The 57,047-nt window shown below is 69.8% G+C and carries 48 protein-coding genes, 1 other RNA gene, 1 pseudogene and 1 riboswitch (1 of these 51 cut by a window edge); of the genes and pseudogenes, 32 read left to right on the top strand and 18 right to left on the bottom strand.

The annotated features are described in order from the left end of the window. The 5 genes from BLO63_RS07865 to BLO63_RS07845 all read left to right on the top strand — a co-directional run. Positions 1–464, top strand: partial view of a DUF3833 family protein gene (locus tag BLO63_RS07865; RefSeq protein WP_091438550.1) — the 3' portion only. Its footprint begins 37 nt before the window's first position; the window shows 464 of its 501 coding nt (coding positions 38–501); its start codon lies beyond the left edge, outside the window; it ends in the stop codon at positions 462–464. A 110-nt stretch (positions 465–574) separates the two neighbouring features. After that, positions 575–964: a hypothetical protein gene (locus tag BLO63_RS07860; RefSeq protein ID WP_091438547.1), complete on the top strand. Its 390-nt coding sequence runs from the start codon at positions 575–577 to the stop codon at positions 962–964. A 1-nt stretch (position 965) separates the two neighbouring features. Further along, entirely contained in the window at positions 966–2,336 is a 1,371-nt protein-coding gene (locus tag BLO63_RS07855) for an MFS transporter (RefSeq protein WP_091438545.1), read from the top strand. 67 nt (positions 2,337–2,403) lie between these two features. Further along, positions 2,404–3,321, top strand: coding sequence for an aldo/keto reductase (locus tag BLO63_RS07850; RefSeq protein WP_425284321.1), 918 nt, complete (start codon positions 2,404–2,406; stop codon positions 3,319–3,321). Next, entirely contained in the window at positions 3,321–3,998 is a 678-nt protein-coding gene (locus BLO63_RS07845) for a DUF6064 family protein (protein ID WP_091438539.1), read from the top strand. Before BLO63_RS07850 ends, BLO63_RS07845 begins: the two co-directional genes overlap by 1 nt. A gap of 13 nt (positions 3,999–4,011) precedes the next feature. On the opposite strand, the gene hrpB is transcribed toward BLO63_RS07845, so the two are convergent. Then, complete coding sequence (gene hrpB, locus BLO63_RS07840) at positions 4,012–6,504, bottom strand: ATP-dependent helicase HrpB (protein WP_091438536.1); 2,493 nt, start codon at positions 6,502–6,504, stop codon at positions 4,012–4,014. Positions 6,505–6,677: 173 nt separating this feature from the next. After that, positions 6,678–8,015: an omega-aminotransferase AptA gene (aptA, locus tag BLO63_RS07835; RefSeq protein ID WP_091438532.1), complete on the bottom strand. Its 1,338-nt coding sequence runs from the start codon at positions 8,013–8,015 to the stop codon at positions 6,678–6,680. A gap of 410 nt (positions 8,016–8,425) precedes the next feature. On the opposite strand from aptA, the gene BLO63_RS07830 reads away from it, so the two are divergent. The 5 genes from BLO63_RS07830 (at position 8,426) to hisG (ending at position 15,772) form a co-directional block, all read left to right on the top strand. Continuing rightward, positions 8,426–10,330 carry a hypothetical protein gene (locus BLO63_RS07830; protein ID WP_091438530.1) on the top strand — a complete coding sequence of 635 codons (1,905 nt, stop codon included), beginning with the start codon at positions 8,426–8,428 and terminating at the stop codon, positions 10,328–10,330. A gap of 111 nt (positions 10,331–10,441) precedes the next feature. Next, positions 10,442–11,557: a TIGR03364 family FAD-dependent oxidoreductase gene (locus BLO63_RS07825; protein WP_091438527.1), complete on the top strand. Its 1,116-nt coding sequence runs from the start codon at positions 10,442–10,444 to the stop codon at positions 11,555–11,557. Between the two features lie 239 nt (positions 11,558–11,796). Continuing rightward, positions 11,797–13,389, top strand: a complete 1,593-nt coding sequence (gene hisS, locus BLO63_RS07820) for a histidine--tRNA ligase (protein ID WP_091438525.1) — start codon at positions 11,797–11,799, stop codon at positions 13,387–13,389. 296 nt (positions 13,390–13,685) lie between these two features. Then, positions 13,686–14,801: an ATP phosphoribosyltransferase regulatory subunit gene (locus tag BLO63_RS07815; protein WP_091438522.1), complete on the top strand. Its 1,116-nt coding sequence runs from the start codon at positions 13,686–13,688 to the stop codon at positions 14,799–14,801. Beyond that, positions 14,798–15,772, top strand: coding sequence for an ATP phosphoribosyltransferase (hisG, locus tag BLO63_RS07810; protein WP_162841786.1), 975 nt, complete (start codon positions 14,798–14,800; stop codon positions 15,770–15,772). The genes BLO63_RS07815 and hisG overlap by 4 nt, the downstream gene beginning before the upstream one ends. A 303-nt stretch (positions 15,773–16,075) precedes the next feature. Here hisG and cysG read toward each other — a convergent pair whose 3' ends face one another. The 5 genes from cysG to BLO63_RS07785 all read right to left on the bottom strand — a co-directional run bounded on the left by cysG (position 16,076) and on the right by BLO63_RS07785 (position 20,308). Then, positions 16,076–17,590 carry a siroheme synthase CysG gene (gene cysG / locus BLO63_RS07805; RefSeq protein ID WP_091438518.1) on the bottom strand — a complete coding sequence of 505 codons (1,515 nt, stop codon included), beginning with the start codon at positions 17,588–17,590 and terminating at the stop codon, positions 16,076–16,078. 90 nt (positions 17,591–17,680) lie between these two features. After that, a complete protein-coding gene (locus BLO63_RS07800) occupies positions 17,681–18,178 on the bottom strand; it encodes a TIGR00645 family protein (RefSeq protein ID WP_091438517.1) in 498 nt (165 codons plus the stop codon). 201 nt (positions 18,179–18,379) lie between these two features. After that, positions 18,380–19,105, bottom strand: coding sequence for a hypothetical protein (locus BLO63_RS07795; protein WP_091438514.1), 726 nt, complete (start codon positions 19,103–19,105; stop codon positions 18,380–18,382). Positions 19,106–19,256: 151 nt separating this feature from the next. Further along, complete coding sequence (gene msrA, locus BLO63_RS07790; RefSeq protein WP_091438947.1) at positions 19,257–19,910, bottom strand: peptide-methionine (S)-S-oxide reductase MsrA; 654 nt, start codon at positions 19,908–19,910, stop codon at positions 19,257–19,259. A gap of 95 nt (positions 19,911–20,005) precedes the next feature. Then, positions 20,006–20,308, bottom strand: a complete 303-nt coding sequence (locus BLO63_RS07785; RefSeq protein WP_091438512.1) for a hypothetical protein — start codon at positions 20,306–20,308, stop codon at positions 20,006–20,008. Positions 20,309–20,662: 354 nt separating this feature from the next. Here BLO63_RS07785 and ccoN point away from each other — a divergent pair, with 354 nt between their 5' ends. From ccoN to BLO63_RS07730, 11 genes and pseudogenes are all read left to right on the top strand, one after another. Beyond that, complete coding sequence (gene ccoN, locus BLO63_RS07780; protein ID WP_091438510.1) at positions 20,663–22,297, top strand: cytochrome-c oxidase, cbb3-type subunit I; 1,635 nt, start codon at positions 20,663–20,665, stop codon at positions 22,295–22,297. A gap of 12 nt (positions 22,298–22,309) precedes the next feature. After that, a complete protein-coding gene (gene ccoO, locus BLO63_RS07775) occupies positions 22,310–23,065 on the top strand; it encodes a cytochrome-c oxidase, cbb3-type subunit II (protein WP_091438509.1) in 756 nt (251 codons plus the stop codon). 10 nt (positions 23,066–23,075) lie between these two features. Next, positions 23,076–23,231, top strand: coding sequence for a cbb3-type cytochrome c oxidase subunit 3 (locus BLO63_RS07770; RefSeq protein WP_091438507.1), 156 nt, complete (start codon positions 23,076–23,078; stop codon positions 23,229–23,231). Positions 23,232–23,233: 2 nt separating this feature from the next. Next, entirely contained in the window at positions 23,234–24,115 is an 882-nt protein-coding gene (gene ccoP / locus BLO63_RS07765) for a cytochrome-c oxidase, cbb3-type subunit III (RefSeq protein ID WP_091438505.1), read from the top strand. A 154-nt stretch (positions 24,116–24,269) separates the two neighbouring features. Next, positions 24,270–25,736, top strand: a complete 1,467-nt coding sequence (gene ccoG / locus BLO63_RS07760; RefSeq protein ID WP_091438504.1) for a cytochrome c oxidase accessory protein CcoG — start codon at positions 24,270–24,272, stop codon at positions 25,734–25,736. 20 nt (positions 25,737–25,756) lie between these two features. Then, complete coding sequence (locus tag BLO63_RS07755; RefSeq protein ID WP_091438502.1) at positions 25,757–26,254, top strand: FixH family protein; 498 nt, start codon at positions 25,757–25,759, stop codon at positions 26,252–26,254. A 16-nt stretch (positions 26,255–26,270) separates the two neighbouring features. Then, on the top strand, positions 26,271–28,592 hold the full coding sequence (locus BLO63_RS07750) for a heavy metal translocating P-type ATPase (protein WP_244517723.1): 2,322 nt from the start codon (positions 26,271–26,273) through the stop codon (positions 28,590–28,592). Continuing rightward, positions 28,589–28,789: a cbb3-type cytochrome oxidase assembly protein CcoS gene (gene ccoS / locus BLO63_RS07745; RefSeq protein WP_091438500.1), complete on the top strand. Its 201-nt coding sequence runs from the start codon at positions 28,589–28,591 to the stop codon at positions 28,787–28,789. The genes BLO63_RS07750 and ccoS overlap by 4 nt, the downstream gene beginning before the upstream one ends. Further along, positions 28,786–29,943, top strand: a complete 1,158-nt coding sequence (locus BLO63_RS07740; protein ID WP_091438498.1) for a hypothetical protein — start codon at positions 28,786–28,788, stop codon at positions 29,941–29,943. The genes ccoS and BLO63_RS07740 overlap by 4 nt, the downstream gene beginning before the upstream one ends. Positions 29,944–30,027: 84 nt before the next feature. Then, positions 30,028–33,439, top strand: a pseudogene (locus BLO63_RS07735) (acyl-[ACP]--phospholipid O-acyltransferase). After that, the gene (locus BLO63_RS07730) at positions 33,436–34,044 is read left to right on the top strand and encodes a TetR/AcrR family transcriptional regulator (protein WP_091438496.1); all 609 of its coding nucleotides are present in this window, start codon (positions 33,436–33,438) and stop codon (positions 34,042–34,044) included. The pseudogene BLO63_RS07735 and the gene BLO63_RS07730 overlap by 4 nt, the downstream one beginning before the upstream one ends. Before the next feature lie 205 nt (positions 34,045–34,249). Here BLO63_RS07730 and BLO63_RS07725 read toward each other — a convergent pair whose 3' ends face one another. The 5 genes from BLO63_RS07725 to BLO63_RS07705 form a co-directional block, all read right to left on the bottom strand. Continuing rightward, positions 34,250–34,570 carry a YbaB/EbfC family nucleoid-associated protein gene (locus BLO63_RS07725; protein ID WP_091438494.1) on the bottom strand — a complete coding sequence of 107 codons (321 nt, stop codon included), beginning with the start codon at positions 34,568–34,570 and terminating at the stop codon, positions 34,250–34,252. 14 nt (positions 34,571–34,584) lie between these two features. Then, positions 34,585–36,567, bottom strand: a complete 1,983-nt coding sequence (locus BLO63_RS07720) for a DNA polymerase III subunit gamma/tau (RefSeq protein WP_091438492.1) — start codon at positions 36,565–36,567, stop codon at positions 34,585–34,587. 157 nt (positions 36,568–36,724) lie between these two features. Continuing rightward, a complete protein-coding gene (locus tag BLO63_RS21300) occupies positions 36,725–38,668 on the bottom strand; it encodes an autotransporter family protein (RefSeq protein WP_143007059.1) in 1,944 nt (647 codons plus the stop codon). 240 nt (positions 38,669–38,908) lie between these two features. Continuing rightward, positions 38,909–39,006, bottom strand: an RNA gene (gene ffs / locus BLO63_RS07710) — signal recognition particle sRNA small type. A 67-nt stretch (positions 39,007–39,073) separates the two neighbouring features. Continuing rightward, the gene (locus BLO63_RS07705; protein WP_091438490.1) at positions 39,074–39,286 is read right to left on the bottom strand and encodes a DUF4287 domain-containing protein; all 213 of its coding nucleotides are present in this window, start codon (positions 39,284–39,286) and stop codon (positions 39,074–39,076) included. Positions 39,287–39,653: 367 nt separating this feature from the next. On the opposite strand from BLO63_RS07705, the gene BLO63_RS07700 reads away from it, so the two are divergent. Both BLO63_RS07700 and BLO63_RS07695 read left to right on the top strand, forming a co-directional pair. Next, positions 39,654–40,529: a class I SAM-dependent methyltransferase gene (locus tag BLO63_RS07700; protein ID WP_244517721.1), complete on the top strand. Its 876-nt coding sequence runs from the start codon at positions 39,654–39,656 to the stop codon at positions 40,527–40,529. 143 nt (positions 40,530–40,672) lie between these two features. Beyond that, positions 40,673–42,049 (top strand): APC family permease, encoded by a 1,377-nt coding sequence (locus BLO63_RS07695; RefSeq protein WP_091438487.1) that lies wholly within the window; start codon positions 40,673–40,675, stop codon positions 42,047–42,049. Positions 42,050–42,083: 34 nt separating this feature from the next. Here the strand turns inward: BLO63_RS07695 and ampC are convergent, their stop codons facing one another. From ampC to BLO63_RS07675, 4 genes are all read right to left on the bottom strand, one after another. Next, complete coding sequence (gene ampC, locus BLO63_RS07690) at positions 42,084–43,253, bottom strand: class C beta-lactamase (protein ID WP_091438485.1); 1,170 nt, start codon at positions 43,251–43,253, stop codon at positions 42,084–42,086. 31 nt (positions 43,254–43,284) lie between these two features. Next, positions 43,285–44,238 carry a prolyl aminopeptidase gene (pip, locus tag BLO63_RS07685; protein ID WP_091438483.1) on the bottom strand — a complete coding sequence of 318 codons (954 nt, stop codon included), beginning with the start codon at positions 44,236–44,238 and terminating at the stop codon, positions 43,285–43,287. 22 nt (positions 44,239–44,260) lie between these two features. Beyond that, the gene (locus tag BLO63_RS07680) at positions 44,261–45,463 is read right to left on the bottom strand and encodes an MFS transporter (RefSeq protein WP_091438832.1); all 1,203 of its coding nucleotides are present in this window, start codon (positions 45,461–45,463) and stop codon (positions 44,261–44,263) included. A 143-nt stretch (positions 45,464–45,606) separates the two neighbouring features. Further along, entirely contained in the window at positions 45,607–46,461 is an 855-nt protein-coding gene (locus BLO63_RS07675; protein ID WP_091438480.1) for an aldo/keto reductase family oxidoreductase, read from the bottom strand. An 89-nt stretch (positions 46,462–46,550) separates the two neighbouring features. Between BLO63_RS07675 and BLO63_RS07670 the strand changes: the two genes are divergently transcribed. From BLO63_RS07670 to BLO63_RS07650, 5 genes are all read left to right on the top strand, one after another. Continuing rightward, positions 46,551–47,456, top strand: coding sequence for a LysR family transcriptional regulator (locus BLO63_RS07670; RefSeq protein ID WP_091438476.1), 906 nt, complete (start codon positions 46,551–46,553; stop codon positions 47,454–47,456). Between the two features lie 102 nt (positions 47,457–47,558). Then, entirely contained in the window at positions 47,559–47,981 is a 423-nt protein-coding gene (locus BLO63_RS07665; protein WP_091438475.1) for an HIT domain-containing protein, read from the top strand. Next, positions 47,978–48,997 carry an NAD(+) diphosphatase gene (gene nudC / locus BLO63_RS07660; RefSeq protein WP_091438472.1) on the top strand — a complete coding sequence of 340 codons (1,020 nt, stop codon included), beginning with the start codon at positions 47,978–47,980 and terminating at the stop codon, positions 48,995–48,997. Before BLO63_RS07665 ends, nudC begins: the two co-directional genes overlap by 4 nt. Positions 48,998–49,124: 127 nt before the next feature. Further along, positions 49,125–49,550, top strand: a complete 426-nt coding sequence (locus BLO63_RS07655; protein WP_091438469.1) for a MerR family transcriptional regulator — start codon at positions 49,125–49,127, stop codon at positions 49,548–49,550. Further along, positions 49,537–49,932, top strand: a complete 396-nt coding sequence (locus BLO63_RS07650) for a carboxymuconolactone decarboxylase family protein (protein ID WP_091438467.1) — start codon at positions 49,537–49,539, stop codon at positions 49,930–49,932. Before BLO63_RS07655 ends, BLO63_RS07650 begins: the two co-directional genes overlap by 14 nt. 6 nt (positions 49,933–49,938) lie before the next feature. Here the strand turns inward: BLO63_RS07650 and BLO63_RS07645 are convergent, their stop codons facing one another. Further along, complete coding sequence (locus BLO63_RS07645; protein WP_091438829.1) at positions 49,939–51,072, bottom strand: 2'-deoxycytidine 5'-triphosphate deaminase; 1,134 nt, start codon at positions 51,070–51,072, stop codon at positions 49,939–49,941. A 140-nt stretch (positions 51,073–51,212) separates the two neighbouring features. Continuing rightward, a riboswitch (SAM riboswitch) is annotated at positions 51,213–51,293 on the top strand. Positions 51,294–51,335: 42 nt separating this feature from the next. Between BLO63_RS07645 and BLO63_RS07640 the strand changes: the two genes are divergently transcribed. From BLO63_RS07640 to argE, 4 genes are all read left to right on the top strand, one after another. After that, positions 51,336–52,547 carry an O-succinylhomoserine sulfhydrylase gene (locus BLO63_RS07640; RefSeq protein WP_091438465.1) on the top strand — a complete coding sequence of 404 codons (1,212 nt, stop codon included), beginning with the start codon at positions 51,336–51,338 and terminating at the stop codon, positions 52,545–52,547. Between the two features lie 119 nt (positions 52,548–52,666). Next, positions 52,667–53,059: a Co2+/Mg2+ efflux protein ApaG gene (apaG, locus tag BLO63_RS07635; RefSeq protein WP_091438462.1), complete on the top strand. Its 393-nt coding sequence runs from the start codon at positions 52,667–52,669 to the stop codon at positions 53,057–53,059. A 107-nt stretch (positions 53,060–53,166) separates the two neighbouring features. Further along, positions 53,167–54,618 (top strand): TrkH family potassium uptake protein, encoded by a 1,452-nt coding sequence (locus tag BLO63_RS07630; protein ID WP_091438459.1) that lies wholly within the window; start codon positions 53,167–53,169, stop codon positions 54,616–54,618. Between the two features lie 57 nt (positions 54,619–54,675). Next, positions 54,676–55,839 carry an acetylornithine deacetylase gene (argE, locus tag BLO63_RS07625; RefSeq protein ID WP_091438457.1) on the top strand — a complete coding sequence of 388 codons (1,164 nt, stop codon included), beginning with the start codon at positions 54,676–54,678 and terminating at the stop codon, positions 55,837–55,839. 66 nt (positions 55,840–55,905) lie between these two features. On the opposite strand, the gene BLO63_RS07620 is transcribed toward argE, so the two are convergent. After that, positions 55,906–56,946 carry an Hsp33 family molecular chaperone gene (locus BLO63_RS07620; protein ID WP_091438454.1) on the bottom strand — a complete coding sequence of 347 codons (1,041 nt, stop codon included), beginning with the start codon at positions 56,944–56,946 and terminating at the stop codon, positions 55,906–55,908. Positions 56,947–57,047 lie beyond the last annotated feature (101 nt).

Below are 57,047 nucleotides of genomic sequence, written 5' to 3'. Positions count from 1 at the left end.
TCGGGCTCGGCACGCCCTCGGCCCAGGCCCGGGATCTGGTGCTCGAACAGTTCTTTGCCGGCCGCACCGTTGCGGAGGGCACCTTTTCCGCCATTAACGGCGTGCGGCGCGCCTTCACCGTCGATCTCGACGGCCGCTGGAACGGGCAGGTGCTCACGCTGGTCGAGGATTTCCGCTTCGCCGACGGCGAGACCGACCGCAAGACCTGGCGGTTCGAGAAGCTGGGACCCGGCTCCTATCGCGGCACGCGCGAGGATGTGCGGGGCGAGACGCAGGTGCGGGTGAAGGGCAACATCGCCACCTTCAGCTATCTCGTCGACCTCGATCCCGGCGCGGAGGAAAACCTCGTGCGCTTTCACGACCGGATGGTGCTGCGCGGTGACGGCACCGTGCTGAACACCGCCTGGGTCACGAAGTACGGCTTCCCGGTGGCGCTGACACGGGTCGAGTTCCGGCGCCCCTAGAGCATTGTTTTGTCGCGTTTTCTTGACGCGAACCCGTGCCCACTCCGCTCGAAAACGCTCCAGGAGGTCCCGCCCTCCAACGTTCCCCTCGACCTTTCCGGAGGACATCCATGCGCTCACATGTGACATCCGCTTCGATTGGACTGTTTCTCGCCCTCGCGGCGGTGCCGGCCGTCGCCGAACCGCTGAGCGGCCCCGAGATCAAGGACAGGATCGGCGGCGAGCTGGTGCGGCTGAGCACCCCCTATGGCCTCACCCTGCCGCTGATCTATCGTGATGACGGCGTCGTCTCCGGCGATCTCTCTGGTTTCTCGATCGGCGCCATGCTGGCCCCGCGCGAGGAGGGGCGCTGGTGGGTGAAGGACGACCGGCTCTGCCAGAAATGGCCAAGCTGGTATGACGGGCGCACCCATTGCTTCACCATCACCTCGCTCGGGCCGGACAAGATCGCCTGGACCCGCGACGACGGACTGTCCGGCACCGCCGAGATGGGCCGCTGAGATGACGCGGGCGCCGGCGGCGCCGGGCGTCACGCTCCGCAGCCTCGCGCTCTATGCGTTGCCGGCCCTGCCGCTGGCGGCGCTGGCGCTGCCCTTCTATGTGATCGTGCCGAGCTTCTACGCCGAGGCGCTCGGTCTCTCGCTCGCCTCCGTCGGCACCGCTTTGCTGGCGATCCGCATCCTCGACGCGCTCGCCGACCCGTTGCTCGGCTGGGCCTCGGACCGCTTCAATCCGGCGATGGGCCGGCGGCGGGCGCTGATGCTGCTGGCGACGCCGGTCACGGCGATCTCGGCCTTCATGGTGTTCTGGCCCGGCGCGGGAGCCGGCATCGCCTATCTGGTGCTGTGGGGGCTCGGGCTCTCGCTCGGCTACACCGCGCTGAGCCTCGCCTATACCGCCTGGGGCGCCGAGATCAGCCCGGATTATCGCGGCCGCGCCCGGGTGGTCGCCGCGCGCGAGGGGGTGACGCTGCTGGGCACGCTGCTCGCCATCGCGCTGCCCTTCGCGGTCGGGCTCGGCAGTGGCGCGGCCGGCTTCCATGGGCTGGCGGCGATGGGCGTGTTCGTGCTGATCGTTCTACCGCTGGCCAGCCTCGCCTGTGTCGCCGGCGTGCCGGAACCCACAGACCGCACCCGCGAGCGGCTCGGCATGCGGGCGGGGCTGCGCCATCTCAGGGCAAACCGGCCGTTTCTGCGGCTGATCGCGGCGTTCCTGCTCAACGGCATCGCCAACGCCATTCCCGCCACGCTGTTCCTCTATTTCGTCGCCGACCGCATCGGTGCCGCCGCGCTGCAGGGCCCGCTGCTGTTCCTCTATTTCCTGTGCGGCGTGGCCGGCCTGCCGCTGGCGCTGCGCTGCGCGACGCGGTTCGGCAAGCACCGCGCCTGGTGCGGGGCGATGCTGGTGGCGTGCCTCGTCTTCGCCAGCGCCGGCTGGCTCGGGCCGGGAGATGTCGTGCCCTTCGCGCTGATCTGCGGCGCCACCGGCCTGCTGCTCGCCTTCGACGTGGCGCTGCCGCCAGCGATCCAGGCCGATGTGATCGATGTCGACACCGCCGCCTCCGGCGAGCAGCGCTCGGGGCTGTATTTCGCGCTATGGGCGCTCGCCACCAAGCTGGCGCTGGCGATCGCGGTGGGCGTCACCTTTCCGCTGCTGGACTGGGCCGGCTACCAGCCCGGCACCGGGGCGCCCACGGCCGAGGCCGGCGCGGCGCTGGCGATGCTCTATGCGTGGCTGCCGATTCCGGCCAAGCTGGCGGCGATCGCGCTGATGTGGGGATTTCCGCTCGACGAGGCGGCGCAGGCGCGGCTGCGCCGGGAGATCGACGCCGGCGCGGCGCCGGCGGTTGTCGTCCCCCGCACGCAGCTGTGATCCGCCCCGCCGGTGGACGCGCGCGGATATGACCTTAGGTCAGAGGCCGTAGCGGACGGGGGAGCCGGTGACACTCACGCGCAGAGATCTGATGGCGACGGCGGCGCTGGGCACTGCCATGCTCGCCTTGCCGCCGGGGCGGGCGCTGGCCCAGCCGACGCCGCTGGCCCGGGCGATCCCCTCTTCCGGCGAAATGATGCCGGCGGTGGGGCTCGGCAGCTGGATCACCTTCAATGTCGGCAATGACCCGGCCTTGCAGGCGGAGTGCACCGCCGTCATGGCGGCGTTCTTCGCCGGCGGCGGGCACATGATCGACAGCTCGCCGATGTATGGCTCCTCGCAGGCGGTGATCGGCCGGGGCCTCGCCGCGCTGGGGCGCCCGGCGGCGCTGTTCTCGGCCGAGAAGGTGTGGACCTCCGCGGGCTCGAACGGGCCGGCGCAGATCGATGAGACGCGCCGGCTCTGGGGCGTGGAGCGCTTCGACCTGCTGCAGGTGCATAATCTGCTGGGCTGGGAGGCGCATCTCGACACGCTGTTCGCGATGAAGGCGGCGGGCCGGCTGCGCTATGTCGGCATCACCACCTCGGAGGGGCGCCGCCACGATCTGGTCGAGCAGATCATGGCGCGCCAGCCGCTCGACTTCGTGCAGCTGAGCTATAATCCGGTTGACCGCGAGGCCGAGCAGCGCCTGCTGCCGCTCGCCGCGGCGCGCGGGATCGCGGTGATCGTCAACCGTCCGTTCCAGCAGGGCGCGCTGACGCGCCGGCTGGAAGGCGCGCCGCTGCCCGCCTTTGCGGGGGAGATCGGCGCGACGAGCTGGGCGCAGCTGATCCTGAAATTCATCCTGGCGGAGCCGGCCGTCACCGTCGCCATTCCCGCCACCACCCGCGTCGACCATGTGCGCGAGAACCTCGCCGCCGCCAGCGGCCCGCTGCCCGACCGGGAGCTGCGCGGGCGCATCGCCGCGCATCTCGGCGCGCTGTGATGGAGCCATGGTCGACCTACCGGCTGGACGACTTCCTGCTGTTCTCGCCCCGGGTCTATTGGCGCCTGTTCGAGGCGCAGAATGCGGCGCTGTGGCCGCTGCATCTGGCGACCATGCTGGCCGGGCTGGCGCTGGTGCTGCTGATCCTGCGCCGCCCCGGCCGGGCAATGCTCTGGACCGGGCTGCTGCTGGCGCCGCTCTGGGCCTTCGTCGCCTGGTCGTTCCTGCTGCAGCGTTATGCCGGGATCAACTGGGCGATGGACTATGCCGCGCCGGCCTTCTTCCTGCAGGCCGTGCTGCTGCTCGCCGCCGCCGTGATGCCGGGTGGCCCGGCGCTGGGGCGGCGTGATGCCGTCAGTAGGGCCGGGCTGGGGCTGGCCGTCGCCGGGCTGCTGCCCTATCCCGCGCTTGCCCTCGCCTCCGGCCGGCCTCTGACAATGGCGGAAGTGTTCGGCATCGCGCCCGATCCGACCGTGCTGGTGACTATCGGCCTGTTGCTGATGGCGCGCGGGCGGTGGCTCGCCCTCTTGCTGCCGATTCCGCTGCTGTGGTGCCTGTTCAGCGGCCTCACCTTGCTGGCGATGCGGGAGGCGCAGGCATGGCCTGTGCTGGCCGGTGCCGGGCTGGCGACGGTGCTGGCGGCGCTGAGGCTGGCGCAACCCGCATCGCGGCGCTGAGCGCCGCCCGCCTTCAGCTGCGGGGCTTGGCCCGCCGCGTCGGCTCGGCCGCCGCCGGGTCTTCCGGCCAGGGGTGGCGGGGATAGCGCCCGCGCATCTCGGCCCGGACGTCGCGCCAGGAGCCCGCCCAGAAGGCGGGCAGGTCGCGCGTCAACTGGATCGGCCGGTGCGCGGGGGAGAGCAGCGACAGGATCAGCGGCACCCGCCCGCCGGCGATGCTGGGGTGGGTGGTGAGGCCGAACAGTTCCTGCACCCGCACATGCAGCGTCGGCCCCCCCTCGGCGGCATAGTCGATGGGCAGGCGCGAGCCGGTCGGCACCTCGTAATGGGTGGGCGCCGCCGCCTCCATGCCGCGCGACAATTCCCACGGTAGCAGGCCGGACAGCGCGCGGCCCAGCCGGTCGGCATCAAGCGCGCCGAGGCTGGTGATGTCGTCCAGCACCGGGGCCAGCCAGTCCTCGGCCGTGGCCGCCAGCGCCTGCCAGGCGAGGTCCGGCCACAGATCGGGGGCGCTCGCGTGGAGGAAGCGGGCGCGATCCAGCCATTGCCGCTGCGCCTCGGACCAACCCAGCCGCTCCAGCCCGCGCGCGGCGGCGGCGCGGGCTAGCGCCCGGGCGGTGTCTTCCCCCGGCTTCAGCGGCGCGGTGCGCTCGGCCAGAACAAGCGCGCCGAACCGGCGCACATGGCGGGCGCGCAAGGCACCCGAGGCGGGATCGAAGGCGGTTTCCACGCCCTCGGTGATGTCAGTGCCGAACTCGGCCTCGATCTCGGCCTCGGTGAGCTCGGCGGCGAGCAGGATGCGCGCCTCATCCGCCGTGCCGGTGAGTTCGGCGATGGCGAGGAAGCGGGCGCGGGCGAGCGAGGAGGCGGGGTCCAGCGCCGCGCCGCGCCCATTCGCCAGCACGAAGCGCCGCCCGTCGCCGCGCCCGCGCGCCACCCGGTCGGGGAAGGCCAGCGCCAGCAGCATGGCGGGGGAGGGCGCGTCACCACTCGTCCGGGTGCCGGCGACCTGCCGCCCATTTACCTGCCGTTCCGCCTCCCCGGCCCAGCGCTCGGCCAGCCGCTGCGCCTCCTCGGTACGGCGGGAGCGGTCGCGGGAAAAATCCATCAGCCGGTGGGCGAGGTCGAGCGCGTCGCCGCCGAGCCCGCGCTCGGAGACCAGGGCGGCGATGCGCGCGGCCTCAGCGCCAGCGCCGCGCCGCGCGCCCTCGATCACCATGCGGGCGAGGCGCGGTTCCAGCGGCAGCCGGGCCATGGCGCGGCCGAGCGGGCTCACCTGCCCGTCCGTATCGAAGGCGCCGAGCGCGCGGAGCAGCGCCCGCGCCTCCTTCACCGCCGGGGCGGGCGGCGGATCGAGAAAGGCGAGGGTCGCGGGATCGCGCGCGCCCCAGACCGCGAGGTCGAGCACGAGGCGGGAGAGATCGGCGGCGAGGATTTCCGGCGTGGCGAAAGCCGGCAGGCTCGCCGTTTCCGGCTCGTGCCACAGGCGCAGGCACACGCCCGGCCCGGTGCGCCCGGCCCGGCCGCGCCGCTGGTCGGCCGCCGCGCGCGAGACCCGCACCGTCTCCAGCCGGGTGAGGCCGACGCCGGGCTCGAAGCGCGGCACCCGGGCGAGGCCGCTGTCGATGACGACGCGCACGCCCTCGATGGTGAGGCTGGTCTCGGCGATGGAGGTGGCGAGCACCACCTTGCGTCGGCCCGGCGGGGCGGGGGAAATGGCGCGGTCCTGCTCGGCGGGGGTGAGCGCGCCATAGAGCGGGGCGATGTCGAGGACGGGATCGCGCACCGCCTCGCGCAGGCAACGCTCGGTGCGGCGGATCTCGGCGGCGCCGGGCAGGAAGGCGAGCAGCGAGCCGCTTTCCTCGCGCAGCGCGCGGGCGATGACCTCCGCCATCTGCCGCTCCACCGGCGCGCCCGGTGTGCGCCCGGCATAGCGGGTCTCCACCGGGAAGGCGCGGCCGAGGCTCTCGACGACAGGGGCGCCGGCCAGCAGCCGGGCGACGCGGGCGCCGTCCAGCGTCGCCGACATGACGAGGATGCGCAGGTCCTCGCGCAGCGCGCCCTGCGCGTCGAGGGCGAGGGCGAGGCCGAGATCGGCGTCGAGGCTGCGCTCGTGGAACTCGTCGAACAGCACGGCAGCGACGCCGGAAAGCTCCGGATCGTCAAGCATCATCCGGGTGAAGATGCCCTCGGTGATGACCTCGATGCGGGTAGTGCGCCCGACCTTGGAGCCGAAGCGGGCGCGGTAGCCGACCGTCTGCCCGGCTTCCTCGCCCAGCGTCTGCGCCATGCGGGTGGCGGCGGCGCGGGCGGCGAGGCGGCGCGGCTCCAGCACGAGGATTTTCCGCCCCAAGACCCACGGCTCGTCAAGCAAGGCGAGCGGCACCCGCGTTGTCTTGCCGGCGCCGGGCGGGGCGACCAGCACGGCGGAGGAGCCCGCGCGCAGGGCGGCGGTCAGTTCCGGCAGGGCGTCGTCGATGGGAAGGGGGGCGAGCGGTGCGGCCATGGCGCAGGGCTATACAGCCTGTTGCCCTGCGCGGGAACGGGCGCGACCCAACACGCCTGCTGCCCACTGGGCCCTCATGGCCGGGCTTGACCCGGCCACCCAGGCCTTCAGCGGTGCAAGGCGGGACCGCTGGATCCCCGGGACAGGCCCGGGGATGAGGGAGGCTGGAAGGCTCAGAAGATCGCGTCGAGGGTGCGACCGATCTTCTCGACGATCTCGCCCATCTGGCTCTCGCTGACGATGAGCGGCGGGCTGACGGCGAAGGTGTCGCCGGCGGTGCGCACCATCATGCCTTCGTCGTGGAACAGCCGCTCCATGCCTTCATAGGCGCGGCGGCCGACGCCGTCGGCGCGCGACTCGAAGTCGATGGCGCCGACAAGGCCGACGGTGCGGATGTCGAGTACGCCGGGCTTGGAGCGCAGCGAATGGAAGGCGTCCGCCCAGATCGGCTCGATCTGGCGCACGCGCTCGAACAGGCCTTCCTCGCGGTAGAGGTCGAGGGTCGCCAGGGAGGCTGCGCAGGCCAGCGGATGGGCCGAATAGGTGTAGCCGTGGAACAGGTCGATCACAGGCGCGTCGCTCTTCACGAAGGCGTCGTAAATGTGCTTGCGCACCAGCACGCCGCCCATCGGCACCGCGCCCGAGGTGACGCCCTTGGCGAAGGTGATCATGTCGGGCACCACGCCGTAGCGCTCGGCGGCGAAGGCATAGCCGAGGCGGCCGAAGCCGGTGATGACCTCGTCGAAGATCAGCAGGATGCCGTATTTGTCGCAGAGCTCGCGCAGGCGCTTGAGATAGCCGACCGGGGCGGGAATGGCGCCGGTGGAGCCGGCCATCGGCTCGACGATGACGGCGGCGATGGTGGAGGCGTCGTGCAGCGCGACGAGGTTCTCCAGCGCGTCGGCGCGCTCGGCGCCCCACTCCGGCTCGCCCTTGGAAAAGGCCTGCTTCTCGCGGTTATAGGTGTGCGGCAGGTGGTCGACGCCCGGCAGCAGCGAGCCGAACATCTTGCGGTTGGGCGACATGCCGCCGACCGAGATGCCGCCGAAGCCGACGCCGTGATAGCCGCGCTCGCGGCCGATGAGGCGGGTGCGCGTCGCGTTGCCCGTGGTGGCGTGGTAGGCGAGCGCGATCTTCAGCGCGCTGTCGCCGGCCTCCGAGCCGGAATTGCACAGGAACACATGGTCGAGATCGCCCGGCGCCAGCGCGGCAATGCGGGCGGCGACGGCGAAGGCCTTGGGGTGGCCATACTGGAAGGGCGGGGCGAAATCCATTTCCGCCGCCTGGTGCTGGATCGCCTCGACGATGGGATCGCGGTTATGGCCGGCATTGGCGCACCACAGACCGGCGGTGGCATCAAGCACCGCACGCCCTTCCGGCGTGTAGTAGTGCATGTCCTTGGACCGCGAGAGCAGGCGCGGCCGCGCCTTGAACGCCCGGTTGGGCGTGAACGGCATGAAGAACGCCTCGAGGTCGTTCGGGCTGGCGGCTGCGGAAGAGTAAGCAGACATGGATGACTCCGGCTGATACGGCGAATGGGACAAGCCGCGCTTTTTTAGTCATGTATAATACGTAAGCAGGATGCGCTCACGAGAAATAATCATGATGTGATCACTTTCCTTTCTGCCGGGCCGGCGGCCTCATGGGCCGGCTTGACCCGGCGGCCTCATCGCGGCCATCAACGCACGGCAGAGCTAGAGTGCGATCCGATCAGATTGAACCAGTCTGATCGGTAAATCGCCCTCTAACTCTAGGAGAGAGAACGCGTTATCCGATCAGCTTGCGATGCAGGCTGATCGGCGGGTGCTCTAGGGCGTTCACGCTGCGTCAGCGGGTGGGCGCGGCGCGCCGTGCCTTAAGAGAGCGTTTCTGCCGTGTCCGGGAGGGGGCGTCCGGGAACGGCGCAGGATAGGACGTTGCGGTGCCCGAGAGCACGACAGTCGAGACGCCCGGAGCCGATGCCGCTGCCCCCGATGCGGTGCGGCGCGCGCTGGCGCATGTGCTCGCCTCCGATGAGCTGCGCTCTTCGCCGCAGCTCGCCAACATCCTGCGCTTCGTCGTCGAGGCGACGCTGGACGGGCGGCGCGAGGCGATCAAGGGCTACACCATCGCGGTCGAGGCGCTGGGGCGCGACCCCTCCTTCGATCCGCAGGCCGACCCGATCGTGCGGGTGGAGGCGACACGGCTGCGCCGGGCGCTCGAGCGCTATTACGCCGGCGCCGGTGCCGCCGACGACCTTGAGATCGCCATTCCGCGCGGCAGCTATGTGCCGCATTTCCTGCCGCGGCCGGCGATGGAGCTGGAGGCGGACGAGGCCGATGCCGTGCCGGTCGAAGCGGAGAGCGTCCCGGCCGCGCCCCCTCCCGGCAGGCCGACCGCCGCGCCGCCGCCCTCCCTGCCGCCCGCGCCGGCGCGGCGGCGCAGCGGCGCCGGTCTGGCGCTGGCGCTGGGGCTGGCGGCGCTTCTGATTGTCGGCGCCGGCCTGGCCATGGGCAGCCTCGACCCGCTGGGGCTGCGGGCGCTGATGGCCGGGCCCGCCTGGCAGCCGATGGAGCGGGCCAACCGGCTGGGCATGCCGATGATCGAGGTGCGCGATTTCGAAACCGCCGGCGCCCGGGTGCCGGCGCCCGGCGACACGGCCGCCCGTGCCGGCGCGGTGAACAGCGGCGACTTCACCGCCGAGGCGATCGAGGTGCGGGTGCGCGACGCGCTGGCCCGCTTCGACCTGCTCGACGTGCTGGCGAGCCCGGATGCGCGCCCGGCGCTGCGCTGTTCCGGCGAGGAGGCCTCCCCCAGTTCCGCCTTCGCGCTGGGCGGGCTGGTGGAGAACCATGATGACGGCACGCTCTCGGTGCTGCTGCGCCTATCGGACCTGTGCGACGGCACCATCGTCTGGTCGCGGGAGTTCGACAGCCTCCGGCGCGGCGGCGACGCCACGGCGCTGGAGATCGCCCTGGTGCGCGACATCATGGCAGCGATCGCCGAGCCCTATGGCGTGATCCAGGCGCGGGCGCGGGCGCGCGTCACCGCCGCCGGCGGGCCGGCGGTGGCCGGGCCCTATGGCTGCGTGCTGATCGCCTATTCCTACTGGCGCTCCTACCTGCCGGCCGAGCATGAGGCGGCGCGCGACTGCCTGGAGAAGGCGGTGGCGGCGGACCGCACCTTCGCCCTCGGCTATGCGCTGCTGGCGGAACTGCATCTCGACGAGATCCGCGCCGGCGCCTCGCCGCGCGCTGCCACCCCGGCGCTCAACCGGGCGCTGGCGGCGGCGGAGCAGGCGGTGGAGCTGACCCCGACCAGCGCCTTCGCCCGCCGGGTGCTGATGGACGTGCATTTCTTCCGCGGCGGGCGCGCGGCCACGCTGGCGGCGGGCACGCTCGCGCTGGAGCTCAACCCCTATGATGTCGACATACTGGCCGATTTCGGCGGCCGACTGATCGCGCTGGGGGAAACCGCGCGCGGCGAGGCGATGCTGGCGCAGGCGGCCCATGCGGCGCCGGGCATGCCGCCCTGGGTGGATTATCACCGCGTGATCGCCGCCTATCTCAGGGGCGACGCGCCGGCGGCGGCGGCGGCGGCGGACCAGCTGATGGGCGATGGCTACGCGCCGGGGCTGCTGGCGCGGGCGCTGGCCAGCCATCTCGCCGGCGAGGACGACGAGGCGCGCGCCGACCTGCGAAAGCTGGTGGCGCTCGCTCCCGCCTGGGCCAGCGAGCCCGACGCCATGATCGGCCGGTTCTTTCCCGATGCCGACGTCGCCCGCAAGGTGCGGGCCGATCTCGCCGATCTCGGCCTGAAGCTGCGCGATTCCGCCGCCGCGAACTGAAACCCGCTGGCGCCCGGCAGGCGCGCACAAGGTCGCGTGGCGCGGGCGGGCGAGAGCGGCTATAGGCTTGGTCCGCTTCCCGGATACCCTCCTTCCACGCGGACCCTTCTCATGTCGGACAGTTTCGATCTCGCCATCGTCGGTGCGGGTGTCGTCGGCCTTGGCCACGCCATTGCGGCGCGGCGGCGCGGGCTGAAGACGGTTGTCATCGACCGCGACGCGCAGGCCAATGGCGCCTCGGTGCGCAATTTCGGCTTCGTCACCGTCACCGGCCAGCAGCGCGGCGAGTGCTGGCGCCGGGCGATGCGCTCGCGCGACATCTGGGCCGAGGTGGCGCCCCGGGCCGGCATCGAGGTGGTGCATCGCGGCCTGCTGGTGGCCGTGCGCCGGCCGGAGGCGATGCCGGTGCTGGAGGCCTTCCGCGCCACCGAAATGGGCGAGGGCTGCGAACTGCTCAGCGTCGAGGCGACGCGCGAGCGGCTGCCGGCGCTCACCGGCGCGCTTTCCGGCGGGCTGTGGAGCCCGCACGACATGCGGGTGGAATCGCGCGACGCCATTCCCCGCCTCGCCGCCTGGCTGGCCAGCGAGGGGGTGGAGTTCCGCCGCGAAAGCGCGGTGACGGCGGTGGAACCGGGCCGGGTCGTCACCCCCTCCGGCACGGTGACGGCGTCGCGCATCGTGGTGGCGCCGGGCGACGATTTCCACACCCTGTTCGAGGACCGCTTCAAGGCCTATGGCGTCACCCGCTGCAAGCTGCACATGCTGCGCGTGTCCGACCCGGCGCTGGGCACCCTGCCGGGCTCTGTCATGACCGACCTCTCGCTCGGGCGCTATCTCGGCTATGCCGAACTGCCCGAGGCGCAGGCGCTGAAGCGGGTGCTGGAGGCCGAGCAGGCTGAACACCTCAAGCACGGCGTCCACCTTATCGTGGTGCAGTCGGCCGACGGCTCGCTTGTCGTGGGCGACAGCCATCATTATGGCGCGACGCCGGACCCGTTCGCGCCTGACTTCGTCGACGAGCTGATCCTTGACGAATACGCCGCTCTGTTCGGCCGCCGGCCGCCGGTCACTGAACGCTGGATCGGCACCTATGCCTCCGCTTCCGACCGGCTGGCCTTCATCGACCGGCCGCACGACGACATCCGCCTCGTGGTGGTGACGAGCGGCACCGGCGCCTCCACCGGCTTCGCGATCGCCGAGGAAGCGATGGCGGAACTGTTCGACTGAGCGGCGCGACAGGGGGATTTGCTGAAGAGTCTTTGCTGGGTCCCGGATCGGCGCTCCGCCTGCGGCGTCGCTGGTCCGGGACACAAGAAACGTCCGTGTCCCGGACCAGCTGCCTGCAAGGCAGCGCCGATCCGGGACCCAGCGAAAACGCTTCGGCCAAACCTCTTCCCCCGCGCCGGCATTGCCGCCACGCGCCCCATCCTCTAAACCCGCGCCGTACTTCGAGAAGGACGGCGCCCATGGCCAAGGACAAACCCACCAAGCTTCGCGCCCGCATGCCGCGCGGCTTCGCCGATCGCGGGCCGGGCGACCTCGTGCCGACGCGGGCGATGCTGGAGACCATCCGCAAGGTCTATGAGCTCTATGGCTTCGAGGCGCTGGAGACGCCCTTCATCGAATATACCGACGCGCTGGGCAAGTTTCTGCCCGACCAGGACCGGCCGAATGAGGGCGTGTTCTCGTTCCAGGACGATGACGAGCAGTGGCTGTCGCTGCGCTACGATTTGACCGCGCCGCTCGCCCGCCATGTGGCGGAGAATTTCGACAAGCTGCCAAAGCCCTTCCGCAGCTACCGCGCCGGCTGGGTGTTTCGCAACGAGAAGCCCGGCCCGGGGCGCTTCCGCCAGTTCATGCAGTTCGACGCCGACACGGTGGGGGCGCCGACCGTGGCCGCCGATGCCGAGATCTGCATGATGATGGCCGACACGCTGGAGGCGCTGGGCATCGCGCGCGGCGACTATGTGATCAAGGTCAATAACCGCAAGGTGCTGGACGGCGTGCTGGAGGCGATCGGCCTCGGCGGCGACGACAATGCCGGCCGCCGGCTAACGGTTCTGCGCGCCATCGACAAGTTCGACAAGGTGGGCATATCAGGCGTGCGCGACCTGCTCGGCGAAGGCCGCTGGGAGAACCCCGAGGCCAAGAGCGGCGACTTCACCAAGGGCGCGGGGCTGGATGAGGAGGCGATAGATCGCTTACTCGGTCTTTTTCTTGCCTATGAGGAGGCTGATTCCGACGCCTTGGAGCCGGGTGATTGGCCCGTCGAACAGCGTGTCGCTCCCAAGTCTGACCCGAATAAAGTGATGCATGGCGTCTTAAGGCGCATGAGTGCACTCGCTGGGGATACTGCAACGGGCGCAAGCGGTGTCGATGAACTCGGCCAAATTGGTGCACTTATTGAGACATCAAATTACTCCGACCGCATCCGCATCGACCCCTCCGTCGTCCGTGGCCTCGAATACTACACCGGCCCGGTCTTCGAGGCCGAGCTGACCTTTGAGGTGAAGGACGAGAAGGGCCGGCCGGTGCGCTTCGGTTCCGTCGGCGGCGGCGGGCGCTATGACGGGCTGGTCGGGCGCTTCCGGGGCGAAGCTGTGCCGGCTACGGGTTTTTCCATCGGCGTCTCGCGGCTGGCTTCCGCGCTGTCCTACCTCAAGACCGACGCCACGCCGGAATTCGGCCCTGTCGTGGTGGTGGTGATGGATCGCGACCAGACCGCCCACTATATGGGCCTCGTCGCCACGCTGCGGCAGGCCGGCATCCGCGCCGAGATGTATCTCGGCAACCCGAAGAATCTCGGCAACCAGTTCAAATATGCCGACCGCCGCAATTCGCCTTGCGTGGTTATTCAGGGTTCGGATGAGCGCGCCAATGGCCAGGTGCAGATCAAGGACCTGATCGAGGGCGCCAAGGCCGCCGCCGCCATCACCGACAATGCCGAGTGGCGCGAGAGCCGCCCGGCGCAGTTCGCCTGCACCGAGGATGAGCTGGTGGCGAAGGTGCGCGAGCTGCTCGACCATCACGGCGTTCCCCACGGCGCCGCGCTGGGGTAGGGGGGCGCATGTGCACCCTGTTCCCCGGACGCGCCGCATGGCGCGATCCGGGGCCCAGGGGGGGTAGGCGCATCCTTTCCCCTTAACCGGCGGCGGGCGGTGCTCGATACGAAGGCATATGGCCGCCTGCGGCGGGTCTTCTCCTGGGTCCCGGATCGGCGCTCCGCCTGTGGCTGCGCTTGTCCGGGAGACTACCCCGGAAACCATCTCACACCCCGCGCATGGACCGGGGCGCGGGGCTTTGCTAGAAGCGCGCAGCTTCTCGCCGCCCCGTTTACCGCAGACCGGACCCGCCCATGCCCGCCGACCAAAGCCACGCCGAGGAACTGCTCGCGCTTTATGCGCGTGCCGGCTTCGCGCGCGTCGAGCCGCCGGTGCTCCAGCCCGCCGATGCCTTTCTCGACCTCTCGGGCGAGGAAATGCGGCGCACCATGTTCATCACCATGGACCCGGACGGGCGCGAGCTGTGCCTGCGGCCGGACCTCACTTTGCCGGTGTGCCGCCATTACATCACTGAGGGCGCCGCGCAGATGCGCGATTTCGCCTATCTCGGCCCGGTGTTCCGCTCCGATGTGGCGGGTGGCGAACTCCTGCAGGCCGGCGTCGAATCCTTCGGCCGGCATGACCGCGAGGCGGCCGATGCCGACCTGCTGGCGCTGGGGCTGGAGACGGCGGCGCTGTGGGGGGTGATCGACCCCACCATCCGGCTCGGCGATGCCGGCCTGTTCGCCACCCTGCTCGACGCGCTGAACCTGCCTCCGGTGTGGCGGCGGCGGCTGATCAAGGATTTCGCCCGCTCCGGCGATCTCGGCGCCGATCTCGCTCTGCTGAAGCAGCGCCCGGAAGAGGGCGGCGTCACCGCCCATGCCGGCGTGCTCTCGGCGCTGGCGGGCTCCGACCCCGACGCGGCGCGGGCGCTGGTGACGGACCTGCTCTCCATCGCCGGCATCTCCACCGTCGGCGGGCGCAGCGTGTCAGAAATCGCCGAGCGCTTTCTCGAACAGGCGGCGCCCGGCGATGCCGAGGGGCTGTCGGCGGAGAAGGTGAGCGTGATCGAGCGCTATCTCGCCATTGCCGGCACGCCCGACGAGGCGGCGGCGAGCCTGCGCCAGCTGGCCGGGGACGCGGGGCTGGAGCTCGCCCGCGCGCTCGACGCCTTCGAGACCCGCACCCATTTCATCGCCGCGCAGGGCATCGAGCCGGCGCGGCTCTCCTTCGCCACCGCCTTCGGCCGGCCGCTCGACTATTACTCCGGCATGGTGTTCGAGCTGCACGAGAACGGGGCGGGGGCGCCGCTCGTCGCCGGCGGGCGCTATGACGGGCTGCTCGGCCGGCTCGGCGCCGGCGAGCCCATTCCCGCCGTCGGCTTCGCCGTCTGGCTCGGCCGGCTCGACGCCGTGGAGGCCCGCTGATGAGTGCGCTGATCATCGCCGTGCCCTCCAAGGGCCGGCTGCAGGAAAACGCCACCGGCTTCTTCGCCCGCGCCGGTATGTCGCTCACCCAGTCGCGCGGCGTGCGCGACTATCGCGGCACGCTGACCGGGGTGGAGGGGGTGGAGGTCGCCTATCTCTCCGCCTCCGAAATCGCCAGCCAGCTGGCGGCGGGCGCGGTGCATCTCGGCGTCACCGGCGAGGATCTGGTGCGCGAGAGCATACCGGACGCCGATTCCAAGGTGCTGCTGGTGGAAGGCCTCGGCTTCGGCCACGCCAATGTGGTGGTGGCGGTGCCGCAGGCCTGGATCGACGTGCGCACCATGCGCGACCTCGACGATGTCGCGACGCATTTCCACGCCACGCGCGGCCGGCGGGTGCGGGTGGCGACGAAATATCTCAGCCTGACGCGCGGCTTCTTCGCCCGCCACGGCATTGTCGATTACCGCATCGTGGAAAGCCTGGGCGCCACCGAGGGCACGCCGGCAGCGGGCACGGCAGAGCTGATCGTCGATATCACCACGACCGGCTCGACGCTGGCGGCGAACGCGCTGAAGGTGATCGACGACGGCGTCATCCTGCGCTCCGAGGCCAATCTGGTCGCCTCGCTGCACGCGGACTGGAACCCGGCGGCGAAGGCGGCGGCGCGGGCGCTGCTCGACCGGGTGACGGCGGCCAAGCGCGCCGCCACCATGCGCGAGGTGAAGACCCGCTTTGCCGCCTGCGATGCCGAGGTGGTGCAGGAGGCGGTGCGCCGTTTCCGCGCCGTGGCGCCCTTCGGCGCGCCGACCTCGTCGGGCATGGTGACGCTGCACTGCCCGCCGGACACGCTGCACGCGTTGGCGGTGTTTCTGCGCGAGCAGGGGGCGTCGACCGTCTCGGTCGGCCCGCTCGACTATGTGTTCGCCGCCGAGAACCCGCTTTACGAAAAGCTGGACGCGCGGATCGGGTAGGGGCGGGACCACCCTTGCTCCCTCATGGCCGGGCTTGACCCGGCCACCCAGGAAGAGCACCGCAACGACAGGTCCAAAGGCTGGGTGCCCGGGCCAAACCCGGGCATGAGGGAAGACAAATCCCGTCATCCCCAGCGCAATGCACCGTGTCCCGGCCCAGCGGAGCCGAAGGCGGAGCGCCGCGCCGGGACCCAGCGCGAAACGCTTCTGCCGCGCTCTGTGAAGGATTCGAGGCGCTGCGCGGAGTCTTCCCTGGGTCCCGGATCGGCGCCGTGCGGCGCACGGCTGGTCCGGGACATGGCCTTACCCCTGCGCGGCGTGGGCCTTTTCCGCTTCTTCGGCGACCTCGCGCGGCAGGGCGAACGCCGCCGCCTCGCCGATGGCATGGCCGAATAGCACGAGGCAGGGGCCGCTGGCGCCGTCCGCAACGGCGGCTTCCAGCGCCGCCTGCAGCGTGGCGACGGTGGCCGGCACCTGCCGTTCCTGCGGCCGTGTGGCGGAGAAGAGAGCGATGGCCGGGGTCGCCGGGTCGAGCCCGGCCGCCATCGCCTTGGCCGAGAGCTCGCCCCAGGTGCGCTGCGGCATGTAGACCACGGTGGTGGCGGCGGGATCGGCCAGCGCCTGCCAGTCGAGATCGCGCGGCAGCTTGCCGTCGCGGGCATGGGCGGTGACGAATTGCAGCCGGCGGGCATGGTCGCGATGGGTGAGCGAGACACTGAGCCGGCTCGCCGCCCCCTGCGCCGCGGTGATGCCGGGCACCACGTCCACCGGCAGGCCGGCATTGCGCGCGGCGGTGATCTCCTCCCCGGCGCGGCCGAACACCATCGGGTCGCCGCCCTTCAGCCGCACCACCCGCTTGCCCTGCTTGGCCAGCGAGACCATCAGCGCGTTGATGTCGTCCTGCTTGCAGGAGGGCTTGTAGCCGGTCTTGCCGACCAGCATCTTGCGGGCCTCGCGGCGGGCGACATCCAGCACCGCCGGGGCAACGAGGTCGTCATAGAGCACCACATCGGCCGATTGCAGCACCCGCACCGCCTTCAGCGTCAGCAGTTCCGGGTCGCCCGGACCGGCGCCGACAAGGGCGACCGAGCCGCGCGGCGTGTCGGTGCGCTCCACCTCTGCGCGGGCGAGAAACTGCTCGCGCAGCGCCTCCGACGGTTCGTCCTCCGGGGTCTCCAGCGCGGCGCGGGTGAAGCGCTCCCAGAAGCTGCGGCGGCCCTGATAGGAGAGCGCGAGGGCGGACACCGCCGGGCGCCAGCTGCGCGCGGCTTCGGCCCAGCGCTTGAAGCCCTGCGGAATCACCGCCTCGATCTTCGCCCGCACCGCCTGGCCGAACACCGGGGCGGCGCCGTCGGTGGAAATGCCGACCACGAGGGGCGATCGATTGACGATGGCGCCGAAGGCGAAATCGCAGAAGGCCGGCTTGTCCACCACATTGACCGGCACGCCGGCGGCGTGGGCCGCGTCGGCAAAGCGGGCGCAGTCCGGGTCGTCCTCGAAGGCGCCGATGGCGAGCGCGGCGCCGGCAAGGTCTTCCGGCGTCCAGTCGCGGGCGATGAGAATGAGCGGCCCATCCGGCGGCGCGGCGGCCAGCGCCAGCAGGTCCTCGCAGGGGTCGACGGCGAACACCTCGACATGCGCGCCGGCGGCGGAGAGCAGTTCCGCCTTCCACGCCGCCGCTTCCGAGCCGCCGGCCAGCACTACCCGGCGCCCGGACAGCGCGAAGAACACCGGCAGGCGGGCGAGCGGCGCCATGCGCGCCGGGGCCGGGCGGGCGCGGCGCTCAGGGGCGGGAGGGGGAGGGGCGGAATCGGTCATTGCGGCGGTCGGTCCGAGAGGGCGAATGGTCACTTATCACACAAAATTCTCGTCCATTGAAGTCAATAGACGTAAATTTCCGGGAAAATATCAGTGGCTCTTTTCCGACAATCGGTCGGTCCAGGCCAGGACCACGCCGGACAGCACGAACACGACATGGATGATGACCAGCCACATCAGCTGCTTCTCGTCGACGCCACGGTCGAGATTCATGAAGGCTTTGAGCAGGGCGATCGCCGAAATGGCGACGATGGAGGCCAGCAGCTTCTGCTTGAGGCCGGCGAAATCGACCTTGGTCATCCATTCCGGCCAGTCGGCATGGCCGGAGCCGTCGATCTTGGCGACGAAGTTCTCGTAGCCGGAGAAGATGACGATGATGACCAGGCTGCCGGTGAAGGTGAGATCGACCAGCGCCAGAAGGCCGAGAATGGTGTCGCTCTCGTCGAACTGGCCGGCATGGGTGACGAAGTGGAGCAGCTCGACGCCGAATTTGTACAGCAGCACCGCCAGCGCGATCACCAGCCCGAGATAGAACGGCGCCATGATCCAGCGGCTGAGCAGAATGATGCGTTCGATGAGCTTTTCCATGCGTCCGTCACCCCAGCCTGACCCCGCCTCTCGCGGATGCGAGAGGCGTGCCACGGCGCCGCGATGGCGGCAAGAGGCCGTGATGCGGGCGTGAGGCGGGCTGGGTGCGGCGCGCGGTGGGAGGGCGGGACAGTGGGCTTTGCGAAGGGGCGCGAGGGGCGCACGCGGGGCGTCGCGCACCCCTCGCAAGGTGACAGCGTGTCAGTTCGCCGTCACTTTCTGGTAGGTGTTCTTCAGCTCGTCCTGGATGACGATGGCCGTGCCCTTGGCGACCAGAAGCAGGTCCGCGTCCGGGGTGCGGGTGCTGTAGCTCCAGCCCGCCGGCGGCTTCAGCTTGGCGCCGAGGCCGGGCAGGTCGGCATAGCTCAGCGCCGGGTCGACGATCTGGGCGTAGGACTGCATCACATAGACCGCCCCATCAGGCGCGGTGAGCTGGAACACCGGCTTGCCGGCATCGAAGCGATAGGTGGTGTTACGGTCGATGGTCTGCTCGGTATAGGTCGGGCCCATCGCCTGGTGCAGCGAGAGCGACACCTCGGCCCGCTTGGCCATGACGATGCCGCCGACCGTGATGATCTCGCCGGTCTTGGTGTCGCCGGTGGCGGAGATGCCATCCATGATGAAATGGCGCGGGCCGTTCATGACCACGGCGAGCGTGTCGAATTGACGGAGCAGCTCGCGCCGTGTGAGCGCGTCCCATTTGTCGGCGGGGCAGTCGTCGAAGCCGAGCGTGTTGAAGACGGAGGCCCGGAGGCCGTCCAGGGTCAGATGCACCGCCACCAGTTCGCAATAGCGCGCGTCGCGCAGCACGGCAGGCAGCTTCGGCGTCGGCTCCGGCGCCGGCTGCTGCGCCAGCGAGGCGCCGCCGGACAGCGGGACCAGCAAAGCGAACAGGGCGGAAAGGAGGGGGCGGGAAGAAGAGGTCACGGTCGTTCCTCATTCGATCAGCGAGGCGCGAACGTTACGGCGGAGGCGCCGGGCAGGGGAAGATGCCCGGGCGATGCGATCAAGAATAGACAGGGCGCGCCGCTGCGGCAGGCGCGGGGCGCGGCGGGAAGGCCCGCCGCACCCGTTATCGTCAGGCCGCGACGCCGGTGCCGATCGGGCAGGAGACGCCTGTGCCGCTGAGCGCGCAGTAGCCGCCGGGGTTCTTGGCGAGGTACTGCTGGTGGTACTCCTCGGCGAAGTAGAAATGCGGGGCGTCGACGATCTCGGTGGTGATATCAGGGAAACCCTTGGCCTTCAGCGCGACGTCATAGGCGGCCTTGCTGGCCTCGGCCTGCGCCCGCTGCTCGGGCGAGGTCACGTAGATCCCGGACCGGTAGGTGGTGCCGACATCATTGCCCTGGCGCATGCCCTGGGTCGGGTCGTGGTTCTCCCAGAACAGCTTGAGCAGCTCGGCATAGCTGAGCTTGGAGGGGTCATAGACCACCAGCACCGCCTCGGCATGGCCGGTGAGGCCGGTGCAGGTCTCCTCATAGGTCGGGTTCGGTGTGATGCCGTTGATATAGCCGACGGCGGTCACATAGACGCCCGGCGTCTGCCAGAACTTGCGCTCGGCGCCCCAGAAACAACCGAGGCCGAAAATGGCGGTCTCGAAGCCTTCGGGGTAGGGGCCCTTCAGCTTGTGGCCGTTGACGAAATGGACGTCGGCGGTCGGCAGTTCCCGGGCGCGGCCGGGCAGGGCCTGCTCAGCGGTGGGCAGGTCGGCACTCTTCTTGAAGAAGAACATGGAGCACATCCCTTCATGGACTGGCGCCGATATGGGGTGTGGCGGGCCCGCGCGCGAGGGCGGGGGCCATCACGCGCCCGGCATCAGGCGACGCTCTAGGCGGCGTTGGGCCGGCGGCCGATCAGCAGCAGCAGCGCGCCGGCGATGCCGAGCACCGCGAAGAGCGGCGCGCCGAGCACCGGCACGACGAGATAGCTCCACACCGTCGATGACAGGCTGCGCTCGATGAAGGCCTGGAAGCGCGCCAGCGACTCCGGGCTCACGGCCAGCCAGGTGACGCCGAGCGGGGTGGTGACAATCTCCGAGGAGGCGATGGAGCGCACGCCGTCCAGCACCAGGGCGACAAAGGCGCCGGCCAGAACCCACAGCCCGACGAAGCGGAAGAGAAAGCGGATCATGCGGCGTCCCGGTCCTCGTGCGCGAAGGGCGCATCTGTCGCGTCGAACCGTCTGTAGGCGGCGCGGGCGGGGGAGGCAAGGGCCGCGCGCCGGGTGGGGGGCGCCGCCACCCGGCTGGAGCGCCCGCCATCGCGGCAATGCGCCGCCGGCTCGCGCGTCCGTGAAGACCCTTAGCCTTGACGTGGATCAAGGTTGCCGGCGCCCTGCGGCGCGAAAGCTCCCTCCACATCATGGAGTCGTTCCAGATCGGCCGATCGGAACGTGGAGGGTCGAATGACGCAGCTACACAGCTCCGCTGGCGAGGGACGAGGCTCGGGTGCCACCGAGCCCGGCGTCGATCAGAGCGGCAAGAAAATGACCTTTGGCGAAGGCGGGCTCGCCTTCGTCTTCGCGGTCCTGTCGCTGTCCTGCATCACGGTGGCGGCGAAGACGCACGATGCCGCCTACGCCTTCCACGCCTATCTCTCCGCCTTCGCCAGCCTGGCGGCGGTGTTCGTCATCCTCAACCGCTATGTCGACCGCCCGGCGGCGCTGCCGGCGCGGGAGATCGACGGCAAGCCGAACTACAATTTCGGCCCGGTGAAGTTCGCCACGATCGCGGCGATGTTCTGGGGCATTGCCGGCTTCCTGGTCGGCGTCATCATCGCCTTCCAGCTCGCCTTTCCCTGGCTGAACCTCGATCTGCCCTGGACGGCGTTTGGCCGGCTGCGGCCGCTGCACACCTCGGCGGTGATCTTCGCCTTTGGCGGCAACGTGCTGATCGGCACCTCGTTCTATGTGGTGCAGCGCACCTCGCGCGCCCGGCTCGCCGGCTATCTCGCGCCGTGGTTCGTGGTGCTGGGCTATAATTTCTTCATCGTCATCGCCGGCACGGGCTATCTGCTGGGCATCACCCAGTCGAAGGAATATGCCGAGCCGGAATGGTACGCCGATCTGTGGCTGACCGTGGTGTGGGTGACGTATCTGCTGGTCTATCTCGCCACGCTCTGGCGCCGGCAGGAGCCGCACATCTATGTGGCGAACTGGTTTTACCTCGCCTTCATCGTCACCATCGCGATGCTGCATCTCGGCAATAATGCCAGCATCCCGGTCTCAGTGTTCTCGCCCAAATCCTACATCGTCTGGTCGGGCGTGCAGGATGCCATGGTGCAGTGGTGGTACGGCCATAACGCGGTCGGCTTCTTCCTCACCGCCGGCTTCCTCGCCATCATGTACTACTTCATCCCCAAGCGGGCCGACCGGCCGGTCTATTCCTACCGGCTGTCGATCATCCACTTCTGGGCGCTGATCTTCATCTACATCTGGGCCGGCCCGCACCATCTGCACTACACCGCGCTGCCGGACTGGGCGCAGACGCTGGGCATGACCTTCTCGATCATCCTGTGGATGCCCTCCTGGGGCGGCATGATCAACGGCCTGATGACGCTCTCGGGTGCCTGGGACAAGCTGCGCACCGACCCGGTGCTGCGGATGATGGTGGTGTCGGTCGCCTTCTACGGCATGTCGACCTTCGAGGGTCCGCTGATGTCGGTGAAGTCGGTCAACTCGCTCAGCCACTACACCGACTGGACCATCGGCCATGTGCATTCCGGTGCGCTGGGCTGGGTCGCCTACATCTCCTTCGGCGCCATCTACTGCCTGGTGCCGTGGCTCTGGCAGAAGCGGGAACTGTATTCGCTGCGCCTGGTCAACTGGCACTTCTGGATCTCGACCATCGGCATCGTCTTCTACATCTCGGCGATGTGGGTGGCGGGCATCCTGCAGGGCCTGATGTGGCGCGCCTACACCTCGCTCGGCTTCCTCGAATACTCCTTCATCGAGACCGTCGAGGCGATGCACCCCTTCTACATCATCCGCGCGGTGGGCGGTGTGCTGTTCCTCGTCGGCGGGCTGATCATGGCGTTCAACATCTTCATGACCATCCGGCAGCCGGAGACGGCTGAGGCCGACACCGGCGCGCGCAACCCTTCCCTCGTGCCGGCTGAGTGAGGACGCAAGATCATGGCTGAAGCCGCCGCTCCCAAAAAGTCCCTCTGGGCCAAGCATGCCTTCCTCGAACGGAACTCGATCTGGCTGATGATCGGCATCCTGCTCGTCGTCGCCATTGGCGGCCTCGTCGAGATCGTGCCGCTGTTCTACCTCAAGAGCACGATCGAGAAGGTGTCCGGCGTGCGGCCCTGGTCGCCGCTGGAACTGGCGGGCCGCAACATCTATGTCCGCGAGGGCTGCTACAACTGCCACTCGCAGATGATCCGCCCGCTGCGCGACGAGGTGGAGCGCTACGGCCACTACTCGCTGGCGGCCGAGAGCATGTATGACCGGCCGTTCCAGTGGGGCTCCAAGCGCACCGGGCCGGACCTTGCCCGCGTCGGCAACAAATATTCCGACGAATGGCAGCGCCAGCACCTCGCCGATCCGCGCTCGGTGGTGCCGGGCTCGATCATGCCCGGCTACCCCTTCCTGGCGCAGACGCCGCTCAAGACCTACGAGATCGCCGACGACATGAAGGTCAACGCCGTGCTCGGCGTGCCCTATTCGGAAGCGATGATCGCCGAGGCGCTGGCCGACCTGAAGGCGCAGGCCACCCCCGACGCCGATGGCGACGGGCTGACCGAACGCTATCCCGGCGCGCAGCAGCGCGACTTCGACGGCAACCCCAAGGTCATCTCCGAGGCGGATGCGCTGATCGCCTATCTGCAGGCGCTCGGCACCATGGTCGACTTCAAGCTTTACGACGACAAGGCAAACATCCGCTGAGGAGGCCGGGATGAACGAGACCTATCGCGCCCTCGCCGAATTCGCCCAGACCTGGGGGCTTCTCTACTTCGTCGGCATCTTCCTCTGCGTGCTCGCCTATGCGCTTTCGCCCCGGCGCAGCAAGCAGTTTGAAGACGCCGCCCGCATGCCGCTGCGCGAGGATTGACCATGGCCGAGCATCAAAAGAACGTGGACGCCGTCACCGGCGTGTCGACGACCGGCCACGAGTGGGACGGCATTCGCGAACTGAACAACCCGCTGCCGCGCTGGTGGCTGTGGACCTTCTATGCCTGCATCGTCTGGGCGGTGGCCTACTGGGTGGTCTATCCCGCCTGGCCGCTCGTCTCCGGCTACACGTCAGGCGTGCTGGGCTGGAAGTCGCGCGACGCGGTCGAGGTGCAGCTCGCCGATCTGCGCACGCAGCGCGGCGCTTTCGCCGAGAAGCTGCAGCAGGCGTCGCTGGCCGAGATCGAGGCCAGCCCCGAACTGCTGTCCTTCGCCCGCGCCCAGGGCCGGGCCGCCTTCGGCGACAATTGCGCGCCGTGCCATGGCTCGGGGGCGGCCGGTTCGGTCGGCTACCCCAACCTCAATGACGACGACTGGATGTGGGGCGGCTCGCTGGAGCAGATCCACCAGACCCTGCTGCACGGCATCCGCTCCACCGATGCCGACGCCCATGTCGGCGACATGCCCGCCTTCGGCCGCGACGCCATGCTGCCGCGCCCGGACATCATCGCGGCGGCGGATTATGTGCGCTCGCTCTCCAATCTGCCGGTGCCGGCCGGGGTCACGCCCGACCTCACCAAGGGCAAGGAGGTGTTCGAGGCCAATTGCGCCGCCTGCCACGGGGCGGACGGCAAGGGCAATATCGAGCTCGGCGCGCCGAACCTCACCGACGGCATCTGGCTCTACGGCTCGGGCCGCGACGCCGTGATCGCCTCGATCACCAATGGCCGCGCCGGCATCATGCCCGCCTGGGGCGGCCGGCTCGACCCGACCACGATCAAGGCCCTCACCGTCTATGTGCATGCGCTCGGGGGCGGGAAGTAACGCCTGCGCGGGACGGAGTGAGGCCATGCGGCGGGGCGTCTCAGCGACGTCCCGCCGCATAAGCATTTTTCCGCCCGGCAAGCCCCGGATCAACGGCCGCGACCGGCGGGTTTAGAAAACCTCCACGCAGGCGCGTACCGTTTCGGGGACCGACATGAACATGGCGATCAAGGTGGAAAAGCTGGAAGAGCCGGGCGACGACGACGCCCCGCTTTACGAGGCACGGCGCAAGATCTACCCGATCGCTGTGCATGGCACCTTCCGCCGGATCAAATGGGCCCTGCTCATCGTCACGCTGGGCATCTACTATCTGCTGCCCTTCCTGCGCTGGGACCGCGGGCCCAACGCCCCCTCGCAGGCGGTCCTGGTCGATCTCGCCAATGGGCGGTTCTATTTCTTCTTCATCGAGATCTGGCCGCAGGAAATCTACTACGTCACCGGCCTGCTGATCCTTGCCGCGCTGGTGCTGTTCCTGATGAACGCGGTCGCCGGGCGGCTCTGGTGCGGCTATCTCTGCCCGCAGACCGTGTGGACAGACCTGTTCCAGGCGATCGAGCGCATGGTCGAGGGCGACCCGCGCGAGCGGCGCGAGAAGCTGAAGACCGCCTCGCGCAGCCAGCGCGCTTTCGAGGCGGTGGCCAAGCACACGCTGTGGCTGATGGTGGCGTGGTGGACGGGCGGCGCCTGGGTGCTCTATTTCGCCGATGCGCCGACGCTGGTCTGGCAGCTCTTCACCGGCACGGCGCCGCTGGTCGCTTATCTCTGGATCGCTATCCTCACCTTCACCACCTATGTGCTGGCCGGCCACATGCGCGAGCAGGTGTGCACCTATATGTGCCCCTGGCCGCGCATCCAGGCGGCGCTCACCGACGAATACGCCTACAACGTCACCTATCGCTATGATCGCGGCGAGCCGCGCGGCTCGTTCAAGAAGAGCGAGGCGCTGCGCGCCGCCGGCGTGCCCTCGGGCGACTGCATCGACTGCAAGCAATGCGTCGCCGCCTGCCCGACCGGGGTCGATATCCGGCTCGGCAGCCAGCTCGCCTGCATCCAGTGCGGCCTGTGCATCGATGCCTGCGACACGGTGATGAACAAGGTCGGCCGGCCCACGGGCCTCATCGCCTACGACACCGAGATGAACATCCAGCGCCGCCAGCAGGGGCTGGCGCCGGTGGCGAAGGTGTTCCGCGCCCGCACCCTGCTCTATGCCGGGCTGATCGTCATCGTCGGCGGCATCATGGTGGCGACGCTGGCGATGCGCGGCTCGGAAGGCGTCTCTGTCATCCATGACCGCAACCCGCTGTTCGTGCGGCTCTCCGACGGGTCGCTGCGCAATGCCTACACGCTGCGCATCGTCAACAAGCAGTCGCTGCCGCGCCGCTTCGCCATCGCGGTGGAGGGCGTTCCGGAGGCGCGGCTGGAAGTGGTGGGCGGCATTTCCGAGACCGAGAACGGCCATCCCGTGGTCGAGGTCGGCCCAGACCAGACCTATGAGCTGCGGGCGCTGGTCTCCACCTCCGCCAAGCTGCCGGCCAATGCCTCGCTGCCGGTCACCTTCTCCGTCACCGACGTGATCGGCGGCGAGACCACGACCGCTCCCGACCATTTCAAGGGCCCCTGAGACCGAACCGGAGGACGACCATGGCCGCGCGCCGCAACGCATCTGATGAAGGCAAGGGCCGGCCGATCACCGGCCGGACCGTGTTGGCCTGCTTCATCGGCTTCTTCGGTATCGTCTTCACCGCCAATTTCTTCCTCGTGCGGGCGGCGGTGACGAGCTTCGGCGGGCTGGAGACGGAAAGCTCCTACAAGGCGGGCCTCGCCTTCCGGGCCGAGAGCGAGGCGGCGGCGGCGCAGGATGCCCGCCACTGGCAGGTGGATGCGCATATCGAGCCCGGCCGACTCGATGTCGCGGCGCGCGATGCCGACGGCAACCCGCTGACCGATGTCGCCCTGGCGGCGACGCTGCAGCACCCGACCAATCGCCGGCTCGACGTCGCCCTCGACCCGGTGCGGGTGAGCGCGGGCCAGTGGCGCGCCACCGACACGGTGGCCTCCGGGCAATGGGAGCTGGTGATCGAGCTTTCCCGCGAGGGCGAGCGGATGTTCCGCTCCACCAACCGCGTCATCATCCGGTAGCGGCGGGAGACACCGCATGGGCACCCAGGTCCTTCCCTTCCCGGCGACGGCGGCCCCGGCCGCCGCCGCGCCGGTGGCGCAGGACTATTCGCTGTTCCTGCGCCGCGACCCGAGCGGGCAGGCGGAGATGGCCTTCGCCGTCGAGGGCATCGACTGCGCCGCCTGCATCGACGAAATCGAGGATGGCTGCGAGGCGCTGCCCGGCATCGCCCGGGCGCGGCTGAACTACACCACCCACCGCCTCACCATCGGCTGGGACGCGCAGGCCGAACCCGCCCCGGCGCGGGTGCTGGAGGCGCTGGCGAAGGCGGGCTATCGCGCCTGGCCATTCGAGGCCGACCGGCTGGAGGAGATCGACAACGCCACCGCGCGCCATCTGCTGCGCTGCCTCGGCGTCGCCGGCTTCGCGGCGATGAACATCATGCTGCTCTCGGTGTCTGTGTGGTCGGGCAATGTCACCGACATCACCCCGGAGACGCGCGACTTCTTCCACTGGCTCTCCGCCCTGATCGCGCTGCCCGCCGCCGCCTATGCCGGCCAGCCCTTCTTCCAGAGCGCGCTGCGGGCGCTGAAGGCGCGCTCGCTCAACATGGACGTGCCGATCACGCTCGGCGTGCTGCTGGCGCTCAGTGTCTCGGTGTTCGAGACGCTGCACCATGCCGAGCACGCCTATTTCGATTCGGCGGTCATGCTGCTGTTCTTCCTGCTTGCCGGCCGCTATCTCGACCACGCCATGCGCCGGCGCACCCGGGCGGAGGCGGGCAATCTCGCGGCGCTGAAGGCGGTGTCGGCCAACCGCATTGAGCCGGATGGACGGCTCGTCACCGTGCCCGCCGCGGCGGTGAAGCCGGGCGACGAGGTGATGCTGCGGGCGGGCGAGCGCGCCCCGGTGGACGGCATCGTGCTGTCGGGCACCGCCGCGGTGGATGAGAGCCTGGTGACGGGCGAAACGCTGCCGCGCGCGGTCGGCGTCGGCGGCATGGTGCATGCCGGCAGCCTCATTCATGACGGCGTGCTGCGGCTGCGCACCACGGCGGCGGGCGAGGACACCTTCCTTGACGAGATCGAGCGCCTGCTCGACAAGGCCTCGACCGCGCGCGGGCGTTATATCCGCCTCGCCGATCGCGCCGCCCGGCTCTACGCGCCGATGGTGCACACCACGGCGCTGCTGGCGCTGGTCGGCTGGCTGATCGCCGGCGCCTCGCTGCACCAGGCGGTGCTGATCGCGGTCGCGGTGCTCATCATCACCTGCCCCTGCGCGCTGGCGCTGGCCGTGCCGGCGGTGCAGGTGGTGGCGGCCGGCACGCTGATGCGGGCCGGCGTTCTCATTAATTCCGGCGACACTTTCGAGCGGCTGGCCGAGATCGACACCGTCGCCTTCGACAAAACAGGCACGCTTACCCTGCCCGAGCCCAGCCTCTCCGACACCTCTGCCGTGCCGGCGCCGCTGCTGGCGGTGGCGGCGCGGCTGGCGCTGGCCAGCACCCATCCGCTGGCGCGGGCAATCGCCGCCGCGCACCCGCAGGCGCGCCCGCTCGACAACGTGCGCGAAGTGCCGGGCGCCGGCGTCGAGGCCGAGATCGACGGCGTGTCGGCGCGGCTCGGCAGCCCGGCCTTTTGCGGCTGCGAGGCGCTGGCGACGGCGCGGGCCGAGGCGGCTCCCGATGCCTCGCTGGTCGCGGTGCGCCTCGGCGAGGCCTGCGCCGTGCTCGAAATCCGGCAGGCGCTGCGCAGCGATGCGCGCGCGGTGATCGGCGAACTGCGCGACGCCGGGCTCAAGGTCGTGCTGCTCTCGGGCGACCGCCGCGCGGCGGTGGCGCCGGTGGCGGCGCAGCTCGGCATCAAGGAGTGGTGGGCGCAGATGCGGCCGGGCGACAAGATCGCCGTGCTGGAGAGCCTCGATGCCAAGGGGCACGGCGTGCTGATGGTGGGCGACGGCATCAATGACGCGCCCTCGCTCGCCAGCGCCCATGTCTCGCTCTCGCCGATCAGCGCCGCCGACGTGACGCGGGCGCAGGCCGACGCGGTGTTCCTCGGCGAGAAGCTGGCCCCCGTCGCCGCCGCGCTGAACGTGGCGCGGCAGGCGCGGCACCTGATGCGGCAGAATCTGATGATCGCGGTGATCTACAACCTCATCGCCGTGCCGCTGGCGGTGGCCGGCTACGTCACCCCGCTGGTGGCGGCGCTGGCCATGTCGGGTTCCTCCATCATCGTCACCCTCAATGCGCTGCGGGCGCGGCAGGGCGGCGGCGCGGGCGGCACGCAAATGGACGCCACCGCTGCACCGGCAGGCGTGAAGGCGCGGGGCGCGCGGCAAGGCGGGAGGGTGGCGGCATGAGCGTGCTTCTTTATCTGGTGCCGGCGGCGCTGAGCCTCGGCCTGCTCGGGCTGGTGGCCTTTCTCTGGTCGCTGCGCAGCGGCCAGTATGACGATATCGAGGGCGCAGCGGTGCGCGTGCTCTCCGATGACGATCTGCGCGAGACCGCGCCTGCGCGCCCGGACCGCAACGCCCTGACCGGCGAGCCGCGGGCATGAGCGCGAGCGCCACTTTCGACGCCGAGGCGGAAGCCGCCCGCGCCGGCCGGCTCGGCTGCGCCTGCCCGGAGGATTCGCCGCGGGCGCTGCGCCGCGCGCTCGGCATCGGCCGGCTGTCCGGCGGCTTCGCCCTTGTGGTGCTGGCGCAGGCGCTGACGCTGGGCGCGCTGCCGCTGGCCGGCGCCATGCTGGCCCCGCGCCCGGAACTTGCCGCGCTGCCGCTGGCCGCGCTGCTGCTCGGCGCGGCGCTGGCCAGCCTGCCCGCCAGCATCCTGCTCGATACGTTCGGCCGGCGCGCCGCCTTCGCGCTCGGCGCCAGCCTCGGCGTCGCCGGCGGGCTGATGGCGGCCTATGCGCTGATGCTCGGCGCCTTTCCGATGCTGGTGCTGGGCGCGGCGTGGCTGGGCGCGGCGCAGGGCTTCGGCATGTTCTACCGCCACGCGGCGGCCTTCGGTACCGCCGCGGGACTGCGGGCGGGCGTGGTGGCGCGGCTCCTCGGGGCCGGGGCGCTGGCGGGTCTTGCCGGCCCGCTGCTGGCCGGGGCGGCGGAAGCGGCGTTCACACCCTACACCTTCGCCGGCACGCTGATCCTCGCGGCGGTGGCGCAGCTCGGGGCGCTGGGCTTTGCCGTGTCGCTGCCGGAGGCGCGCTTTTCCCATGCCGAGCTCACCGTCGAGGCGATGGCGACGGCGGAACCGGCGGACCGCCCCGCGCCGCTGGCGTGGCGGGCGCTCGCGCTGCCGACCCTCCTGGGGGCGCTGGCCTGGGGGGCGATGACCTCCGCCATGGCCGGCGCGCCGCTGTCGCTCGCCGGCTGCGGCGTCGGGGTGCCGCTGATTTCGGGCGTGGTCGCCTGGCATGTGGTGGCGATGTACGCGCCGGCGCTGGCGGGCGGCGTGCTGGCGCGGTGGATCGGCGCGGCGCCGCTGGCGCTGCTGGCGCTCGCGCTCTGCATCGGCGCGGCGCTGATGGTGACGCTGGCCGATGACGCGGTGACGATTTCCCTCGCCTTCCTCGCCGTGGGGGCCGGCTGGGCGCTGGCGAGCCTCGGCACCACCCTGATGCTGCATGGCGCCGGCGCGCCCTCCCGGCTGCAACTCGGCGTGCATGACGGCGCGCTGCTGCTGGCGGCGCTGGCGGGCACGCTTCTGTGATTTAGGACGCGGCGGAAGGCAGGTTGACGCCTCTGCGGCTTTATGTAAGTGATCGCTCACTGACAATGCGGTGAGGGATCGAGCATGTTCACACGGCTGATGACGGCCCGGCGGTTCGCGCCGCTGTTCTGGTGCCAGTTTTTCGCGGCCTTCAACGACAATTTCGTGAAGAACGCGATGGCGCTGCTGATCCTTTACGGCATCGCCCATGTGAATGGCGGCGCGCTGGTGACGCTGGCGGGCGGCATCTTCATCCTGCCCTTCTTCCTGTTCTCCTCGCTCGGCGGCCAGCTGGCCGACCGCTACGACAAGTCGCTGATCGCCCGGCGGGTGAAGTTCGCCGAAATCTGGATCGTGCTGATCGCCAGCGCCGGCTTCGTCATCCAGTCGATCCCGCTGCTGTTCGTCGGCCTGTTCCTGATGGGCACGCTGAGCGCGCTGTTCGGCCCGGTGAAATACGGCATCCTGCCCGACCACCTCACCAAGGACGAACTGGTCTCCGGCAATGCGCTGATCGAGATGGCGACGTTTGCCGCCATTCTCGGCGGCACGGTGGGCGGGGCGCTGGCCTTCACCCATACCGGGGAATGGGCGGTGGCCGGCTTCACCTTCGTGCTGGCGGTGATCGCCTGGCTGTCGGCGCGGGGCATTCCGCGCACCCTGCCGGGCGCGCCCGACCTCAAGATCGACCGCAATATCTGGCGCAGCACGATGACGCTGCTGGCCGATATCCGTGCCGAGAAGCCGATCTGGCGCGGGGCGCTGATCGTCTCCTGGTTCTGGCTGGTCGGCGCGGTGGTGCTCTCGCTGCTGCCGACGCTGGTGAAGGAGAATGTCGGCGGGGTGGAAAGCGTGGTCACGCTGTTCCTGGTGCTGTTCACCATCGGCGTCGCCATCGGCTCGACCCTGGCCGCCAAGCTGTCGGAAGGGCACATATTGATGGCGCTGGTGCCGGCCGCCGGCCTGCTGATGGGCGTCTTCGCCCTCGACCTCGCCTTCATGATGGCGTCGCTGACGCCGGCCACGCAGCCGATCGGCTGGTACGACTTCCTCACCTCCGGCCCGGGCGTGCATGCCGCCATCGGGCTGATCGGCCTCGCCGCCGCCGGCGGCGCCTTCGTGGTGCCGACCTTCGCCTTCGTGCAGGCGGCCGCCGACGAGGACCGCCGCGCCCGGGTGATCGCCGGCAATAATGTGCTGAACGCCGCCTTCATGGTGGCCGGCGCGGTGGTCGTCGCCGGGCTGCAATTCGCCGGCTTCGGCGCTCCCGCGCTGCTGGGGCTGATCGGCGCGTCGACCTTGCTGGTGGCGGTGCTCGCCGGCCGGGCCTTCCAGGGCCAGGTGCTGCGCGACCTGATCAAGCTGGTGTTCCGGGTGCTGTTCCGGGTCGAGGTGACGGGAGCCGAGCATCTGAAGGCCGCCGGCCCCGGCTCGGTGATCGCCATCAACCATGTCAGCTTCCTCGACGCGCCGCTCATCATGGCGCTGCTCGACAATGATCCCGTCTTCGCCGTCGACCGCGCCATAGCGGAGGCCTGGTGGGTGAAGCCGTTCCTCAAGCTGGTGCGCGCCTTCCCGCTCGACCCGACCAAGCCGATGGCGACCCGCGACCTGATCCGCCAGGTACAGCAGGGCGAGCAATTGGTGATCTTTCCCGAGGGGCGGATCACCGTCACCGGCTCGATCATGAAGATCTATGACGGCTCGGCGCTGATCGCCGACAAGGCGGACGCCTCCGTGGTGCCGGTGCGGATCGAGGGGCTGGAGCAGACCTATTTCTCCCGCCTCGACGGCCACCAGACCCGCAAGCGGCTGTTCCCCAAGGTGCGCGTCACCATCCTGCCGCCGCGCAAGCTCAAGGTCGACAAGGAGCTGTTCGGCCGCAAGCGCCGGCGCGCGGCCGGGGCGGCGCTCTATGACGTGATGAGCGATCTCGTCTTCGAGACCAGCCACACCAACGTCACCGTCTATCAGGCGGTGGAAGACGCGGCGGTGCGGCTCGGCATGAAGCGCATCGTGCTGGAGGACCCGCTCGGCACCATCCTGTCCTACCGCAAGCTGCTGCTCGGGGCGAAGATCCTCGGCGACAAGCTGGCGAAGGAAACCGCGCCGGGCGAGAAGGTCGGCGTGCTGCTGCCCAACGCCGCCGGCATCGCCGTGGTGCTGCTGGGCCTCTGCCGCCATGGCCGCGTGCCGGTCATGCTGAACTACACCGCCGGGGCGACCAATCTCGTCCTCGCCTGCAAGGCGGCGGAGGTGAAGCTGGTGGTCGCCTCGCGCGCCTTCGTCGAGAAGGCGCGGCTGGAGGCGGAGGTGGCCGAGCTCGAAAAACATGTGCGGGTGCTGATGAGCGAGGATATCCGCGCCTCCGTCACCACGCCGGACAAGATAAGGGCGATGCTGCCGCTGCCGGCGCCGAAGCCCGCCGATCCCGACGATCCGGCCTTCGTGCTATTCACCTCGGGCTCGGAAGGCACGCCCAAGGGCGTGGTGCTCTCCCACCGCAATATCCTGACCAATGTGGCGCAGGTGGCGGCGCGGATCGACTTCTCGCCCGCCGACATCATGTTCAACGTGCTGCCCGTTTTTCCATTCCTTCGGCCTCACCGGCGGGCTGGTGCTGCCAATGGTGTCGGGGCTGAAGACCTATCTCTACCCCTCGCCGCTGCACTACCGGATCATCCCGGAGCTGGTCTACGCGACGAACGCCACCGCCATTGTCGGCACCGACACCTTCCTCATGGGCTATGCCCGCACCGCCAACCCCTATGATTTCCGCTCGCTGCGCTTCGTGGTGGCGGGGGCCGAGCCGGTGAAGGCAGAGACGCGCCGGGTGTGGATGGAGAAGTTCGGCCACCGCATCCTGGAGGGCTACGGCGTCACCGAATGCGCGCCGGTGCTGGCGGTGAACACGCCGATGTTCAACCGCGTCGGCACGGTGGGGCGGATGGTGCCGGGCGTCCACCACCGGCTGGAGACCATGGCCGGCATTGAGGAGGGCGGCCGGCTGCAGGTGCGCGGGCCGAACGTCATGCTCGGCTATCTCCGCGCCGAGAAGCCCGGCGTGATCGAGGCGCCTGAAATGGGCTGGTACGACACCGGCGACATCGTCACCTTCGATGAGGAGGGCTTCGTCGCCATTCGCGGCCGGGTGAAGCGCTTCGCCAAGATCGCCGGCGAGATGATCTCGCTGGCCGCCATCGACGCCATGGTCGCGGCGCTGCGGCCCGATGCCGAGCATGTCGCGGTGGCGGTGCCGGATGCGCGGCGTGGCGAGCGCATCATCCTGATGACCACGGCCCCCGACCTCGCCCGCGCCGCCCTGCAGGCCCATGTCCGCGAGCGCGGCGTGACCGAGCTGATGGTCCCGGCCGAGATCCTGCGCATGGACGAGCTGCCGCTGCTCGGCTCGGGCAAGGTCGACTTCACCAAGGCGCGCACCATCGCGCTGGAAATGCTGGCCGCGCGCGGCGGCGGCGCGGGAGAGGGGGCATGAGTTCGGCCCCGCGTCCCGCCGCGCCGGCCCGTCGCGGCCGCGATGGCGCGGACACGCGCGCGCGCATCGAGGCGGTGGCGCTGGAGCTGTTCGCGCAGAAGGGCGTGGCCGGCACCTCGGTGCGCGACATCGCGCTGGGCGTGGGGGTGAGCGAGGGCGCGCTCTACCGGCATTTCGCCTCGAAGGAGGAACTGGCGCGGGTGCTCTACCTCACCCGCTACGGGGCGCTGGCGGCCGAGATCTGCGCCATCGACGCCGACGAGCCGGAACTGCGGGCAAAGCTGCGGGCGGTGGTGGGGCTGGCCTGCGGGCTGTTTGATGCCGAGCCGGCGCTGTTCGCCTATCTGCTCATCCACCAGCACGAGCATCTGGGCCTGGTGCCGGACGCGCCGGAGGCCAATGTGGTGGAGGCGGTGGCGCACTTGCTGCGCGGCGCCGGCGTGCCGCCCGAACGCACCGCGCTCGCCAGCGCCATGGCGCTGGGCTGCGTGGTGCAGCCGGCGGTGTTCGCGCTCTATGGCCGGCTGCGCGGCCCGCTGACGGCGCAGGTGGACGCCATCGCGGCGGCGGTGATGGGCATCGCCGAAGGGGCGATGAAGCGCTGAGCGGCGCCGGGCTTCGCTTGGCCGGGATGACGGCAGGCGGCAGGCCTGTCTGGCGGCCGAGATTTCTTTAGCTCTCCCCGTGGGGGAGAGGTCGCCGCGCAGCGGCGGGTAAGGGGAGCGGGCGGGCCCGGCGCAACAGGCGGCCCCCTCACCCCAACCCTCTCCCCGTCGGGGAGAGGGGGCGGCGGGGCGCGGCGCCCGTCTCTCAGAACAGCTTAATGCCGGGCGGGATCGGCAGGCCGGCGGTGATCGCCTGGGTCTTTTCCTGCACGATGCGCTCGCCCTTGGCGCGGGCATCGGCATGGGCGGCGACGATCAGGTCTTCGAGGATTTCCGCTTCCTCGTGGTTCAGCAGGCTGGGGTCGACATGGATCGCCTTCAGCGCGCCCTTGGCGGAGAGGCGCACCGTGACCATGCCGCCGCCGGCCGCGCCTTCGACCTCGATGGCCTCCAGTTCCGCCTGGAGCTGCTCCATCTTGGACTGCATCTCCTTCACCTTGGACATGATGCCGAGAAGGTCTTTCATCCGGGACTCCTGTGTCAGAATTCGATCTCGTCGTCCGCGCCCGGCCCGTCGTCGCGGGCGGCCATCAGATCGGCGTCGTTGGTATCGGTGGTGAAACCCCCGGCGGGCTCTTCCGTTGCCAGCGAGCGCACATCGACGATCGAGGCGCCGGGGAAACGGGCCAGCGCCGCCGCCACCAGCGGGTCGGCGCGCACGCCGGTCATCATCGCGTCGCGCTGGGCGGCGGCCCTCTCGGCCAGGGTGGGCTCGCCCTCCTCGCGCGACAGCGCGACCAGCCACCGCTTTCCCGTCCATTCGGAAATCTTCGACTGCAGTTCCTGGATCAGATTGGGCGAGCCGCCCGGCGCCAGCGCCACTTCCAGCCTTCCATCCTCGAAGCCGACCAGGCGCAGATGGTTTTCCAGCGCGAATTTGAGCCGGAGATCGCGCCGGGCGGCGGCCAGCGCCACGAGATCCTCGAAGGTCGCGACGCCGACGCCCGGGGCGGGCGTGGGCGCCTCGGCGGGCGACTGCGACGGCGCGGCCGGGCGCGGCGCGCTGCGCGAGGCCACCGAGAGATGGCTCGCCGCGCTTGGGGCGGCCGAGGGGGCGGGGTTCGGCGCGGCATAGCTGCGCGGGGCGGTCGCCGCCATCGCCGAGGCGCCACCGGAGCCGCCGCCCATTCCGCCGCCGCCGCCGGACGGCCGGCCGGCCGGCTCGGGCGCGCCGTCGCGCAGCCGGCGCAGCGCCTCGTCCGGGGTCGGCAGGTCGCTTGCATAAGCGAGGCGCACCAGCACCATCTCCGCCGCCTGCATCGGCTTGGCCGCCTGCTGCACCTCGGCGAGCCCCTTGGTCAGCATCTGCCAGGCGCGCGAGAGCACCCGCATCGACAGGCCGCGCGCGAAGTCCCGCCCGCGCAGGCGCTCGGCTTCGACCAAGGCGGCATCGTCGGCGGTTTCGGGGAGGATCTTCATCCGGGTGACGAGATGGGTGAACTCGGCGAGATCGGCGATCACCACTGCCGGGTCGGCGCCGGAATCATACTGCTCGCGCAGCTCGGTCAGCGCCTGGGCGATGTCGCCCTTCATCAGCGCCTCGAACAGGTCGATGACCCTGCCGCGATCGGCGAGGCCGAGCAGCGCCCGCACCTGCTCGCCATGCACCATGCCGCCGGAGGACTGGCTGCCGGAATGGGCGATCGCCTGGTCGAGCAGCGAGAGCGCGTCGCGCACCGAGCCTTCCGCCGCGCGGGCGATGAGGCTCAGCGCCTCGGCGTCGATGTTCACGCCCTCCGCCGTGCAGATGCCGTGAAGGTGGCGCGCCAGCGTGCCGGCCTCGACCCGGCGCAGATCGAAGCGCTGGGTGCGCGAGAGCACCGTGACCGGCACCTTGCGGATTTCGGTGGTGGCGAAGATGAACTTCACATGCTCGGGCGGCTCTTCCAGCGTCTTCAGCAGGCCGTTGAAGGCCGCCGTGGAGAGCATGTGCACTTCGTCGATGATGAAGACCTTGTAGCGCGCCAGCACCGGCTTGTAGCGCGCCGCCTCGATGATCTCGCGGATATCGCCGATGCCGGTATTGGAGGCGGCGTCCATCTCCTGCACGTCGACATGGCGGCTCTCGATGATGTCGCGGCAGTGGCGGCCGAGCACCGGCATGTCGAGCGTCGGCTGCCCGCCGCCCACCGGGCCGTCGGCCGGCTCGTAATTGAGCGCGCGGGCGAGGATGCGGGCGGTGGTGGTCTTGCCGACGCCGCGCACGCCGGTGAGGATATAGGCCTGCGCGATGCGCCCGGAGGTGAAGGCGTTGCTCAGCGTGCGGACCATCGCCTCCTGGCCGATCAGATCGGCGAAGGTCTGCGGCCGGTATTTGCGGGCGAGCACGCGATAGGGCATCGCCGTGGCCGGCACCACGGCCGGCACCACGGCCGGCACGCGCGGCGCGGGCCCAAGGTCGAAGCCCGGCCCGTCATCGCCGGGGTGCATCAGGTCAGGCATGTCGGGGGTGTCGGCGCTCATGCCCCTTCATAGCATCGCCGGCGGGGCAGGGCACAACGGCGCAGTGACGGGACGGGCAAATTTCCGGGGACGGGACGCTCGCCCGCCGTCGGCCTGCCGCGCGCGGCGGGGGCAGGCGGCAGGGGCACGCGGCTGAGGCGCGATCCTGGCCCCGCCGCTACAGCCGCCACTTCACCGCGACCGAGCCGGTCTGGTTGAGATAGGCGGAGGGGCTGGCCTGTACGTCATAGCGGGCCTCGAAGGTGAGCCGCTCGGTGCCGTGGGCGATGAGGCCCACCCCGGCGGTGAACAGCCAGGGCGAGAGGTCGGCGCCGGGCGTGACGAAAGGATCGCCGCCGCCGGCGAAGGCGGCGGTGACGCCCTCGGTGTCGCCGAGCAGATCGTAGCCGATGGCGCCGCGCGCCGTCAGTGCCAGCGTGTCGGTCAGCGCGTAGCGCAGGGCGATCTCGCCGGAGAGGAACAGCTCGCGAGTGGTCTGGCCCTCCACCGCGAGGTCGAGCGGGCCGGCGCCGGTCTCGCGGTAGCTGTCCGCGTCGACGCCGAGGAAATCGAGCCGCACCGCCGGCATCAGGGTGAGGCTGTCGTCGATCGGCATCGTTGCGCGCAGGCGCGCGCCGAGCTGGAGCACGCGGCTCTGGTAGTCGCCCGTCGCCGCGACCCCGGCAAAGCCGATGCTGCGTGAGGTGTCGGTGTCGACCAGCCCGCCATTGGCGTAGGCGGCGAGGTCGAGCCCCTCGGCCAGCGCAGTGGTGCCATAGGCGCCAAGAACGTAGGAGCGCAGATTGGCCGAGCCGGCGGCGAGGTTGGCCCGCGCGGCGTCGGTGTCGGCGGTGACGCTGGTGGAGGTGAAGGCGAAGAGGGCGCCGGCGCGGCCTTGCCCGTCAAAGCTCCGGTCGACGCCGAAAGCGGCGCCGCCGCCGTCGAAGCTGTAGCCGGGCACGCCACCGATCGCGCCCTGCTGGCCGCCACCGCCGAGCGGCCGCACCCAGGCCTGGGTGGTGCTGTCCGGACGGTCGGGGCCGTCGAGGCGCTCGGTCACGACCTGCCCCAGCATGCGCTGGACGTTCGCGGTCGCCTCGGTGGCGGCGCCGGCCAGCACCGGCAGGGTCTGGCTGATCGCGCCCGACAGCGCCGGGCCGCTGAGATCGTTGAGCGTGAGCGTCACCGGCGCCATCGCCCCGAAAAGGCCGTTCGTGGTGCCGGCGACGGCGTAGAGCGTGCGGGCGGCACCGACAGCGGCGGTGGTGCCGGTGGCCGCCACGGTCTGCGCATAGGGGCGCACGACCGTGGCATTGGTGATGTCGCCGGTGAAGACGGCGGAGGAATCATAGGTGCCGAGCAGCATCTGCGCGTTCGAGGCGTCACCCTCGATGCCGCCATAGAGGCTGGCGAGCTCGCCATCGGTGATTGTGTTGAACAGCACCCGGCCTTCCGGCGTGATCGAGCCGAGCAGGGTGAAGGCGGTGCCGTCGGGGCGCAGGCCCTCGCCCCAGAAATAGCCGCTCTTGTAGCCGGTGATGATGAAGGTGCCGGGCTGGGTGGTGCCGAAGGCTTCCGGGCTGACGATCCGCCACGGCGTGCCCTGCGACCACGCCCATTGCGGCGAGAGATTGCTCGGCACCACCTGCGCTTCCGGCGGGGTGAAGACGTCGGGATCATAGGGCAGCATATAGGCCCAGTGGCTCACCAGCAGGTCGGTGCCGATGATCATCTGCATTTCCATCGAGGTGGCGTCGCCGATCTGCGTCATCTGCCCGAGGCCGATCGTGCCGGGGCCGCCATCTGTGGAGGTGAACACCATGGTGATCTGGCCGGCCGGCGTCACCGTGCCCTGAATGGTCAGTTCCGAGGTCGAGATGATGGGGCCGATGGCCAGCGTGCCGGTGCTCGTTCCGGTGAACACGCCGTCGGTGGAGGTGCCCAGCGCCCATAGCGTCTGGTCGCCGATGGGGAGCGGGTTGGCGAAGCTGGTGCTAGGCGCGGCATAGGCCAGCATCTGCGGGACGGTCACGTACCAGTAGCTGTTGCTGAGCACCGGGTCCCAGATCGACTGGGCCTGCGCCGCCGGGGAGAGGAAAAGCGTGCCGATCAGGGCCGCCATCCCGCCCGCCGCCCGTTGACCTGCCCGATGCGCCCCGCGCCGCTGTCGCCTTACCGCCTTCACCATTCGCCCTCCGTCATTTCGGAGCGCCGAAAATGATGGCGTGCGCCGTGCGGGGCAACCCGAGCGGGGGCCGGGTCATCCCTGCGACCCTGTCGATTTTTGTTCAGATCGGGGGAGCGCCCGGCTCCGCGTGCCGGGAAAGAACGGCGCGGATCGCTGCCGACAAAGCGGGCGAAGGGTGGGAGGCTGGACAGAGACCCGATCCGGGCTCGTTGGGGCTGCTTCCTTCCGGACCTGACCCGGTTGGCGAGTGGCTCGTCCACCGCCAACCTCCCGCCGCCTATATCGTCCAGATGGGCGGGGGATGCAAGAGGTGGGACGACGCGGCGCGCACATGACGGCCTAGCCGTCGTCCTCGGCAAGGGTGTGGGCGACGATCGCATTGGCATGGCCGTGCCCCATGCCGTGCTGCTGCTTCAGCAGGGCGACGAGTTCCATGTGCCGGGCCGGGCAGGCGGCCCGCACCAGCGCCTTCCACTCGGCAATCGGCCGACCGTATGCCTTCTCGATGGAAGGAAAATAGGACGCCGGGCCTTTGATCTTCGCGTCGCTCATGGGCCACGAGGGAATACACGCGAGAGCTTCCTGTCAACGCGCCGCAGGCGCCCCGGACGGCCGTGCCATCCGTGCGGCACGCGCGCCTTGGTGCGTTTGATCGCCGTGCGCCTAGGGCACCGGCGTCATCCGGAAAGCCTCATTCAAACCGTTGTGACCGCAAAGTCGTCAACGTTATTTGAGTGGTGCGTGGCAATCTCGAATGTTACGCAAACGTAAAGTCGCAATAGAGGTCGACACGTCAAGTATCAACCGAAGGAGAGGTAAGTTGTTACGGGCATTCGACAACGAATCAACTGTATCAAATTGTATCAACGGAAAAGATAATCATGCGTTGGTCGCGACGTCGAGGCGCGCGTCACGACGGGTGCCGCGCTCCGGCCTTCTGGCGGGCACCATCGCGGTGGTGATGTCTGCCGGCGCGCTCACCCTGTCCTCCCCGGCACTGGCGCAGACGGCGCCGCCGGGCATCGCCCCGCCGCCGGCCGCGGCCCCGCCTGATATCATCGCCCCGGCGGCGGAAGGCTACGACCCCAAATCCGGCCAGCCCGGCAAGGACGTGGTGTGGGTACCGACGCCCGATTCGCTGGTCGAACGCATGCTCGACATGGCCCAGGTGACGCCGCAGGACTATCTGATCGATCTCGGCTCCGGCGACGGGCGCATGGTGATCGCGGCGGCCAAGCGCGGGCTGCGGGCCCACGGCATCGAATACAATCCCGATCTCGTCGCGCTGGCCAAGCGCCGGGCCGCGGCGGCCGGCGTCGCCGACCGCGCCACCTTCGAGCAGGCCGACATCTTCGAGACCGATTTCTCCAAGGCACAGGTGCTCACCCTGTTCCTGCTGCCGGAGCTGAACGAGCGGCTGCGCCCGCAGATCCTCGACCTCGAGCCCGGCACCCGCGTCGTTTCCAACAGCTTCGCCATGGGCGACTGGGAGGCCGACCGGGTCGATCGCCTCGGCGATGACTGCAGCCGGTGGTGCACGGCCCTGATGTGGATCGTGCCGGCCAAGGTGGAGGGCGACTGGCGCCTCGGCGAGCAGCCGCTGCGGCTGACGCAGACCTATCAGAAGGTCACGGGCGACCTCGGCGGCACGCCGATCGAGAAGGGCCGTGTCGTCGGCAAGGAACTGCACTTCACCGCCGGCGGCATCGACTATGTCGGCAACGTGGTCGGCAACAGTCTCTCGGGCATCGCCTCGGACGGGCCGGTGCGCAACTGGACCGCCATCCGCGACTGATCTTCGCCCTCGGGAGCCTGCCGGGCGGGGCGCCTGCGCCGCCCGGCGATCCCGGCGCTCGTCGCCCTGACGCGCTTTCCGGCGGCCCGGCGCCGCTATCCCCCTGAATACCTGCCCCCAGCTGAAAAACGGGAGAGTGCTCCGTGAAGCCGATCGCGATTGCGCGCGATGCCGTCGCCGCCGCCGACCCCGCCCCGGCGGCGCAGGGCGCCCCGAAATCGAGCCTGTCGGCGCTGGACGGCGTCGCCATGCTGGTCGGCATCGTGGTCGGCATCGGCATTTTCCGCACCCCGCAGATTGTCGCCCTCAACGTGTCGAGCGAATGGGCCTTTGTCGGCTTCTGGCTGGTCGGCGGCGCCGTCACGCTCATCGGCGCGTTCGTCTATGCCGAACTCGGCTCCGCCTATCCCCATGCCGGGGGCGAGTATCATTATCTGCGCCGGGCGCTGGGGCGGCCGGTGGCGCTGCTGTTCGCCTGGGCGCGGCTCACCGTGATCCAGACCGGCGCCATCGCGGCAGTGGCCTTCGTATTCGGCGACTACGCGCAGGGAATCCTGCCGCTGGGCCCCTGGGGGCCGGCGCTCTATGCGGCCGGGGCGATCCTGGTCTTCACCGTCATCAACCTGGCCGGCTCGAAGCAGAGCCGCACGCTGCAGATCGTCTTCACCGTCCTCATCATCCTCGCCATCGTCCTCGTCGCCGGCTTCGGCCTGGCGCTGGGCCGCGCCCCGACACTCGCCCCGCCGCCGGATGCCGGCTCGGCCAGCGGCGCGTTCGGGCTGGCGATGGTGCTGATCCTGCTGACCTATGGCGGCTGGAACGAGGTGGCCTATCTCTCGGGCGAGATGAAGAATGTGCGCCGCACCATGCCGCGCGTGCTGGTGGCGAGCGTGGCGCTCATTACCTCCTTGTATTTCCTCATCAATCTCGCCTACCTGAACGTGCTGGGGCTCGATGGCCTGCGCGCCAGCGACGTGGTGGCGGCCGACACGCTGCACCAGCTCTTCGGGCCCGGCGCCTCGCTGGCGGTGGCGCTGCTGGTGTGCTTCGCCGCGCTGAGCACGATGAACGCGACCATCTTCACCGGCGCCCGGCTGTATTACTCGCTGGGGCGCGAACTGCCGCTTCTCGGCCGCATCGGCCTGTGGGAGGAGCGCAGCAACATGCCAGTCAACGCGATTCTCGCCCAGAGCGCCATCGCGCTTGCGCTTGTCGTGTTCGGCGCCAGCACGCGGGTGGGCTTCCAGGCGATGGTCGAATACACCGCGCCGGTGTTCTGGTTCTTCCTGCTGCTGGTTGGGGTGTCGTTCTTCCGGCTCCGTCAGCGCGAGAGCGGCCGGACCGATCGTTTCCGGGCGCCGCTCTACCCGCTGACCCCGGCGCTGTTCTGCCTCACCTGCGCCTATCTGCTCTATGCCAGCATCGCCTATACCGGCTATGGCGCGGTGGTCGGCGTCGGCGTGCTGCTGGCCGGCCTGCCCTTCATCCGGCTGGGCAGCGCGGCCTCCAAGGCGGCGTAGTCGCGCGGCCTCAACGGGACTGGTGGCGCGGGCGTCAGCCGGCGCCGCCGAGCAGCCCTTGCACCAGCGCGTAGACCGCCTTCACCCGCTCCTCATTGGGATAGTTGCGGTTGGCGAGCACAACGACACCGAGCTGTTCCGCCGGCAGCATCACCACATAGCTGCCGAAGCCATTGGTGGAGCCGGTCTTGTTGATGAAGCTCGCCGGCGCCGGCGGGGAGGGCGGGTCGAGTTTCTTGATCGGCTGCGGCTTCATTGCCATGTCGAGCGAATTGCCGGCGAGCAGCCGGTCGCGCGTCACCGGCCAGGGATAGCGCTCCCAGACCATCTCCTGCACATAGCTTGAGGTCTCGCAGTAGCCGGTATGGGTGCGGGCCAGCGCCCGCGCCATGTCGGGGGCCACCGCGCCGACGCCCATATTGGCGTCGAGGAAGGCGAGCATGTCGAGCGCGGTGGACTTCACGCCATAGGCTTCCGGCGCCAGCAGGCCCGGGGTGACGCGGGCCGGCTTGTCCGCCTTGGTATAGCCCATGGCGTAGCGCGCCATGGCGTCCTCCGGAACCTCGATATAGGTGCTCTTCAGCCCCAGCAGCGGGAACAGGTCGCGCTGCGCCGCGCGGGTGAAGCTGGTGCCGAGCGCGGTGGCGGTGACAAGGCCGAGCACGCCGATGCTGATGTTGGAATAGGCGCGGCGCGTCGCCGGGGGCGCCGCCGGCTTCCAGGCGGCGAGCCATTCGACCAGCTCCTTCTCGTTGCGGATGCTGTCGGGCAGCTGCAGCGGCATGCCGCCGGTGGCATGGGTGGCGAGATCGAGCGGGGTGAGGGCGCCGAAGGCGGTGCCGGTGAGCCGCTGCGCCACCTTATCCAGCGGCGCGTCGAGCGCGAGCTGCCCGTGCTCCGCCGCCAGCGCCGCCAGCGCCACATTGAAGGTCTTGCTCACCGAGCCGAGCTCGAACAGCGTGCTGCCGTCTACTGGCCGTCCGTCCTTGCGGGCGGTCTGGCCGATGGCGAGGATTTCGTGCTCGCCCTTGCGGGTGATGCCGACGACGAGGCCGGGAATGTCGTTCGCCTTGGCCAGCGCGGTGAAAATCGGCGCCGCCACCTTGCCGAAATCGGGCGCGCTTTGCGCGCGGGCCGGTGCCAGCGCGGCACTGAGCGGCAGCAGGGTGGACGCGAGCAGAGCGCGGCGGGACAAGGTGATCATCGGGGACCTCTCTGGCACGGACACCTGCCCACTAGCGGGCAAATGTGTCCGTGGCGCGGATCAGCCGGTCGAGAATGCCGGGCTCGGAATAGGCATGGCCGGCGCCCTCGACCAGATGCAGCTCGGCATCGGTCCAGATCTTCGACAGCTCCCAGGCATAGCGGGCCGGGCAGGGCATGTCGTAGCGCCCATGCACGATCACGCCGGGAATGCCCTTGAGCTTGTGGGCGTCGTCGAGCAGCTGGCGCTCGCGCAGCCAGGCCTTGTGGACGAAATAATGGTTCTCGATCCGGGCGAAGGCGAGGGCAAAATGGCCGTCGCTGAACGCCGCCGTGAAGCCGGCGTCCGGCAGCAGGGTGATGGTCTCGCCCTCCCAGGTCGACCAGGCCTTTGCCGCCTCCAGCTTTGCCGCCTCGTCCGCGCCGGTGAGCAAAGCGCGATAGGCCGTCATCGGGTCGGCGCGCTCTTCCTCGGTCTTCAGCACGCTCAGGAAGCGCTCCCATTTGTCGGGGAACATCTCGGAGACGCCGAAGCGGTAGTACCAGTCGAGCTCGGCCTGGGTGAGGGTGTAGACCCCGCGCAGGATGAGCTCGCTGACCCGGGCGGGATGGGTCTGCGCATAGGCCAGCGCCAGCGTCGAGCCCCAGGAGCCGCCGAACACCTGCCATGTGTCGAAGCCGAAGGTTTCGCGCAGCCGCTCGATATCCGCCACCAGATCCCAGGTGGTGTTGTGCTCCAGCTCGGCATAGGGGGTGGAGCGCCCGCAGCCGCGCTGGTCGAACAGGATCACCTCATAGCGGGCGGGATCGAACAGCGAGCGGTGGGCCGGCGAGATGCCGCCGCCCGGGCCGCCATGCAGGAACACGGCGGGCTTGCCGCCCTTCGTCCCCGCGCGCTCCCAATAGATGGAATGGCCATTGCCGACATCGAGCCTGCCGGTCTCGAAGGGCTCGATCGGGGGATACAGCGTGCGCAGTTCGCTCATCTCGGGGCCATTGGTGGGAGGTTCACGACACCCGCGCGCCGCGCAGGCTGGGCAGCAGGAAGGCGAGCAGGCCGAAGGCCGGCAGGAAGGCGCAGAGCTGGTAGACCGCGTCGATGCCGTAACGGTCGGCGAAGATGCCGAGCGCCGCCGCCGCCAGCCCGCCAAGGCCGAACACCAGACCGTAGAAGAACCCGCCGACCAGACCGATCCGGTGCGGCATCAGGTCGATGGCATAGACCAGGATGGCGGCGAAGGCGCTCGACATGATGAGGTTGATGAGGACGGTGAGAACGGCGGTGCCGAACAGCCCGGCATAGGGCAGCGCCACGGTGAAGGGCAGGGCGCCGAGGATCGAGAACCAGATGATCTTGTTGCGCCCGATGCGGTCGCCCAGCATGCCGCCGAACAGCACCCCCGCCGCCGAGGAGACCAGGAACAGGAACAGCATGAGCTGGGAGGCCTGCACCGACACGCCGAAACGCTCGATCAGGTAGAAGGTGTAGAAGGAGGTGAAGCTCGCGGTATAGGCGGTCTTCGAGCACAGCAGCACGATCAGGATCGCCAGCGGAAAGGCGACCTCGCGGAACGGCCGGTGCGCCACCTCCGGTTCACGCCGCTCACCCGCCAGCCGGACCGGCACGGCGAGCGCGCGGTGGCGGGCGGTCCAGAACAGCAGCGGCATGGCGAGGAGCGCGGCGGCGCAGAACCAAGCCAGGCTCGACTGGCCGTTCGGCACGATGATGAAGGCCGCCAGCAGCGGCCCGATGGCGCCGCCGGTCTGGCCGCCGACCTGGAACAGCCCCTGCGCGAAGCCGTGCCGCCCGCCCGAGGCCTTGCGCGCCATCCGCGTCGCCTCGGGGTGGAAGATCGACGAGCCGATGCCGACAAAGGCCGCCGCCAGCAGCAGCAGCGGGTAGCTTCCGGCATGGGCGAGGCCAATGAGGCCGACAAGAGTGAACCCCATGCCCGCAATCGTCGAATAGGGCATCGGGTAGCGGTCGGTAAACAGCCCGATCAGCGGCTGCAGCAGCGAGGCGGAAATCTGGAAGGTGAGGGTGATGACGCCGATCTGGGCGAAGTCCAGCGCATAGGCATCCTTGATCAGCGGGTAGATCGCCGGGATCAGCGACTGGATCATGTCGTTGAGAAAATGCGCCGCGCTGAGCGCGACCAGCACCGGCAGGGCGGTGCGGCGCAGGGAATCGACCGGCACGGAAAGGGTCATGGCACTGTACTTTGGCGGAGGCGAGGCGCCGGCCGCGGAGAGGCGCGGGCGGTTCGCCATCGTGCAACAGGCAGGGACGTGCGTGAGTCTCGTTACAGGAGATGAGCCGGCGCTGTCCACTGCCCTCGCGCGCCCGGGCACTGCTAGCCTGCGATGCTCTCCAACGCCGCCATGGCCGCGTCCGGGATCGTCAGATCGGCGGCGGCGAGGTTTTCCGCCAGATGCGCTGGCGACGAGGTGCCCGGGATCAGCAGGATGTTGGGCGAGCGGCGCAGCAGCCAGGCGAGGGCGACCTGCAGGGGCGTCGCGTGAAGATCGGCTGCGACCTGCTTCAGAACGTCCGATTGCAGCGGCGAGAATCCGCCGAGGGGGAAGAAGGGCACATAGGGAACCCCTTCCGCCGCGAGCTGGTCGATGAACGCGTCGTCCGCCCTGTGGGCGAGATTGTACTGGTTCTGCACGCAGGCGATCGGGGCGATCGCACGGCCTTGCGCATATTGCGCAGGGGTGACGTTGCTGAGGCCGATGTGACGGACAAGCCCCTGGCGCTGGAGTTCGGCCAGCGCCGTAAGCGGGGCTTCCAGCGAGCCCTCGGCCGGGCCGTGGACGCTGAACATGAGCCGCAGATTGACGACTTCGAGCACGTTGAGCGCGAGGTTCCTCAGGTTGTCGTGGACGGCCCTGGTCAGTTCGTCGGCAGAGAAGGCCGGCAGCCATTCGGCGTTCGGGCCCCGCACGGCACCGATCTTGGTCACGATGAGAAGGTCGGAAGGGTAGGGGTGAAGGGCTTCCCGGATCAGCTGGTTGGTGATGTGCGGGCCGTAGAAGTCGCTGGTGTCGATGTGATTCACGCCGGCCTCCATGGCGGCACGCAGCACGGCGAGCGCGGTCTCGCGGTCCCGGGGCGGGCCAAACACGCCCGCCCCCGCAAGCTGCATGGCACCATAGCCCAGCCGGTTCACCGTCCGGCCCGCGAAAGTGTAGGTCGCTGTCGTCATGTCGGTCTCCTTTGAAGGAGTAGATTAGTCGTTGCGGAGCCGCGCGATAATCGCCCACAATCTGTACGGGCTGTACGGAATTTCGGACAATGTCGCACAATCTGGCGGATGTGAATGCCTTCCTGGCGGTCGCCCGCGCGGGCGGGTTTCGCAACGCTGCCCGCATCGCGGGCTCCAGCGCCTCGGCGCTGAGCGATGCGGTACGGCGGCTCGAAGGCCGGCTCGGCGTTCGCCTTTTGCATCGCACCACCCGCAGCATCCGCCTCACAGAGGCCGGGGCCCGGCTGACGGCGCGACTGGAGCCGGCCCTGAGCGAGGTGGAGGCCGCCCTGTCCGGTGTCGCGGTCCTTGGCGCCGGGCCGGCGGGCACGCTGCGGCTGAACGTGCCAGTCAGCGCGGCGCGTCTGGTGCTTCCGGCGATCGTGCCCGCTTTCCTGAAGGCCTATCCGCAAATCCGGCTCGACATCACGGCGGAGGACAGTTTCGTGGACGTGGTGGCCGCCGGCTGCGACGCCGGCATCCGCTATGACGAGCGGCTGGAGCAGGACATGATCGCCGTGCCGATTGGCCCGCGAATGCAGCGTTTCGCCTGCGCCGCCGCGCCTGCCTATCTCGATGCGCGCGGTCGCCCCGCCCATCCCCGAGACCTGCTGGGCCATGCCTGCCTGCGCGGACGTTTCTCCAGCGGCGTCTCCCCCGTGTGGGAATTCGAGCGCTCCGGCGAAACGGTGCTGATCGACGGCGAGGGCCCGCTGCTGGTCAATATGGGACCGGCGATCCAGCTGGCGGTGGACGCCGCCATCGCCGGCACCGGCGTTATCTACCTGTTCGAGGACTGGCTCGCCCCCCACTTCGCGACAGGCGCCCTTGAGCCGGTGCTGGAGGCATGGTGGCCGCGCTTCCCGGGGCCGTTCCTCTATTACTCCGGCCGGCGGCTGGTCCCTCCGCCGCTGCGCGCCTTCATCGATTTTATCCGCGCCCAGCCAGCCGCGTGAGCGCGGGGACCTGTGCCTTCCACGGCCATGGAAAGGCGCCCCGCGCGGCGCTATAGCTTTTCCGCGCCCGCAGTCCGGCCGGGCATGGGAGCGTGCGCCAGCATGAGCGATGCCTCGACCTTCGTCCTCGACCCGCGCCTTGAGGGCGACAGCTTCCCGGTGATCGACCTCCCGCTCGCCACCGTGCGGCTGATGGACGATGCCCGCTTTCCATGGGCGATCCTGGTGCCGCGCCGCCCCCGCCTGGCCGAACTGATCGACCTTGACAACGAGGCCCGCGCCACGCTGTGGGGCGAGATCGACGCGGTGAGCCGGGCGCTGAAAGCCCTCACCGCCTGCGACAAGCTGAATGTCGCCGCGCTCGGCAATATGGTGCGGCAGCTGCACATCCATGTCATCGCCCGCTTCGAGCGGGATGCCGCCTGGCCGGGCGCGGTGTGGGGCGCGGGCGGCGAACGCCAGAGCTATGGCGCGCCGCAGGCGATGCGGCTGGTGGGCCAGCTGCGCGAGGCGCTGGCGGCATGAGCGAGATCGTCACCACAGACCTGGCCTCCCCTGACGCCGCCTCGCTCGGCCTGTGGCCGCATCTTGGCTATACCGGCGCGCGGCTCGACCGGGCCGGCCTGCGGCGCGGCGAGATGGAGCTTTTCCTGCGCGATCCCCGTGCCCGGGCGTGCCTGATCTCCGGCGAGAGCGTCGTGCTGCGCCGCCTGCCGGGCTTCATCGCCGGCATGGAAGACGGGCCGGGCTCCTGCACCGCGCTGTTTGCGCTCGACGAGGCGGTGGCGCTGGGCGGGCGGCTGGATGAGGCCTGCCTGCTGGGGCTGGAGGGCGAGGTGCCCCATGTCGCCCTGCCGCTTCCCGCCGCCGCGCTCGGCGCGCTGACCGAGCCGCCGGAGGCGCGGCCCGACCTGCTCGTCACCGATCTGCGTTCCATTGCCACGCGCGAGCTGGCCAGCGTCGAGGAGACCGGCCAGCTTGCCACCGCCAAGGCGATGCTGGCCTGGCATGCGCGGCGCAGCTTCTGCTCCAATTGCGGCGGGCGGCTCACCGTGGCGGAGGCCGGCTGGCGGCGCGATTGCCCCGCCTGCGGGGCGCAGCATTTTCCGCGCACCGACCCCGTGGTCATCATGCTCACGGTGGATGGCGACCAGTGCTTGCTCGGGCGCTCCGCCCGCTTCGCGCCCGGCATGTGGTCCTGCCTCGCCGGCTTCGTCGAGCCGGGCGAGACCTTCGAGGACGCGGTGCGGCGCGAGACGATGGAAGAAGCCGGCATCGCCACCGGCGCGGTGCGCTATCTCTGCTCGCAGCCCTGGCCGTTCCCGATGTCTGTGATGACCGGGTTTCACGCGCAGGCGGCGTCACGGGAGATCGTCATCGACCCGAACGAGCTGGAAGCCGCGCGCTGGTTCTCGCGCGAGGAGGCGCGGCTGCTGCTGACCCGCACCCATCCCGAGGGGCTGGTGGCGCCGCCGCGCATGGCGATCGCGCACCATCTGCTGCGGGCCTTCGTGGAAGGCCGCGACCCGCCGGGGGGATGAACGCACTGGCCGGTGCGGCTCGGCGCGGCGCAGGACGTTCGTGGAGTGGGCGCGGGCGAGAAAGCGCTTGACCTGGAGTGCGCTCCAGCACCTAGACCCATGAGCGTCGTAGCATTTCGGGACAGAGATGAAGATCGGTGAACTGGCCCGGCGCACGGGATTGAGCATGGACACGATCCGCTATTACGAGCGCATCGGCCTGCTCCCGCGCGCCGACCGGAACGCGGCGCGCCAGCGCGATTATGACCCGTCCATCCTCACCTGGATCGCCTTTCTCCGGCGGCTGAAAACCACGGGAATGCCGATCCGCGACATGGTTCGCTATGCCGCCCTGCGGGCGCAGGGGGAGGAGACTGTTGCCCAACGCGGTGCCCTGCTCCGGCATCACCGCGACGCGGTGCAGGCGCATCTGGACGAGCTTCACGCCTGCCTCGATGTCCTCGACAGCAAGATCGCCGGCTATGCCGGCAGCACCCGTGAGGACGTGAACCATGACCCCGACGATCAAAGCCCCAACCTCGGCCCCGGACCCGCGCACGATGCCGAACGCTGACAGTGACACCAACCCGCGCTACGCGGCCGGATGGGCGGCGCTGGCGCGGATCGACGGCGAGGCCGGCACGCGGGTGGTGGAGCAACTCAGCGATATCGCCCCGGATTTCGGCCGGCTGCTGATCGAGTTCCCCTTCGGCGACATCTACACCCGCCCGGGGCTGGACCTGCGCCTGCGCGAGGTGGCGACCATCGCCGCGCTGGCCGCGATGGGCAATGCCGCGCCGCAGCTGAAGGTGCATATCGAGGCCGGGCTGAATGTCGGCCTCAGCCGCGAGGAGATCATCGAAATTCTCATGCAGATGGCCGTCTATGCCGGCTTCCCCGCCGCGCTCAACGGACTGTTCGCCGCCCGCGAGGTGTTTGCCGCGCGCCCGGCCTGACGGCGCTCAGTCCCGCGTCCAGGCCTTGAAATGCTTGGAGAGCTTCAGCCCCTGCGCCTGATAGTTGGAGCCGAGGCCCTCGCCATAAAGGGTGCGGGGGCGCTCCAGCATGTTCTCATAGACGAGCCGGCCGACGATCTGGCCGTCTTCCAGGATGAACGGCACCTCGCGCGAGCGCACTTCCAGCACGGCGCGGGCCCCTCGCCCGCCGGCCGCGTCATGGCCGAAGCCGGGATCGAAGAAGCCGGCATAATGCACCCGGAACTCGCCGACCAGCGGGTCGAACGGGACCATCTCCGCCGCGTGGCTGGGGGGCACATGCACCGCCTCCTTGGAGGCGAGGATGTAGAAGGCGTCCGGGTCGAGCACCAGCTCGCGCCGGCCGCGCGTGACCAGCGGCTCCCAGAAATCCTCGACCTCGCAGGCGGCGCGGCGATCGACGTCGATCACCCCGGTATGGCGCTTGGCGCGGAAGCCGAGCAGGCCGCCAAAGCCCTCGCCGGAGAGATCGACGCTCACCGCGATGCCGCCGCCGGCGACATCGGCGAGGGGGGCGTCCACCAGACGCTCCGTGGCGTTGAGGGCGGCGATGCCGGCCTCGTCGAGGCGCGCATCGCCGCGCCGGAAGCGGATCTGCGACAGGCGCGAGCCCTGCCGCACCAGGATGGGGAAGGTGCGCGGGCTGATTTCCAGATAGAGCTTGCCGGCATAGCCGGCGGGCACGATGTCGAAGGCGCGCGAGCGATCGGCGATGACGCGGGTGAACACGTCGAGCCGGCCGGTGGAGCTTTTCGGGTTGGCCGAGGCGGCGATGTCGGCGGGCAGCGCCAGCGCTTCCTCCAGCTCGACCAGATAGACGCATCCGGTCTCCAGCACCTCGCCGCCGGTGAGGTCGAGCTGGTGCAGGCCGAGCCGGGTGAGGCGGTCGGCCACCGTCTCGCCGGGGCCGGGCAGGAAGCTGGCGCGGATGCGCCAGGCGACCGGGCCGAGGCGCAGATCGAGGCTGGCGGGCTGCACCTGGTCGGCATCGAAGGGGCGCGTGCTGCGGATGGCGCCGCCGGCGGCCAGCGCCTCGATGGCATGGCCGGGCAGGATGCCCGCCCCGGCCAGCCCGGATGTCGCCGTGCCCGAAACTGTCATGCCGTTCTCGGCCACGCGCGCCGCTCCGCTGATGATGGCTGGTCCATTCGTGCGGTTCGCTTTACCGGACAGGCCCCCTTGAGCCAAGCCTGCTTGTCGTGAAGTGCGCTTGACGGCACCTCGGGGCTGGGAGTAAGCGAAAAGCACCACGTGGTCATTTGAGCCGGCCGGCTTGCCGCCACGCTAAACAAGGTTGCTAAAAAGGCCGGGGCCGCGCGACAGCGCGAGCGACCCCGGTTGAATGCGAGAGACCGGAGCCGCAGATGACCGAGACCGTCCCCAAGCTTTCCTCCGCCGAGATCGCCCAGCTGCGGCCCGAGACCCGCCTCGTGCAGGGGGGCATCCTGCGCTCGCCCTTCGGCGAGACGGCGGAGGCGCTCTACCTCACCCAGGGCTATGTCTATGAGAGCGCCGAGCAGGCCGAAGCCCGCTTCAAGGGCGAGGACCCCGGCTTCATCTACACCCGCTATTCCAACCCGACGGCGGCGATGTTCGAGACCCGCCTCGCGCTGCTGGAAGGCGCGGAAGTGGCGCGCGGCACGGCGTCCGGCATGGCGGCGGTCACCGCCTCGCTGCTGTGCCAGCTCAAAGCCGGTGACCATGTGGTGGCGGCGCGGGCGCTGTTCGGCTCCTGCCGCTATGTGATCGAGGAATTGCTGCCGCGCTTCGGCATTGCCACCACGTTGGTCGACGGCACCGACCTTGCCGCGTGGAAGGCGGCGGTGCGGCCGCAGACCCGGGTGCTCTTCCTGGAGAGCCCGACCAACCCGACGCTGGAACTGGTCGACATCGCGGCCGTGGCGGAGATCTCCAAGGCGGCCGGCGCCTGCCTGATCGTCGACAATGTGTTCGCCACCCCGATGCTGCAGAGCCCGCTGGCGCTCGGCGCCGATGTGGTGGTCTATTCCGCCACCAAGCATATTGACGGGCAGGGGCGGTGCCTGGCCGGCGTCGTGCTGTGCTCGGAGAAGTTCCTCACCGACCATCTCCAGACTTTCCTGCGCCAGACCGGCCCGTCGATCTCGCCGTTCAACGCCTGGGTGATGCTGAAGGGGCTGGAGACGCTGCCGCTGCGGGTCGAGCGCTCGCAGGCCAGCGCGGCGACGCTGGCGGACCGGATGGCCGAGCTGCCGGGCATCACGCGGGTGATCTATCCCTGGCGCGCCGACCATCCCCAGCACGAATTGGCCCGGCGCCAGATGCGCGGCGGCGGCACGCTCGTGACCTTCGAGGTCGAGGGCGGCAAGGCGGGCGCGTTCCGTTTCCTCAACGCGTTGAAGGTGGTGCGCATCTCCAACAATCTCGGCGACGCCAAGAGCCTCGTCACCCATCCCGCCACCACGACGCATCAGCGCTTCAGCCCGGAGGCGCGGGCCGAGATGGGTATTTTCGACGGTATGGTGCGGCTCTCGGTCGGGCTGGAGCATGTCGACGACCTCACCGACGACATCGCCCGCGCACTGCAGGCGGTGTGAGGGGGGTATCGGGCGGCGGTGCACAAACGCAGGCGTGAAGCGCCGCCGCCTTGCCCTCGCCGGGCAAAAGCCTTTCAGTAGTGGCACTTGAGCGATTCGGGGGGCGCAGAGGAGCGGGCATGTATCGGGCGACGACGAAAGGCGTGCAGGTGACGGTGACGCCGCGCTTCGCGCCCGAGCGCTCCGACCCCGAGCGTGGCCAGTATTTCTGGGCCTACACGGTCGAGATCCTCAATCTCGGCGTCGATACGGTGCAGCTCAGATCCCGCCACTGGATCATCACCGACGCGCTCGGCCGGGTGCAGGAAGTGCGCGGGGCCGGGGTGGTGGGCGAGCAGCCGGTGCTGCCGCCCGGCGGGCATTTCGAATACACCAGCGGCGTGCCGCTGCCGACCTCCACCGGCATCATGGAAGGCCGCTACAGCCTGACGACGACGGCCGGCGACAGCTTCGAGGCCGAGGTGCCGGCCTTCTCGCTCGACGTTCCGGGCGCGGCCCGCACGCTCAACTAGCGGGATGGCCGCGCGCATGGCGCTTCCGGCGCCGCGGCGAAGCAGCTATGGTGGCGCCAGCTTCCACGCCGTGAGCTTCCCGCCGCGCCGAACGGTCTCTTGATCCCGTGATCGACTTTCGCCCGATCGCCGCAATTCTCGGCGTCTTGCTCGCCATCCTCGGCACGATGATGATGATTCCGGCGCTGGTCGACCTCGTCGCCGGCCGCGGCGATTTCCTCGCCTATAGCGCCTCCTCCGTCATCACCGTGTTTGTCGGCCTGTCGCTGTGGCTGGCCGGCCGGTCGAGCGAGGTGGAGAAGCTGTCGCTGCGCCAGGCCTTTGTGCTCACCACGCTGAGCTGGGTCCTGCTCTCCGCCTTCGCTGCGATCCCGTTCATGTGGGCGGAGACCGACCTCTCGCTGGCCGACGCCTATTTCGAGGCGATGAGCGGGCTGACCACCACAGGCGCGACGGTGATTGGCGGCCTCGACCACCGCCCGCCCGGCCTGCTGATCTGGCGCGCCTTCCTGCACTGGTATGGCGGCATCGGCATCATCGTCATGGCGATCGCGCTGCTGCCGATGATGCAGATCGGCGGCATGCAGCTGTTCCGCGCCGAATCCTCCGACAAGTCGGAAAAGATGCTGCCGCGCGCGGCGCAGATGGCCAAGGGCATCCTCGCCTCCTATCTCTTCCTCACCTTTGCCTGCGCGCTGACCTATGCCTTCTGCGGCATGAGCGTGTTCGACGCCGTCGCCCATGCGATGGCGACCATTTCCACCGGCGGCTTTTCCACCCACGACGCCTCGATCGGCTATTTCAACAGCCCGGCGATCGAATATGCGGCGATCTTCTTCATGCTGTCGGGCTCGCTGCCCTTCGTGCTGTATGTGCGGGTGCTGGCCGGCGATTTCAGCCGGCTGTTCGTCAATCCGGAGGTGCGGCTGTTCCTGTCGCTGGTGGCGATGTTCGCCATCATTTCCACCGTGCAGCAGGTATGGGGCGGCATAAACGAGGGCGAGACGGCGCTGCGCTTCGCGCTGTTCAACGTGGTGTCGCTCATGTCCACCACCGGCTTCGTGGCGAAGGACTTCACCAATTGGGGCCCGCCGACCGAGGCGCTGTATTTCGTCGTGATGTTCCTCGGCGCCTGCACCGGCTCCACGGCGGGCGGCATGAAGAGCTTTCGTATCGCCATTCTCGGCTCGGCGCTGAAGCAGCATCTCAAGCGCGTGATCTACCCCAACGGGGTGTTTCCGGTTCTCTATGGCGGCAAGCCGATCGGCGACGAGGTGGTCGCCTCGGTGCTGTCCTTCGCCTTTCTCTATCTCGCCACCTTCCTGTTGATCGGCATCGCCATCAACGTGCTGGGGTTTGACCTCATCACGTCGTTCTCGGCCTCGATCACCGCGCTGGCGAATGTCGGTCCCGGCCTCGGCCCGGTGGTGGGGCCGGCGCAGAACTTCGCCGGCCTACCGGACAGCGTGATCTGGCTGCTGTCGCTGGGCATGCTGGTGGGACGGCTGGAGCTGTTCACCGTTCTTGTGCTCTTCCTGCCGAGTTTCTGGCGGCGCTAGTTGGGCGCTGCAGCATAAGCCGGTATGCTGGCGCTCACTTCGCGACGGGGATTCTCCATGCTGGCCGTACTTACGACGACCGAGGAACTTCTGGCCTATCTGGTCGCCTTCGACACGACGAGCCGCAATTCCAATCTCGATCTCATCGCCTTCGTGCGCGACTACCTCGCCGCCTTCGGCATTGAGAGCGTCATCGTGCCGAGCCCCGAGGGCGACAAGGCCAGCCTGTTCGCCACCATCGGCCCGGCCGGTGTCGGCGGCGTGTGCCTCTCCGGCCATTCCGACGTGGTGCCGGTGGAAGGCCAGCCCTGGAGCACCGACCCCTTCACTCTGACGCCCGATGGCGACCGGGTGTATGGGCGCGGCGCCTGCGACATGAAGGGCTTTCTGGCCTGCTGCCTCGCCATGGTGCCGCAGATGGTGGCGGCGCCGCTGGCGACGCCGATCCATCTGCTGGTGTCCTATGACGAGGAAATCGGCTGCACCGGCGTGGTGCCGGCGGTGCGCCGGCTGGGGGTGGACCTGCCCTTGCCGCGCGCCTGCATCGTCGGCGAGCCGACATCGATGCGGGTGGTGGACGCGCACAAATCCGGCCTCGCCTATGTCACCACCGTGACCGGCCGGGAGGCGCATTCCTCCATGCCGCAGCTCGGCGCCAACGCCATCTTCGCCGCCGCCGCGCTGATCGGCGAACTCGACCGCATCCGCGCCGAGCTGATCGCGGCCGGCGACCCCACAGGCCGCTTCGACCCGCCCAGTTCCACGGTGCAGGTGACGGTCGTGAACGGCGGCACCGCCGGCAATATCGTGCCGCGCCAATGCGCGCTGCGCTGGAATGTGCGCGGCCTGCCGGGCTTCGACGAGGACGCGCTGCTGGAGCGCTTCGAGCGCTTCGGCCGCGAGCAGGTGCTGCCCGGGCTGCTGGAGACGGCGCCGGACGCGGCGATCACCACCGAGTTCATCTACAAGGTGCCGCCGCTCAGCCCCCAGACCGGCTCGGAGGCGGAGCTGCTGGCGCTGCGCCTCGCCGGCCAGAACCGCACCTATACGGTGGCCTATGGCACCGAGGGCGGGCATTTCCAGGCCCAGGGCATCCCCACCATCGTCTGCGGGCCGGGCTCGATCGACCAGGCGCACAAGCCGGACGAGTATATCGAAATCAGCCAGCTGCGCGCCTGCGAGCGGTTCCTCACCGGGCTGATCGCGGAGTGCGTGGGGTAGGAGGCGCCGTTAGCGGAAATCCCCGGGCGGCGCCCGGGGATGAGGTGACGCGAAGGCGCGGTAGGGTCAGCCCTGCGCCGCGCCGTCGCCGGCCTCTACGTCCACGATCTCCTCGGCCTTGAAGTCGTAGGTGCGGCCGCAGAACTCGCAGGTGACGCCGATCTTGTCGTTTTCGACCAGGCTGGTGCGCTCTTCCGGGGTGAAGCTGGCGAGCACGTTCATCACCCGCTCGCGCGAGCAGGAGCATTTGGCGACCACGTTCTCGGTCTCGAACACCCGCACGCCGCGCTCGTGGAACAGGCGGAACAGCAGCCGCTCGCTGGAGAGATCGGCATCGACCAGCTCGACATCCTCCACCGTGGCCACCAGCGACAGCGTCTCGACCCAGGAATCGTCCTCCTGCGCCTCGGGCAGATCGGTGCCTTCCGGGGCGTCGCCGGGATGCAGGTCGACCGGGCGCACCCGCCCGCCCTCGGTGGGCAGGAACTGCACCATCAGCCCGCCGGCGCGCCAGGAAGACGGGGCGCCGCCCGGGTGCATCTCCTCCGCCACGGCGAGGCGCACGCGGGTGGGGATCTGCTCCGACTGGGTGAAATACTGGTGCGCGGCCGCTTCCAGCCCACCGCCTTCCAGCGCGACGACGCCCTGGTAGCGGTTGACGCTCAGCCCCTGGTCGATGGTCATGGCGAGATGGCCATGGCCGAGCAGCGCGCCGCTGTCGAAGCCGGCGCCGGTGGGCAGGCCGGCCTGCATCGCCTCCAGCCGCTCCAGATCGAAGCGGGCATAGGCGCGCACATCCTGCGGGGCGGTGAAATCCACCACCAGCAGGTCGACCGGCCCGTCGGTGCGGGTCTGCAGGATGAAACGGCCCTGGATCTTCAGCGTCGAGCCGAGCAGCACGGTGAGCGCCACCGCCTCGCCGAGCAGGCGCTTGACCGCGGCGGGATAGTCATGATGGGCGAGCACGGCATCGAGGCTGCTGCCAAGACGCACGACGCGCCCGCGCACATCGAGCCCGTCGATGTGGAACGGGGTGACGCGGTCATCGACCGCGCGCGGATCGGGGCCACGGGTGGCGGGGGAGGGAGAAGAGGAATGTGTTGTCATGTCGCCCGCCCATATAGGAGCGCCGCCGGGAATGTGCGAGGGGGCCGGAGGACGCCCCTTCATGTGCTGTCATCCCGGACGGCCGCAGGCCGATCCGGGAC

Origin of the sequence: Ancylobacter rudongensis, assembly GCF_900100155.1 — a bacterium.
Taxonomy (GTDB): domain Bacteria; phylum Pseudomonadota; class Alphaproteobacteria; order Rhizobiales; family Xanthobacteraceae; genus Ancylobacter; species Ancylobacter rudongensis.
This window is presented reverse-complemented; position numbering and strand designations above follow the sequence as displayed.

What these genes read in the sequence shown, in the direction of transcription:
- BLO63_RS07860 (WP_091438547.1), top strand. Translation starts at nt 575, where the DNA reads ATGCGCTCACATGTGACATCCGCTTCGATTGGACTGTTTCTCGCCCTC.
- BLO63_RS07855 (WP_091438545.1), top strand. Translation starts at nt 966, where the DNA reads ATGACGCGGGCGCCGGCGGCGCCGGGCGTCACGCTCCGCAGCCTCGCG.
- BLO63_RS07845 (WP_091438539.1), top strand. Translation starts at nt 3,321, where the DNA reads ATGGAGCCATGGTCGACCTACCGGCTGGACGACTTCCTGCTGTTCTCG.
- hrpB (WP_091438536.1), bottom strand. Translation starts at nt 6,504, where the DNA reads ATGGCCGCACCGCTCGCCCCCCTTCCCATCGACGACGCCCTGCCGGAA.
- aptA (WP_091438532.1), bottom strand. Translation starts at nt 8,015, where the DNA reads ATGTCTGCTTACTCTTCCGCAGCCGCCAGCCCGAACGACCTCGAGGCG.
- BLO63_RS07825 (WP_091438527.1), top strand. Translation starts at nt 10,442, where the DNA reads ATGTCGGACAGTTTCGATCTCGCCATCGTCGGTGCGGGTGTCGTCGGC.
- hisS (WP_091438525.1), top strand. Translation starts at nt 11,797, where the DNA reads ATGGCCAAGGACAAACCCACCAAGCTTCGCGCCCGCATGCCGCGCGGC.
- BLO63_RS07815 (WP_091438522.1), top strand. Translation starts at nt 13,686, where the DNA reads ATGCCCGCCGACCAAAGCCACGCCGAGGAACTGCTCGCGCTTTATGCG.
- cysG (WP_091438518.1), bottom strand. Translation starts at nt 17,590, where the DNA reads ATGACCGATTCCGCCCCTCCCCCTCCCGCCCCTGAGCGCCGCGCCCGC.
- BLO63_RS07800 (WP_091438517.1), bottom strand. Translation starts at nt 18,178, where the DNA reads ATGGAAAAGCTCATCGAACGCATCATTCTGCTCAGCCGCTGGATCATG.
- msrA (WP_091438947.1), bottom strand. Translation starts at nt 19,910, where the DNA reads ATGTTCTTCTTCAAGAAGAGTGCCGACCTGCCCACCGCTGAGCAGGCC.
- BLO63_RS07785 (WP_091438512.1), bottom strand. Translation starts at nt 20,308, where the DNA reads ATGATCCGCTTTCTCTTCCGCTTCGTCGGGCTGTGGGTTCTGGCCGGC.
- ccoN (WP_091438510.1), top strand. Translation starts at nt 20,663, where the DNA reads ATGACCTTTGGCGAAGGCGGGCTCGCCTTCGTCTTCGCGGTCCTGTCG.
- ccoO (WP_091438509.1), top strand. Translation starts at nt 22,310, where the DNA reads ATGGCTGAAGCCGCCGCTCCCAAAAAGTCCCTCTGGGCCAAGCATGCC.
- BLO63_RS07770 (WP_091438507.1), top strand. Translation starts at nt 23,076, where the DNA reads ATGAACGAGACCTATCGCGCCCTCGCCGAATTCGCCCAGACCTGGGGG.
- ccoP (WP_091438505.1), top strand. Translation starts at nt 23,234, where the DNA reads ATGGCCGAGCATCAAAAGAACGTGGACGCCGTCACCGGCGTGTCGACG.
- ccoG (WP_091438504.1), top strand. Translation starts at nt 24,270, where the DNA reads ATGAACATGGCGATCAAGGTGGAAAAGCTGGAAGAGCCGGGCGACGAC.
- BLO63_RS07755 (WP_091438502.1), top strand. Translation starts at nt 25,757, where the DNA reads ATGGCCGCGCGCCGCAACGCATCTGATGAAGGCAAGGGCCGGCCGATC.
- BLO63_RS07750 (WP_244517723.1), top strand. Translation starts at nt 26,271, where the DNA reads ATGGGCACCCAGGTCCTTCCCTTCCCGGCGACGGCGGCCCCGGCCGCC.
- ccoS (WP_091438500.1), top strand. Translation starts at nt 28,589, where the DNA reads ATGAGCGTGCTTCTTTATCTGGTGCCGGCGGCGCTGAGCCTCGGCCTG.
- BLO63_RS07740 (WP_091438498.1), top strand. Translation starts at nt 28,786, where the DNA reads ATGAGCGCGAGCGCCACTTTCGACGCCGAGGCGGAAGCCGCCCGCGCC.
- BLO63_RS07730 (WP_091438496.1), top strand. Translation starts at nt 33,436, where the DNA reads ATGAGTTCGGCCCCGCGTCCCGCCGCGCCGGCCCGTCGCGGCCGCGAT.
- BLO63_RS07725 (WP_091438494.1), bottom strand. Translation starts at nt 34,570, where the DNA reads ATGAAAGACCTTCTCGGCATCATGTCCAAGGTGAAGGAGATGCAGTCC.
- BLO63_RS07720 (WP_091438492.1), bottom strand. Translation starts at nt 36,567, where the DNA reads ATGAGCGCCGACACCCCCGACATGCCTGACCTGATGCACCCCGGCGAT.
- BLO63_RS21300 (WP_143007059.1), bottom strand. Translation starts at nt 38,668, where the DNA reads ATGGCGGCCCTGATCGGCACGCTTTTCCTCTCCCCGGCGGCGCAGGCC.
- BLO63_RS07705 (WP_091438490.1), bottom strand. Translation starts at nt 39,286, where the DNA reads ATGAGCGACGCGAAGATCAAAGGCCCGGCGTCCTATTTTCCTTCCATC.
- ampC (WP_091438485.1), bottom strand. Translation starts at nt 43,253, where the DNA reads ATGATCACCTTGTCCCGCCGCGCTCTGCTCGCGTCCACCCTGCTGCCG.
- pip (WP_091438483.1), bottom strand. Translation starts at nt 44,238, where the DNA reads ATGAGCGAACTGCGCACGCTGTATCCCCCGATCGAGCCCTTCGAGACC.
- BLO63_RS07680 (WP_091438832.1), bottom strand. Translation starts at nt 45,463, where the DNA reads ATGACCCTTTCCGTGCCGGTCGATTCCCTGCGCCGCACCGCCCTGCCG.
- BLO63_RS07675 (WP_091438480.1), bottom strand. Translation starts at nt 46,461, where the DNA reads ATGACGACAGCGACCTACACTTTCGCGGGCCGGACGGTGAACCGGCTG.
- BLO63_RS07670 (WP_091438476.1), top strand. Translation starts at nt 46,551, where the DNA reads ATGTCGCACAATCTGGCGGATGTGAATGCCTTCCTGGCGGTCGCCCGC.
- BLO63_RS07665 (WP_091438475.1), top strand. Translation starts at nt 47,559, where the DNA reads ATGAGCGATGCCTCGACCTTCGTCCTCGACCCGCGCCTTGAGGGCGAC.
- nudC (WP_091438472.1), top strand. Translation starts at nt 47,978, where the DNA reads ATGAGCGAGATCGTCACCACAGACCTGGCCTCCCCTGACGCCGCCTCG.
- BLO63_RS07655 (WP_091438469.1), top strand. Translation starts at nt 49,125, where the DNA reads ATGAAGATCGGTGAACTGGCCCGGCGCACGGGATTGAGCATGGACACG.
- BLO63_RS07650 (WP_091438467.1), top strand. Translation starts at nt 49,537, where the DNA reads ATGCCGAACGCTGACAGTGACACCAACCCGCGCTACGCGGCCGGATGG.
- BLO63_RS07645 (WP_091438829.1), bottom strand. Translation starts at nt 51,072, where the DNA reads ATGACAGTTTCGGGCACGGCGACATCCGGGCTGGCCGGGGCGGGCATC.
- BLO63_RS07640 (WP_091438465.1), top strand. Translation starts at nt 51,336, where the DNA reads ATGACCGAGACCGTCCCCAAGCTTTCCTCCGCCGAGATCGCCCAGCTG.
- apaG (WP_091438462.1), top strand. Translation starts at nt 52,667, where the DNA reads ATGTATCGGGCGACGACGAAAGGCGTGCAGGTGACGGTGACGCCGCGC.
- argE (WP_091438457.1), top strand. Translation starts at nt 54,676, where the DNA reads ATGCTGGCCGTACTTACGACGACCGAGGAACTTCTGGCCTATCTGGTC.
- BLO63_RS07620 (WP_091438454.1), bottom strand. Translation starts at nt 56,946, where the DNA reads ATGACAACACATTCCTCTTCTCCCTCCCCCGCCACCCGTGGCCCCGAT.